Source organism: Undibacter mobilis (assembly GCF_003367195.1).
Lineage (GTDB): Bacteria > Pseudomonadota > Alphaproteobacteria > Rhizobiales > Xanthobacteraceae > Pseudolabrys > Pseudolabrys mobilis.
Window position 1 is genome coordinate 1049286 of the sequence record NZ_QRGO01000001.1, and the last position, 56506, is coordinate 1105791.

The 56506-nt window shown below is 63.3% G+C and carries 54 protein-coding genes and 1 tRNA gene (1 of these 55 running past the window's edge); 37 read left to right on the forward strand and 18 right to left on the reverse strand.

The window, feature by feature from the left end:
- A protein-coding gene (locus DXH78_RS04895) for a uroporphyrinogen-III synthase (protein WP_168192708.1) crosses the window boundary here: on the reverse strand, positions 1-147 show its 5' portion. Its footprint begins 558 nt before the window's first position; 147 of the gene's 705 nt are visible here — the first part of the coding sequence; the start codon lies at positions 145-147; its stop codon lies off the left edge, out of view.
- Positions 148-178: 31 nt separating this feature from the next.
- Positions 179-1105, reverse strand: coding sequence for a hydroxymethylbilane synthase (hemC, locus tag DXH78_RS04900; RefSeq protein WP_115516006.1), 927 nt, complete (start codon positions 1103-1105; stop codon positions 179-181).
- A gap of 186 nt (positions 1106-1291) precedes the next feature.
- Between hemC and tsaD the strand changes: the two genes are divergently transcribed.
- The 9 genes from tsaD (at position 1292) to purH (ending at position 12343) form a co-directional block, all read left to right on the forward strand.
- The gene (gene tsaD / locus DXH78_RS04905) at positions 1292-2365 is read left to right on the forward strand and encodes a tRNA (adenosine(37)-N6)-threonylcarbamoyltransferase complex transferase subunit TsaD (RefSeq protein ID WP_115516007.1); all 1074 of its coding nucleotides are present in this window, start codon (positions 1292-1294) and stop codon (positions 2363-2365) included.
- Positions 2366-2392: 27 nt separating this feature from the next.
- The gene (locus tag DXH78_RS04910) at positions 2393-3367 is read left to right on the forward strand and encodes an NAD(P)H-dependent glycerol-3-phosphate dehydrogenase (protein WP_115516008.1); all 975 of its coding nucleotides are present in this window, start codon (positions 2393-2395) and stop codon (positions 3365-3367) included.
- A 1-nt stretch (position 3368) separates the two neighbouring features.
- Complete coding sequence (locus DXH78_RS04915) at positions 3369-3785, forward strand: EVE domain-containing protein (RefSeq protein WP_115516009.1); 417 nt, start codon at positions 3369-3371, stop codon at positions 3783-3785.
- A 200-nt stretch (positions 3786-3985) separates the two neighbouring features.
- The gene (gene acs, locus DXH78_RS04920; RefSeq protein ID WP_115516010.1) at positions 3986-5944 is read left to right on the forward strand and encodes an acetate--CoA ligase; all 1959 of its coding nucleotides are present in this window, start codon (positions 3986-3988) and stop codon (positions 5942-5944) included.
- Between the two features lie 232 nt (positions 5945-6176).
- Complete coding sequence (locus DXH78_RS04925; RefSeq protein ID WP_115517725.1) at positions 6177-6728, forward strand: L,D-transpeptidase; 552 nt, start codon at positions 6177-6179, stop codon at positions 6726-6728.
- Positions 6729-6738: 10 nt separating this feature from the next.
- On the forward strand, positions 6739-7230 hold the full coding sequence (locus DXH78_RS04930) for a L,D-transpeptidase (RefSeq protein ID WP_115516011.1): 492 nt from the start codon (positions 6739-6741) through the stop codon (positions 7228-7230).
- 85 nt (positions 7231-7315) lie between these two features.
- Positions 7316-8659, forward strand: coding sequence for an RsmB/NOP family class I SAM-dependent RNA methyltransferase (locus DXH78_RS04935; protein WP_115516012.1), 1344 nt, complete (start codon positions 7316-7318; stop codon positions 8657-8659).
- A 119-nt stretch (positions 8660-8778) separates the two neighbouring features.
- Positions 8779-10533: a heparinase II/III family protein gene (locus DXH78_RS04940; RefSeq protein WP_115516013.1), complete on the forward strand. Its 1755-nt coding sequence runs from the start codon at positions 8779-8781 to the stop codon at positions 10531-10533.
- A 217-nt stretch (positions 10534-10750) separates the two neighbouring features.
- Positions 10751-12343 carry a bifunctional phosphoribosylaminoimidazolecarboxamide formyltransferase/IMP cyclohydrolase gene (gene purH, locus DXH78_RS04945; protein ID WP_115516014.1) on the forward strand — a complete coding sequence of 531 codons (1593 nt, stop codon included), beginning with the start codon at positions 10751-10753 and terminating at the stop codon, positions 12341-12343.
- A 25-nt stretch (positions 12344-12368) separates the two neighbouring features.
- On the opposite strand, the gene DXH78_RS04950 is transcribed toward purH, so the two are convergent.
- Positions 12369-13166: an SDR family oxidoreductase gene (locus tag DXH78_RS04950; RefSeq protein WP_115516015.1), complete on the reverse strand. Its 798-nt coding sequence runs from the start codon at positions 13164-13166 to the stop codon at positions 12369-12371.
- Positions 13163-13522 carry a nuclear transport factor 2 family protein gene (locus DXH78_RS04955; protein WP_115516016.1) on the reverse strand — a complete coding sequence of 120 codons (360 nt, stop codon included), beginning with the start codon at positions 13520-13522 and terminating at the stop codon, positions 13163-13165. Before DXH78_RS04955 ends, DXH78_RS04950 begins: the two co-directional genes overlap by 4 nt.
- A gap of 55 nt (positions 13523-13577) precedes the next feature.
- On the opposite strand from DXH78_RS04955, the gene DXH78_RS04960 reads away from it, so the two are divergent.
- Complete coding sequence (locus tag DXH78_RS04960) at positions 13578-13955, forward strand: winged helix-turn-helix transcriptional regulator (protein WP_115516017.1); 378 nt, start codon at positions 13578-13580, stop codon at positions 13953-13955.
- A gap of 6 nt (positions 13956-13961) precedes the next feature.
- On the opposite strand, the gene DXH78_RS04965 is transcribed toward DXH78_RS04960, so the two are convergent.
- Entirely contained in the window at positions 13962-18779 is a 4818-nt protein-coding gene (locus tag DXH78_RS04965) for an NAD-glutamate dehydrogenase (protein ID WP_245416737.1), read from the reverse strand.
- A gap of 296 nt (positions 18780-19075) precedes the next feature.
- On the opposite strand from DXH78_RS04965, the gene DXH78_RS04970 reads away from it, so the two are divergent.
- The 6 genes from DXH78_RS04970 (at position 19076) to DXH78_RS04995 (ending at position 26065) form a co-directional block, all read left to right on the forward strand.
- The gene (locus tag DXH78_RS04970; protein WP_115516019.1) at positions 19076-19717 is read left to right on the forward strand and encodes a peroxidase-related enzyme; all 642 of its coding nucleotides are present in this window, start codon (positions 19076-19078) and stop codon (positions 19715-19717) included.
- Positions 19718-19827: 110 nt separating this feature from the next.
- Positions 19828-21576, forward strand: a complete 1749-nt coding sequence (gene ggt, locus DXH78_RS04975) for a gamma-glutamyltransferase (RefSeq protein WP_115516020.1) — start codon at positions 19828-19830, stop codon at positions 21574-21576.
- A gap of 22 nt (positions 21577-21598) precedes the next feature.
- Positions 21599-22075 (forward strand): YbaK/EbsC family protein, encoded by a 477-nt coding sequence (locus DXH78_RS04980; protein ID WP_115516021.1) that lies wholly within the window; start codon positions 21599-21601, stop codon positions 22073-22075.
- Positions 22076-22151: 76 nt separating this feature from the next.
- Entirely contained in the window at positions 22152-22742 is a 591-nt protein-coding gene (locus DXH78_RS04985; RefSeq protein ID WP_115516022.1) for a biotin transporter BioY, read from the forward strand.
- A gap of 282 nt (positions 22743-23024) precedes the next feature.
- A complete protein-coding gene (locus DXH78_RS04990) occupies positions 23025-25076 on the forward strand; it encodes an autotransporter domain-containing protein (protein ID WP_147292573.1) in 2052 nt (683 codons plus the stop codon).
- Between the two features lie 50 nt (positions 25077-25126).
- Complete coding sequence (locus DXH78_RS04995) at positions 25127-26065, forward strand: LysR family transcriptional regulator (protein ID WP_245416738.1); 939 nt, start codon at positions 25127-25129, stop codon at positions 26063-26065.
- Here the strand turns inward: DXH78_RS04995 and DXH78_RS05000 are convergent.
- Positions 26054-27316 carry a spinster family MFS transporter gene (locus DXH78_RS05000; RefSeq protein ID WP_115516024.1) on the reverse strand — a complete coding sequence of 421 codons (1263 nt, stop codon included), beginning with the start codon at positions 27314-27316 and terminating at the stop codon, positions 26054-26056. The two genes, DXH78_RS04995 and DXH78_RS05000, sit on opposite strands and share 12 nt — an antisense overlap.
- 81 nt (positions 27317-27397) lie before the next feature.
- A tRNA-Gly gene (locus DXH78_RS05005) sits at positions 27398-27472 on the reverse strand.
- A gap of 154 nt (positions 27473-27626) precedes the next feature.
- On the opposite strand from DXH78_RS05005, the gene DXH78_RS05010 reads away from it, so the two are divergent.
- The 6 genes from DXH78_RS05010 to DXH78_RS05035 all read left to right on the forward strand — a co-directional run bounded on the left by DXH78_RS05010 (position 27627) and on the right by DXH78_RS05035 (position 31940).
- On the forward strand, positions 27627-28142 hold the full coding sequence (locus tag DXH78_RS05010; protein WP_115516025.1) for a prolyl-tRNA synthetase associated domain-containing protein: 516 nt from the start codon (positions 27627-27629) through the stop codon (positions 28140-28142).
- Positions 28143-28247: 105 nt separating this feature from the next.
- On the forward strand, positions 28248-29156 hold the full coding sequence (gene trxA / locus DXH78_RS05015) for a thioredoxin (protein WP_115516026.1): 909 nt from the start codon (positions 28248-28250) through the stop codon (positions 29154-29156).
- A 57-nt stretch (positions 29157-29213) separates the two neighbouring features.
- A complete protein-coding gene (locus tag DXH78_RS05020) occupies positions 29214-29888 on the forward strand; it encodes an LON peptidase substrate-binding domain-containing protein (protein WP_115516027.1) in 675 nt (224 codons plus the stop codon).
- A 20-nt stretch (positions 29889-29908) separates the two neighbouring features.
- Positions 29909-30112: a Trm112 family protein gene (locus DXH78_RS05025; protein ID WP_115516028.1), complete on the forward strand. Its 204-nt coding sequence runs from the start codon at positions 29909-29911 to the stop codon at positions 30110-30112.
- A 58-nt stretch (positions 30113-30170) separates the two neighbouring features.
- The gene (locus DXH78_RS05030; protein WP_115516029.1) at positions 30171-30800 is read left to right on the forward strand and encodes a glutathione S-transferase family protein; all 630 of its coding nucleotides are present in this window, start codon (positions 30171-30173) and stop codon (positions 30798-30800) included.
- Between the two features lie 81 nt (positions 30801-30881).
- A complete protein-coding gene (locus DXH78_RS05035; protein ID WP_245416739.1) occupies positions 30882-31940 on the forward strand; it encodes an Acg family FMN-binding oxidoreductase in 1059 nt (352 codons plus the stop codon).
- 13 nt (positions 31941-31953) lie between these two features.
- Here the strand turns inward: DXH78_RS05035 and DXH78_RS05040 are convergent, their stop codons facing one another.
- A complete protein-coding gene (locus DXH78_RS05040) occupies positions 31954-33192 on the reverse strand; it encodes a ubiquinone biosynthesis hydroxylase (protein WP_115516031.1) in 1239 nt (412 codons plus the stop codon).
- 71 nt (positions 33193-33263) lie between these two features.
- Between DXH78_RS05040 and tesB the strand changes: the two genes are divergently transcribed.
- The 4 genes from tesB (at position 33264) to DXH78_RS05060 (ending at position 36555) form a co-directional block, all read left to right on the forward strand.
- Entirely contained in the window at positions 33264-34133 is an 870-nt protein-coding gene (tesB, locus tag DXH78_RS05045) for an acyl-CoA thioesterase II (protein ID WP_115516032.1), read from the forward strand.
- Between the two features lie 78 nt (positions 34134-34211).
- Positions 34212-34550, forward strand: a complete 339-nt coding sequence (locus DXH78_RS05050) for a P-II family nitrogen regulator (protein WP_115516033.1) — start codon at positions 34212-34214, stop codon at positions 34548-34550.
- Between the two features lie 289 nt (positions 34551-34839).
- On the forward strand, positions 34840-35178 hold the full coding sequence (locus tag DXH78_RS05055; protein ID WP_056912930.1) for a P-II family nitrogen regulator: 339 nt from the start codon (positions 34840-34842) through the stop codon (positions 35176-35178).
- 36 nt (positions 35179-35214) lie between these two features.
- Positions 35215-36555: an ammonium transporter gene (locus DXH78_RS05060; RefSeq protein ID WP_115516034.1), complete on the forward strand. Its 1341-nt coding sequence runs from the start codon at positions 35215-35217 to the stop codon at positions 36553-36555.
- 149 nt (positions 36556-36704) lie between these two features.
- Here DXH78_RS05060 and DXH78_RS20200 read toward each other — a convergent pair whose 3' ends face one another.
- The 4 genes from DXH78_RS20200 to DXH78_RS05075 all read right to left on the reverse strand — a co-directional run bounded on the left by DXH78_RS20200 (position 36705) and on the right by DXH78_RS05075 (position 38644).
- Positions 36705-36833, reverse strand: coding sequence for a hypothetical protein (locus DXH78_RS20200; protein WP_283805606.1), 129 nt, complete (start codon positions 36831-36833; stop codon positions 36705-36707).
- Between the two features lie 197 nt (positions 36834-37030).
- Positions 37031-37810, reverse strand: coding sequence for a nucleotide-binding protein (locus DXH78_RS05065; protein ID WP_115516035.1), 780 nt, complete (start codon positions 37808-37810; stop codon positions 37031-37033).
- 75 nt (positions 37811-37885) lie between these two features.
- Entirely contained in the window at positions 37886-38083 is a 198-nt protein-coding gene (locus DXH78_RS05070; RefSeq protein ID WP_147292574.1) for a hypothetical protein, read from the reverse strand.
- Positions 38084-38215: 132 nt separating this feature from the next.
- Positions 38216-38644 carry a DeoR family transcriptional regulator gene (locus DXH78_RS05075; protein ID WP_115516037.1) on the reverse strand — a complete coding sequence of 143 codons (429 nt, stop codon included), beginning with the start codon at positions 38642-38644 and terminating at the stop codon, positions 38216-38218.
- A gap of 310 nt (positions 38645-38954) precedes the next feature.
- On the opposite strand from DXH78_RS05075, the gene DXH78_RS05080 reads away from it, so the two are divergent.
- From DXH78_RS05080 to DXH78_RS05100, 5 genes are all read left to right on the forward strand, one after another.
- On the forward strand, positions 38955-39770 hold the full coding sequence (locus DXH78_RS05080; RefSeq protein WP_115516038.1) for a response regulator: 816 nt from the start codon (positions 38955-38957) through the stop codon (positions 39768-39770).
- 66 nt (positions 39771-39836) lie between these two features.
- Positions 39837-41885 carry a sensor histidine kinase gene (locus DXH78_RS05085; RefSeq protein ID WP_115516039.1) on the forward strand — a complete coding sequence of 683 codons (2049 nt, stop codon included), beginning with the start codon at positions 39837-39839 and terminating at the stop codon, positions 41883-41885.
- 142 nt (positions 41886-42027) lie between these two features.
- Positions 42028-42543, forward strand: a complete 516-nt coding sequence (locus DXH78_RS05090; protein WP_115516040.1) for a bactofilin family protein — start codon at positions 42028-42030, stop codon at positions 42541-42543.
- 154 nt (positions 42544-42697) lie between these two features.
- A complete protein-coding gene (locus DXH78_RS05095; protein WP_115516041.1) occupies positions 42698-42952 on the forward strand; it encodes a helix-turn-helix domain-containing protein in 255 nt (84 codons plus the stop codon).
- A 114-nt stretch (positions 42953-43066) separates the two neighbouring features.
- A complete protein-coding gene (locus tag DXH78_RS05100; RefSeq protein WP_115516042.1) occupies positions 43067-43363 on the forward strand; it encodes a hypothetical protein in 297 nt (98 codons plus the stop codon).
- Positions 43364-43404: 41 nt separating this feature from the next.
- On the opposite strand, the gene DXH78_RS05105 is transcribed toward DXH78_RS05100, so the two are convergent.
- On the reverse strand, positions 43405-43620 hold the full coding sequence (locus DXH78_RS05105) for a hypothetical protein (RefSeq protein ID WP_147292575.1): 216 nt from the start codon (positions 43618-43620) through the stop codon (positions 43405-43407).
- Positions 43621-43649: 29 nt separating this feature from the next.
- Positions 43650-44321 (reverse strand): HAD family hydrolase, encoded by a 672-nt coding sequence (locus DXH78_RS05110; protein WP_115516044.1) that lies wholly within the window; start codon positions 44319-44321, stop codon positions 43650-43652.
- Positions 44322-45360: 1039 nt separating this feature from the next.
- Here DXH78_RS05110 and DXH78_RS05115 point away from each other — a divergent pair.
- The 4 genes from DXH78_RS05115 (at position 45361) to xth (ending at position 51021) form a co-directional block, all read left to right on the forward strand.
- Positions 45361-46581: an aminotransferase class I/II-fold pyridoxal phosphate-dependent enzyme gene (locus DXH78_RS05115; protein ID WP_115516045.1), complete on the forward strand. Its 1221-nt coding sequence runs from the start codon at positions 45361-45363 to the stop codon at positions 46579-46581.
- 62 nt (positions 46582-46643) lie between these two features.
- The gene (locus tag DXH78_RS05120) at positions 46644-49106 is read left to right on the forward strand and encodes an FtsK/SpoIIIE family DNA translocase (RefSeq protein WP_115516046.1); all 2463 of its coding nucleotides are present in this window, start codon (positions 46644-46646) and stop codon (positions 49104-49106) included.
- A gap of 154 nt (positions 49107-49260) precedes the next feature.
- Positions 49261-50070, forward strand: a complete 810-nt coding sequence (locus tag DXH78_RS05125) for an outer membrane lipoprotein carrier protein LolA (protein WP_115516047.1) — start codon at positions 49261-49263, stop codon at positions 50068-50070.
- A 132-nt stretch (positions 50071-50202) separates the two neighbouring features.
- The gene (gene xth / locus DXH78_RS05130) at positions 50203-51021 is read left to right on the forward strand and encodes an exodeoxyribonuclease III (protein ID WP_115516048.1); all 819 of its coding nucleotides are present in this window, start codon (positions 50203-50205) and stop codon (positions 51019-51021) included.
- 44 nt (positions 51022-51065) lie between these two features.
- Here xth and DXH78_RS05135 read toward each other — a convergent pair whose 3' ends face one another.
- The gene (locus DXH78_RS05135; protein WP_115516049.1) at positions 51066-51527 is read right to left on the reverse strand and encodes a cyclic nucleotide-binding domain-containing protein; all 462 of its coding nucleotides are present in this window, start codon (positions 51525-51527) and stop codon (positions 51066-51068) included.
- A 126-nt stretch (positions 51528-51653) separates the two neighbouring features.
- The gene (locus DXH78_RS05140; protein ID WP_115516050.1) at positions 51654-52340 is read right to left on the reverse strand and encodes a response regulator transcription factor; all 687 of its coding nucleotides are present in this window, start codon (positions 52338-52340) and stop codon (positions 51654-51656) included.
- A gap of 148 nt (positions 52341-52488) precedes the next feature.
- On the opposite strand from DXH78_RS05140, the gene DXH78_RS05145 reads away from it, so the two are divergent.
- Positions 52489-53019 (forward strand): L,D-transpeptidase family protein, encoded by a 531-nt coding sequence (locus tag DXH78_RS05145; protein ID WP_115516051.1) that lies wholly within the window; start codon positions 52489-52491, stop codon positions 53017-53019.
- 159 nt (positions 53020-53178) lie between these two features.
- Positions 53179-55146: an ATP-binding protein gene (locus DXH78_RS05150; RefSeq protein ID WP_115516052.1), complete on the forward strand. Its 1968-nt coding sequence runs from the start codon at positions 53179-53181 to the stop codon at positions 55144-55146.
- Here the strand turns inward: DXH78_RS05150 and DXH78_RS05155 are convergent, their stop codons facing one another.
- Positions 55147-55761 carry an SAM-dependent methyltransferase gene (locus DXH78_RS05155; RefSeq protein ID WP_115516053.1) on the reverse strand — a complete coding sequence of 205 codons (615 nt, stop codon included), beginning with the start codon at positions 55759-55761 and terminating at the stop codon, positions 55147-55149.
- Complete coding sequence (locus DXH78_RS05160; protein WP_115517727.1) at positions 55758-56441, reverse strand: YggS family pyridoxal phosphate-dependent enzyme; 684 nt, start codon at positions 56439-56441, stop codon at positions 55758-55760. Before DXH78_RS05160 ends, DXH78_RS05155 begins: the two co-directional genes overlap by 4 nt.
- Positions 56442-56506: the final 65 nt, after the last annotated feature.

The following is a 56506-nucleotide window of genomic DNA, read 5'->3' on the forward strand; positions in this document are numbered from 1 at the left end:
GACGACGGCGCCGTAGGTCTGATTGAGCTTCAACGGCACATGCTCGACGCGGAGCAGCGGCGCCACCACGACGATATGGCCGCGCTCGCGCAACGCTGCCGCCGTGCGTTCGCCATCGTCCTGCGGCCGCGTCACCACAATACGCATCGTTACCCCTCGCGCCGGTTTGTGCCGGCCATCAATCGAAGAAGTCCGGTCCGCCAATCTTCTTGAGTTCGCGGCCCGCCTCGTCGCCGATCCTGACGGCATCGCGAATATGACCGTTACCGGCGATATCATGCGCGGCGCTGCCATCGGGCCGCGCGATCAGGCCGCGGAAGTGCAGCGTATCGCCGGACAACGTCGCATGACCGGCAAGCGGTGTCTTGCACGAGCCATCGAGCGCGGTGAGAAAAGCGCGTTCGCAGGCGACCGCGATGAAAGTCGGCGCGTGATTGATCTGCGCCACGAATTGCCGCGTGCGGTTGTCGTCGCCGCGTGTTTCGATGCCGATCGCGCCTTGCGCCACCGCCGGCACGAACGTCTCGACTGGCATAATATGAGTCGCGTGCTGCGCCAGCCCGAGCCGATTGAGGCCGGCGATGGCGAGCAATGTGGCATCGACCTCGCCGGATTCCAGTTTGCGCAGCCGGGTCTGCACATTGCCGCGCAAGGGCGAGACGACGAGATCGGGCCGCGCTTTCTTGACCAACGCCTGCCGGCGCAGCGAAGCCGTGCCGAGATGCGCGCCGTGCGGCAGGTCGGCCAGTGACTTCGCCTTGAGGCTGATGAAGGCGTCGCGCGGGTCCTCGCGTTCGAGACAGGCCGCCAGCAAGAGACCCGGCTGCGAAATAGTTGGCATGTCTTTCGCCGAATGCACCGCCAGGTCGATCCGGCTGGAGAGCAGCGCCTCCTCGATTTCCTTGGTGAACAGGCCTTTGCCACCGACCTCGGACAAAGGCCGGTCCTGGATGGCGTCGCCGGTCGTCTTGATGACGACGATCTCGAACGCTGTTTCCGGCGCGCCGGTGACCCGCGCCAGCAAGGCGCGCACAAGATTGGCCTGGGCCAGCGCCAGCGGTGAGCCGCGCGTGCCGAGGCGGAGAAGGGGGGCCGATTGCGCCATATGTCCTCGCGGTGCTAGGCGGTCCTTGTAGTGCAGGCTTTGGGGAATTGGGAGAGTGCGCTCTCCGTCATTCCGGGGCGCGGCCGAAGGCCGCGAGCCCGGAATCCATAACCCCGGCGCTGCGGAGTATGGATTCCGGGCCCGCCACTTTTGTGGCGTCCCGGAATGACAAAAAGTGGAATCACCATGCTCGTTCTCGGTATCGAGACGACCTGCGACGAAACCGCGGCGGCCGTGGTCGAGCGCAAGGCCGACGGCACCGGGCATATTCTGTCCAATGTGGTGCTGAGCCAGGTCGATGAGCACGCCGTGTTCGGCGGCGTGGTGCCGGAGATCGCCGCGCGCGCCCATGTCGAGGCCATCGACGTCATCATCGACGAGGCTATGCGCGAGGCCGGCACCACCTATGACGACCTCGACGGAATCGCGGCGGCCGCCGGGCCGGGACTGATCGGCGGCGTTATCGTCGGCCTCACCACCGCCAAGGCCATCGCGCTGGTCAAGAAGGTGCCGCTCATCGCCATCAATCACCTTGAGGCGCACGCACTGACCGCGCGGCTTACCGACAACACGGCGTTCCCTTATCTTCTGTTCCTCGCCTCCGGCGGCCACACCCAGCTCGTCGCCGTGCTCGGCGTCGGCGAGTATGTGCGGCTCGGCACCACGCAGGACGACGCCATCGGCGAAGCTTTCGACAAGACCGCCAAGTTGCTCGGCCTCGGCTACCCCGGCGGGCCGCAGGTCGAACGGCAGGCCTTCAGCGGCAATAAAACGCGCTTTGCCCTGCCGCGGCCCATGCAGCACCGCAAGGATGCGGATTTCTCGTTCTCCGGTCTCAAGACGGCCTTGCGGCTGGAAGCCGAGCGTGTTGCGCCTTTATCGCCGCAGGATATCGCCGACCTGTGCGCCTCGTTTCAGGAAGCCGTGGTGGACGTGGTGCATGATCGCCTGCGCTCCGGCCTCAAGCTGTTCCGCGCACGCTTCGGCGAGCCGGCCGCGCTAGTCGCCGCCGGCGGGGTCGCCGCCAATCAGGCAGTTCGCGGTGCGCTGACCCGCGTCGCCATGGAAACCGGCACGCCGCTCGCGGTGCCGCCTTTGAAGCTATGTACCGACAACGGCGCCATGATCGCCTGGGCCGGGATCGAGCGCCTCGCCCTCGGCCTCACCGATACGATGGCATTCGCGCCCCGCGCGCGCTGGCCGCTCGATGCCGGTGCCGCGGCGCAAGGTGCGCTGACGCGTACAGCCGCGTATAAGTAGCCTCCCGATCTTGCCGGAAGTCCTTGCATGACCATTCAACGCATCGCGGTTCTCGGAGGCGGCGCCTGGGGCACCGCGCTGGCACAGACCGCCGCGCGCGCCGGACGCGACGTGACCTTGTGGGAGTTCGACGCCGGCCATGCCGAGCATCTCAGCCAGCAGCGCGAAAGCCGCTTTCTGCCCGGCGTGAAGCTGGAGGCCGCGATCAAGGTGACGCGCGCGCTCGGCGAAGCGGCGCAGAACGACGCTATTTTATTGGTCGTACCGGCGCAGGCGCTACGTTCCGTGGTGACGCAACTGACGCAGACCATGAAACCCGGCACGCCGCTGATTGCCTGCGCCAAGGGCATCGAGCACGGCACGCACAAATTCATGACCGAGATCATCGCCGAATGCACGGACAGCGCCGTGCCGGCGATCTTGTCGGGGCCGAGCTTTGCCGCCGACGTGGCGCGCGGCCTGCCGACCGCCGTCACCATCGCGGCGGCGGACTCGCTGGTCGCCGAAAAGCTGGCGCATGCGCTCAATTCCGGCAGTTTCCGGCCCTATCACTCGACCGATATTCGCGGCGTCGAAATTGGCGGCGCGGTGAAGAACGTGCTGGCGATCGCCTCCGGCATCGTCAATGGACGCGGGCTTGGCGCCAGCGCCTCGGCCGCGCTGACGACGCGCGGCTTTGCCGAAATGGTGCGCTTTGGCCGCGCCCTCGGCGCCCGGCCCGAGACGCTGACCGGACTGTCGGGCCTCGGCGATCTCATTCTGACCTGCTCGTCGCCGCAGTCGCGCAATTTCTCCTATGGCGCCGCGCTCGGCCGCGGCGAAGTGCCGAGCGGCAAGCTCGCCGAGGGCGCCTTCACCGCGCCGGTGCTGCTGGAAATGGCGCGCGACAAGAATATCGACATGCCGATTTCGGCCGCGGTCGCTGCCGTGCTGGCTAATGAGCACAGCGTCGATGAGGCGATCGCCGCGCTGCTGTCGCGGCCGATCAAGGCGGAGGAGTAAAATGGCCTACTGGTTGCTTAAATCCGAGCCCGATGCCTGGTCGTGGGACCAGATGGTGAAAGCCGGCGCCAAAGGCACCGCCTGGACCGGCATTCGCAACCACACCGCCAAGCTCAACATGATGAAGATGAAGAAGGGCGACCGCGGCTTCTTCTATCACTCCAATATCGGCAAGGAGATCGTCGGTATCGTCGAGGTCATCAAGGAAGCCTATCCCGATCCGACCGCCAAGGCCGGCGAGCCCTGGGTCTGCGTCGACGTCAAAGCCGTGGAGGCGCTGCCGAGGCCCGTGACTTTGGCCGCCATCAAGGCCGAGCCGAAGCTGGCCGACATCCAGGTGCTCAAGCAATCGCGCCTGTCGCTGCCGGCGATCACCGACGCCGAGTGGAAGCTGGTCCGCAAGATGGGCGGGCTCTGACCCGCGCAGGCCCAGCTAGCGGCCAATACCGTTCCAGGCCGCCGCCACCTTGATATTTCCCAAATGTCGCACACGACGAAAGTTGCAGGCCCGGCGCTTGTGACGGGTTGTGCCCGCGGCGCATAATGGGCGGGAACCATAAGCGCCCCCGGGCTTAAACCGGGGTGCCGCGTCATGCCGCGATACCGGGAGGGAGTGCGATGTCCGACGAGAAGATTTATGACGTGCCGGCCGACTGGAAGGCCAAGGCCTATGTCGATGCCGCGAAGTACGAGGAAATGTACGCGCGTTCGATCAAGGACCCGAACGGTTTCTGGGGCGAACAGGCCTCGCGCATCGACTGGATCAAGAAGCCGACCAAGGTCAAGAACACGACCTACGATCCGCACAACGTCTCGATCAAGTGGTTCGAAGATGGCACGCTGAACGCCTGCTACAACTGCGTCGATCGCCATTTGCCCAAGCGCGCCGGCCAGACCGCGCTGATCTGGGAAGGCGATGATCCGAAGGACGACAAGACGATCACCTATAAGCAGCTGCATGAGCAGGTGCAGGTCTTCGCCAATGTGCTGAAGGCGCGCGGCGTCAAGAAGGGCGACCGCGTCACCATCTACATGCCGATGATCGCCGAGGCGGTGGTTTCGATCCTCGCCTGCGCCCGCATCGGCGCCGTGCATTCGGTGATCTTCGGCGGCTTTTCACCCGACTCCATCGCCGGCCGTCTCGAAGACTGCAAATCGACCGTCATCGTCACCGCCGACGAAGGCCTGCGCGGCGGCCGCAAGGTGCCGCTGAAGGCCAATGTCGACGCCGCCTGCGACAAGGTCGGCGGCGTCAACACCGTGATCGTCGTCAGGCGCACCGGCACCGCGGTTAACATGGAGCCCGGCCGCGATTTTTATTACGACGACCTCGCCCTGACCGTGCCGGCCGAATGCCCCTGCGAGGAGATGAGCGCGGAAGACCCGCTGTTCATCCTCTACACCTCGGGCTCGACCGGCAAACCGAAGGGCGTGCTGCACACCACCGGCGGCTATCTGCTCTACGCGTCGATGACGCACCAATACGTCTTCGACTATCACGACGGCGATGTGTACTGGTGCACCGCCGACGTCGGCTGGGTCACCGGCCATTCCTACATCATCTATGGCCCGCTCTCGAACGGCGCCATCTCGCTGGTGTTCGAAGGCGTGCCGAACTATCCGACCACGTCGCGCTTCTGGGAAGTCTGCGACAAGCACAAGGTCAACATCATCTACACCGCGCCGACCGCAATCCGCGCGCTGATGCAGGGCGGCGAAGGCCCGGTGAAGAAGACGTCGCGCCAGTCGTTGCGCCTGCTCGGTTCGGTCGGCGAGCCGATCAATCCGGAAGCGTGGGAGTGGTACTACCACGTCGTCGGCGACGACCGCTGCCCGATCGTCGATACCTGGTGGCAGACCGAGACCGGCGGCATTCTCATCACGCCGCTGCCCGGCGCGACCAGACTCAAACCCGGTTCGGCAACGCGGCCGTTCTTCGGCGTGGTGCCGGAAATCGTCGATGCCGAAGGCAAGGTGCTCGAAGGCGCCACCAGCGGCAATCTGTGCATTGCCGATTCCTGGCCGGGCCAGATGCGCACGGTCTATGGCGATCACCAGCGTTTCATCGACACCTATTTCAAGACCTATCCGGGCAAGTACTTCACCGGCGACGGCTGCCGCCGCGATGCCGACGGCTATTACTGGATCACCGGCCGCGTCGATGACGTCATCAACGTCTCCGGTCACCGCATGGGCACCGCCGAAGTGGAAAGCGCGCTGGTCGCGCATGCCAAGGTCTCGGAAGCGGCGGTCGTCGGCTATCCGCACGACATCAAGGGCCAGGGCATCTACGCCTATGTCACCTTGATGGCCGGCGAGAAGCCGAGCGAGGAACTGCGCAAGGAGCTGGTGCAGTGGGTGCGCAAGGAGATCGGCCCGTTCGCGGCGCCCGACCTCATCCAGTTCTCGCCCGGCCTGCCGAAGACGCGCTCGGGCAAGATCATGCGCCGCATCCTGCGCAAGATCGCCGAGGACGAATTCGGCAATCTCGGCGACACCACGACGCTCGCCGATCCGGCCGTGGTCGATGACCTCATCAACAACAGGCAGAACAAAAAGGCCGAAGCGGGAGTTTAGGCGCTTCCGCCATCGCTAAGCTGTTATCACCGGGCCGGCGCTAAAGCGCCGTGACCCGGTGATCTCGTTTAGGGACGCACTGCCAACCTAAGCGGAGTAGCCGGATATTCATGAGAGAGGGCAAGTAGAACGCCGAAAGTTCCATCCACGTCATTTACGTTACCGCGAGCTTTCCGCCGACCGGTATCCGCCCCGCCTTATGATCCGCCCATTAATTCCGGGCGGCTGCGGCATGACTCACGTACTCATCAAGCGAACCTTCCTGTTCGTCACCTTCGTTCTCTGCTGGGCGATTTTCGCCGCGGTGGTTGCACATAGTACGCCCTATCCCGGCGCCCCGGGCCCCGGCGAGCGCGGCGTTGTGCCGTTCTCGGGCTTCACACCCGGCACCATCGTCGTGCGAACGAACGAGCGCTATCTGTATCTGGTGCTCGACGAATACCACGCGCTGCGCTTCCCGGTCGGCGTCGGCCGCGAAGGCAAGACCTGGACCGGCAAGGCGCGCATCGAAGGCAAATACGTCAAGCCGGCCTGGGCGCCGCCGGACGAGATCCGCCGCGACAATCCGAATTTGCCCGAGGTGATCGCCGGCGGCGACAAGCGCAATCCGATGGGCGATGCCGCCTTGACCATGCGCGGCGGCGACTATGCCATTCACGGCACCAACAACCCGCGCTCGATCGGCGGCTTCGTCTCCTACGGATGCATCCGCATGTTCAACCGCGACATCCGCGAACTATATCGCATGGTCGATGTCGGCACGCCGGTCGTCGTTGAACAATGATCGTTGCGTCATGAAGTCTCTCAAGGCCATTGCTGGCCTTCTCATACTCTTCGGTTCCCTGTTCGCGGTGCAGCCGGCTTCGGCGCGCGGCGATGTCGTGCAGTTCCGCAGCGCCTATGGTCCCGGCACCATCGTCGTCTCGACCGGCACGCGGCAGCTTTTCTATGTACTCGATGGCGGTCGCGCGATCCGCTACCCGGTCGGCGTCGGCAAGGCCGGTATGGCCTGGCATGGCCGCGCCTATGTCGCCGCCAAGCACATCCGCCCGGCCTGGGCGCGCATACCGGGCCGCACACCAACCTATCCGGGCGGGTCGCCGCAGAATCCGATGGGTGCCGCGGCGATGGGGCTCGATCGCGGCAATTACGCCATCCATGGCACCAACGATCCGTCCTCGATCGGCGGTTACGTCTCCCATGGCTGCATCCGCATGCACAACGCCGACATCATGGACCTGTACCGTCGCACGCCGATCGGCACCGAGGTTCATGTGGTGCAGTGACGAGCGCGGTCGGTAAATACCCGATCCACGCACTTTTTCGTCATTCGCTCGCGCCACCGACACAATTCGTGGCAATAAGGGCGTCATGGCGCGCGCGCGAATCGCCCCCCAAGTTGAAGTCCCCGGTCTGGCCGCCCGGCGCATAGCCACGGACATTGTCGACGGTGTGCTCCGCCGCCGTATCGCGCTCGACGATCAGCTTTCCGGCAAGTCCGCGCATCTCGGCCTTGCCACGCTTGCCGACCGCGACCGCGCGCTGATGCGCCGGCTCGCCGCCACCGTGCTGCGGCGTCTCGGCACCTTGCGCCATCTGGTCGGCGGTTTTCTCGACAAGGGCTTCCCCGCGGACGCACCGCGCACCGAAATCATCCTGCTCGTCGGCGCCGCGCAGATTCTCTGGCTGGATGTGCCGGATCACGCCGCCGTCGATCTGTCGGTTCGTCTGGCGCAGGCCGATCGCCGCGCCGCGCGCTATGCCGGCCTCGTCAATGCCGTGCTGCGCCGCGTGGCGCAGGCGCGCGCCACCTTCGACGCCGCCGATGTGACCCGCGATACACCGGAATGGCTGCTCAAGCGCTGGCGCAAAACCTATGGCGACGACACCGCGCAAGCCATTGCCGCCGCCAACGGCCACGAACCGGCGCTCGATCTCACCGTAAAACAGGATGCGGCAAATTGGGCCGAGCGCCTGCACGGCGAGGTGCTGCCGACCGGAACCGTGCGCACCTCGGCGCAAGGCGCTATTTCGCTGCTGCCCGGCTTCGTCGAAGGCGCATGGTGGGTGCAGGACGCGGCCGCCTCGATCCCGGCACACCTGTTCGGCGCGATTGCGGGCAAGGACGTGTGCGATCTCTGCGCCGCGCCCGGCGGCAAGTCGGCGCAACTCGCCATTGCCGGAGCCAATGTCATCGCGGTCGATCGCTCGCCGGCGCGTATTGCGCGGCTGAAGGAGAATTTCGCGCGCCTCAAGCTCAACGTCGAAACGGTGGCCGCCGACGCACTGGAGTGGCAGCCGGACCGGCGGTTCGATGCCGTGCTGCTCGACGCACCCTGCACCGCGACCGGCACCATCCGCCGCCATCCCGACGTGCCGTGGCTGAAGTCGGAAAACGATCTCGGCATCTTGACGGCGCTGCAAAGCCGGCTGCTCGATCGCGCCGCCAACCTTCTCAAGCCCGGCGGCACGCTGGTCTACTGCACCTGCTCGCTGGAACCGGAAGAAGGCGAAGCGCAGATCGCCGACCTGCTGGCGCGCGACCCGCGCCTGACGCGCGCGCCGATTACCGCCGCCGAGGTGTTCGGCCATGCCGAATTCGTCACCCGGAAGGGCGAGTTGCGGACTCTGCCGCATTACCTGCCCCATGCCGACCCGCGCTGGAGCGGTCTGGACGGCTTTTTCGCCGCCCGCCTGACCCGGAAGCCGGATTAGCCCGGACTTATGCACCGCTGCCCACACCCGCGGCAGCATCATTGGCCCATACCGGACCCTTCCGCTATCCTACGGATTGCACGCGGGAATCGCCGCGTTGCTGGGGACGAATAAAGGCAATGCGGGTTACGCTCGGCGAACGAGCCAGGCTGTCTTTGCTGGTCGGGCGCCGCGCGTTGCGGGGCCTGTCCGGCGCCGTCGGCACGCATCCGCTGCTGCGTTGGCGCTATGGCTCGACCAAAACCGACCGGCTGGTGATTGCGCCGCAAGACCTGCGCACCGCCGACGCCACCCGCGCCGCCGAAATCTATGCCGGACGCTTCGCCTTCGCCGGCAAGGTCGTGATCTGCGACCGGCGTTCGCCCTTCGAGATGATGCCGCCCTCGGAAGAGTGGGCGACGGTGCTGCTCAATTTTTCTTGGCTGCGTCATCTGCGCGCCGCCGATTCGGCCATCACCCGCGCCAATGCGCGCTCGCTGATCGACGAATGGATCAACGCACAGGGAAGCTGGCATCCCGTCGGCTGGCAGCCGGAAATCCTGTCACGCCGCATCATCTGCTGGCTGTGCCATTCGCCCTTCATCCTGCAGGACGCCGATGCGCGCTTCTACCGGCGCTTCATTCGCAGTCTGCAGCGCCAGGTGCGTTACCTGCGCGGCACCGTCAACGATACGCGCGCCGGTCTGCCGCGCTTGCAGGCGCTGATCGCGCTGACATACGCCGCGCTGTGCCTCAATGGCCTGTCCGGCCAGTTGCGACCGTCGGCGCGGCGGCTGATCGACGAATTGCGCGCGCAGGTGCTGCCGGACGGCGGTCACATCAGCCGCAATCCAGGCACGTTGATCGAGATCGTCATCGACCTGTTGCCGCTGCGGCAATTGTTCGCCGCGCGCAATCTGCAATCGCCGCAGGCGATCAACAACGCCATCGACCGCATCATGCCGATGCTGCGCTTCTTCCGGCACCCCGACGGCAATTTCGCGCAATTCAACGGTATGGGACCGACAGCGGTCGATCTGCTGGCCACCGCGCTGGCCTATGACGATGCGCGCGGCGCGCCTTTGTCGAACGCGCCGCATTCCGGCTATCAGCGCATCGACGCCGATGCCACCGTGATCCTGATGGATACCGGCCGGCCACCCCCGGCCGCGCTCTCGACCGAGGCCCATGCCGGCTGCCTGTCGTTCGAGATGTCGTTCCGGCAGCATCGCGTCATCGTCAATTGCGGCCTGCCGTCGATGAACCGCGAGAACTGGCGGCAGGTGGCGCGCGCCACCGCGGCGCATTCCACCGTCACCTTCAACGACACGTCATCGTGCCGGTTTCTCGAATCCAAATCGCTGCGCCGGCTGCTCGGCGGTACGCCGATCGTCTCAGGGCCGCGCAAAGTCACCGCCGAGCGCCACGACGACACCGACGGCGCCACCATCGTTGCGTCGCAGGACGGCTATGCCGGCGAATTCGGCATCGTGCAGACGCGCACCATCAAGGTCAGCGCCGACGGCCGTACCATCGACGGCGAGGACGCATTCACGCCGGCCTACAAGGCGTTCGATCCGCGCAAGGGCGACGAATACGCCGTGCGTTTTCACCTGCATCCCGCGATCAAGGCGAGCCGGCTGTCGGAAGGGCGCGGCGTCATCCTGCTCCTGCCCGACAAGGAAGTATGGACCTTCGCCACCATGGGCGAGACGGTCGAGGTTGAGGAAAGCGTGTATCTCGCCGGCTCCGACGGCCCGCGCCGCGCAGTACAGATTGTCGTCTACGGCCGCGCCCGCGAGGCTCCCAAAGTGCGCTGGACCTTCCGCCACACGCCGCCGGTCGCGCAGGGCGCCCGCCTCGACCGCGCCGAAGAGCCGGAATTGCCGCTCTAACCCTTGCCCCGGACGCGGTGCAGCGCGCAGCGCTTGCGAAGCGATGCGCCGCAGATCCGGGGCCGTCTCGAACGCACCATTTGCAGCGGTCCCGGGTCTGCAGCGCACCACCAAACGGCGCTGCGCAGCGCCCGGGACAGGAAAGACAACCCGGAATGACAGCAAAAAGAAGCTGTGCTAGCCACGGGCCAACATTCCAGAACAAGCAGCGATCCCCATGCCCAGCCACCCGCGCCGCGTCACCCGCGCTTTGCTGTCGGTCTCCGACAAATCCGGTCTCATCGAATTCGCCAAGGCGCTAGGCGGCTTCGGCATCGAACTGGTTTCCACCGGCGGGACCGCCAAAGCGCTGAAGGATGCCGGTCTGCGCGTCGATGACGTTTCCGACTTGACCGGCTTTCCCGAGATGATGGACGGCCGCGTCAAGACGCTGCATCCGAATGTGCATGGTGGCCTGCTCGCCATCCGCAATAACGCCGAGCACGCCGCGGCGATGACGGCGCACAACATCAAGGCGATCGACCTCCTGGTCGTGAACCTCTATCCGTTCGAGGAAACCGTCGCCAAGGGCGCGGACTACGACGACTGCGTCGAGAATATCGACATTGGCGGACCGGCGATGATCCGTGCCGCGGCCAAGAACCATGGCGATGTCGCGGTGGTCGTCGACACGACGGATTACTCCCTGGTGCTCGAAGAGCTCACCCGCCACAGCGGCATGACCACCTACGAGACGCGGCAAAAACTGGCGGCAAAAGCCTATGCCCGCACCGCCGCCTACGACGCAGCAATTTCCAACTGGTTCGCTGCCACGCTGAACAACGACACACCGGATTACCGCGCCTTCGGCGGCCGGCTGGCGCAGTCGCTGCGCTACGGTGAAAATCCGCACCAGACGGCGGCCGTTTATCGCACGCCGAACGTCCGCGCCGGCGTCATGACTGCACGGCAAGTGCAAGGCAAAGAGCTGTCCTACAACAACATCAACGACACCGATGCCGCTTACGAAGCCATTGCCGAATTCGATCCGAAGCGCGCGGCGGCCTGCGTCATCGTCAAGCACGCCAACCCGTGCGGCGTCGCTGAAGGATCCTCGCTGCTCGAGGCGTACAAGAAAGCGCTCGCCTGCGACTCGACCTCGGCCTTCGGCGGCATCGTCGCGCTGAACCGCCCGCTCGATGCGGAAGCCGCCAAAGCCATCACCGAGATCTTCACCGAAGTGATCATCGCACCGAGCGCCAGCGACGAAGCCATCGCCATCGTCGCCGGCAAGAAGAATTTGCGGCTTCTGCTCGCCGGCGGCGTGCCGGACCCGCGCGACAAGGGACTGCTGGTGAAGTCGGTCGCCGGGGGCCTGCTGGTGCAGTCGCGCGACAATGCCGTGGTCGACGATATGGAACTGAAGGTGGTTACCAAACGCGCGCCGACCGCCGCCGAACTGAGCGACCTGCGCTTCGCCTTCCGCGTCGCCAAGCACGTCAAATCGAACACCATCGTCTACGCGAAAGATCTCGCCACCGTCGGCATCGGCGCCGGGCAGATGAGCCGCGTCGATTCGGCGCGCATCGCCGCCCGCAAGGCCGAAGACGCCGCGAAGGAACTGAAGCTGCCGGCGCCGCTGACTAAGGGCTCGGTGGTGGCGTCGGATGCGTTCTTTCCGTTCGCCGACGGCCTGCTGGTCGCGATCGAAGCCGGCGCCACGGCGGTGATCCAGCCCGGCGGTTCAATGCGCGACAACGAAGTGATCGAAGCGGCCGACAAGCATGGCATCGCCATGGTCTTCACCGGCACGCGGCATTTCAAGCACTAGCGCTGCATGCCGGAGTGCATGGTCGTTACACGACCGGCACCGTGCCGCCGTCGATTGCGTATTCAGCACCGTGGATCGATGCAGCGCGATCCGACGCCAGAAAGGCGATGAGCGCGGCCACCTCTTCGGGCCAGGCCGGCCGGCCGATCGGTATGCCGCCAAGCGCATCGAGAATGCTTTGACGCGCCGCCTCTTCGTCGATGCCGCCGGCTTGCGCGATCCGCGACACCATCGCCTCGGCCGCGCTGGTGTAAATCCATCCGGGCGCCACTGACGTCACCCGCACCCCCTTGGGGCCGAGTTCTTTCGACAGCGCCTTCGAGTAGGCGGACAAGGCTGCCTTGGCGGCCGCATAAGCTGTCGTCGATTCGTAAAGCGGCAGCCGGCGCTGGATACTGGAAACATGGATCACCACGCCTGAGCCGCGCGCGATCATTGCCGGCGCCAGCGCGCGATCCAGCCGGACCGCCGCCATCAGATTGAGATTGATCTCCTTCTGCCATGCCTCGTCATCGAGAGCCGCAAAGCCACCGGCCGGCGCTTTCGAGCCACCCAGCATGTGAACGACGATATCGACCTCGGGTACATCGCTGCCGACGACGCCCGCCAGCGTATCGACGCCGGCCGGCGTGCTCAGGTCCGCCGCAACAAACATCGCGGGCAATTCGCGGGACGGCTTCGAACGCGCCGCAGTCACCACGCGCGCGCCGGCGGCCGCGAAGTGACGGACCGTCGCCTCGCCCGCGCCCATGGTGCCGCCGGTGACCAGGACGACCTTGCCGGCGAACTCGTCAGGATCGATCTTGAACGTCTTGCGGGTCATGCACCGACCTTTAGTTCGCGGATGCCGTCCGCGCCGAAGATGAAATTGAAAGTCAGATCGAGTGGGCTGCCGGGAAATGTGCCGGAAACCCTGGCCTTCACCACCGTCTGGCCGTCGGCCTCGGTCGCTGCGAGGGGCGTCATGGTCATGCGATAGTTGGCGACCGTGTGATCGGCCCATGAGGCGATGGCGTCACGGCCACGATGCAACTTGCCTTCGTCGTGAACGGCGCCGGTCTCGGCGAAGGCCGCCACAATCGCTTTAGTGTCATGCGCATTGGTGGCGGCGATGTAGTCTGCGACGGCTTTCGGAAGCAAAACCTCGGACAATGAGACCTTGGGGACGGAATTCTTCATGAAACCTCGGCATGGGACGATTGCGGTGTCCTGGAGGTGGCCTTAATTTGCCGGGATGACAAGAACGCACCTGAAAGTCGGCTACGCACCGCAAAGTAATCCCGCGCACACACCACAGACGGCGGCGCAGGGAATCGAGGCCGCGTTCGGCATGCTCGAAGGCCGCTGGAAAATTCTGATCTTATTTCATCTTTTCAACGGCACTGTGATGCGCTTCTCCGAACTGGAGCGCGCCATTCCCGACGTGTCGCAAAAGATGCTGACTCAGCAACTGCGGCAGCTGGAAAGCGACGGCATTGTCATGCGCGTCGTTCACGCCGAAGTGCCGCCGCGGGTGGAATACCGCTTGACCGAATGGGGCGAGACATTATGCCCGGCGCTGGACTCGCTGCTGGCATGGGCCGAGCGCAAGCCATCGACGGTCAGCGAATAGCGCAGATCACTCCCTTGCCAGATCGCCCAGCAAACTCGCCGCCACGCTGAGCTTCGACAGCGTCAGCCCCGAGCCGGCAATTTCGTGGATGGCGGCGCGGATACGCTCGACCTCCTGCTTGCGCGGCTTGAGCCATTCTTCCACGGCTTGCGCGCCTGCATGACCGTTACCGACCATCGCCGAGGTTAAACGCCGTTCGGCGTCGCCGATCTGGTCGACGGCGCGGTCGAGCGCGAGGCGGTCGAAATAATCCGACACGACAATGCCCGGCACCGCGCTCGCGACTCTGTCGAGCTGGAAGAAGGCTTCGGTCGCGAAATAGGTGGCGGTCACTTCGGCGATCGGCTTCCCGGCGCGGTCGGCCACCATGACGATATCCGGCGCCGCCTTGGTCAGCGCCAGATTGGCGATGCGGCGCGCAAGGGCATCCGGCACACCGCCGCGTGTCAGCTCCGCGATGCGCGCGTCGCGCGCCGCAGCCGCCGGCTTCGGCAGCGCCGTGTCCAATGCCGATTCGACCTGGGTAATACCGTTGCGATAATGCGCGACAATGGCCTCGAGGCCGCCCTTGAGATCGACATTGCGAAGGAACCAGACCAGACGATCGAGCAGCAGATCCTGCACGGCGGCGTAAAGCGCCAACTGCGTGGCGCCGGGTATTTTGTTGTCGAGCATGTCGATCTCGCCGTTGAGATCGATCAGGTCGTAGCTGTTGCGCACGGCGGCAAAAGCCGCCGCGATCTGCGCCGGCGCGGCGCCAGTCTGGTCGGCGATGCGCACGATCAAGGTGGCGCCGCCCCGGTTGATCATCGAATTTGTGAGCTGCGTGGCGATGATCTCGCGGCGCAGACGATGCGATTGCAGCGCGCCAGCATAGCGCTCCGTCATTTCCTTCGGGAAATAGCGGTTGATTTCGCGGCCGAGGAACGGATCGTCCGGCACGTTCGAATCGAGCAGTACCGAGTAGAGCGTGAGCTTGGCATAAGCGAGCAGCACCGCCAGTTCCGGCCGCGTCAGCGGCAGGTTGCGCTTGCGCCGATCGGCGAGCGCCATCTCGTCAGGCAGATACTCCACCGCGCGGTCGAGCAGGCCCTGCTGTTCCAGCGTCTGCATCAGGCGTTGCTGGAAGCCGAAGTCTTCCAGGCCGCGCCGCTGCGCCAGCGACAGCGCCAAAGTCTGCTGATAATTGTTGCGCAGCACGAGCCTTGCGACCTCGTCGGTCATGTCGGCAAGTTCGGCGTTGCGCTGTTCGAGCGTCAGCCGGCCGGTCCGCAACGATTCGGCATAGGCGATCTTGATATTGACCTCGACATCGGAGGTGTTGACGCCGGCCGAGTTGTCGATGGCGTCGGTGTTGAGTCGCACGCCGTTGAGAGCGGCTTCGATACGGCCGCGCTGAGTCATGCCGAGATTGGCACCTTCACCAACCACCTTGACCTGCAGATCCGCGCCAGTGATGCGGATCGCATCATTGGCGCGGTCACCGGCGGCCTCGTCGCCCTCGGACGCCGCACGCACATAGGTGCCGATACCGCCGAAGAACAGCAGATCAGCCTTCGCTTTCAGGATCGCCTGCATCAGTTGCTGCGGCGTCACCTTCTCGCCGACACCGAGCAGCGTCTGCGCTTCGCCTGACAGCCGGATTTCCTTGGACGCGCGCGGATAAATGCCGCCGCCTTTCGACAGCAGCGACTTGTCGTAATCCTGCCAGCTCGAGCGTGGCAGCGCGAACAGCCGCTGGCGCTCGGCGAAACTCACCTTCGGGTCCGGATTCGGGTCGATGAAAATGTCGCGGTGGTCGAAGGCCGCGACCAGCTTGATCGTATCCTCGCGCAACATGCCGTTGCCGAACACGTCGCCGGACATGTCGCCGACGCCGACCACCGTGAACGGCGTCTCGTGGATGTTGATGTCCATCTCGCGGAAGTGGCGTTTCACCGACTCCCAGGCACCGCGGGCGGTGATACCCATCACCTTGTGGTCATAGCCGGCCGAGCCACCAGAGGCGAAGGCATCGCCCAGCCAGAAGCCGTGCTCGACGGCGAGGCCGTTCGCGATATCGGAGAACGTCGCCGTGCCCTTGTCGGCGGCGACGACGAGATAGGGGTCGTCGCCCTCATGCCGCACCACGCCATCCGGCGGCACGATACTGCCATCCGGCGCGTAATTGTCCGTGATGTCGAGCAGCGTCGAGATGAACAGTTTATACGAGGCGATGCCTTCGGCCATGAACTGGTCACGCGTCGGGTTCTTCGGCATCAGCTTCGGCACGAAACCGCCCTTGGCGCCGACCGGCACGATCACCGCATTCTTGACCTGCTGCGCCTTGACGAGGCCGAGGACCTCGGTGCGGAAATCCTGCGGCCTGTCGGACCAGCGGATGCCGCCACGCGCCACCTTGCCGAAGCGCAGGTGAATGCCCTCGACACGCGGCGAATAAACAAAGATCTCATACAAGGGCCGCGGCAGCGGCATTTCGGTGAGCCTGCCGCTTTCGAACTTGATGGCGATGAGCGGCTTGAGCTGACCGTCTTTGTCGGTCTGGAAATAGTTGGTGCGGATTGCCGACTGCACTGCATTGACGAAGAAGCGCAGAATGCGGTCCTCATCCAGGCTGTCGATCTTCGTCAACCCATCCTCGATGCGGATGGCAATCGCCTTCTGCTTGTCATCGCGGCCTTCCGCCGCTTCCGATCTCGGATCGAAGCGCGCGTGAAACAGCTCAACGATGTCGCTGGTCACAGCGGCATGCTTCACCAACGTCGCCCACATATAGTCCTGCGAATGCGGCACGCGGATCTGGCGCAGGTAGCGCGACAAGGTGCGGATCAACGCCACATCACGCCAGCCAAGCCCGCTGGCCAACGTCAGCGCGTTGAAACCGTCATTCTCGGCGCCGCCACGCATGATGTTGAGAAATGCGGCTTCCAGCCGCGCCTTGCCGGACTGGACTTCGATCGCTTCGCCATCACCGCGTGTCAGCAGCATATCGTGGAACCACAGCTTGTCGCCGTGGCCGGGGGCGATGCGATAGGTGCGCTCGTCCACCACCTTGAAGCCCATGTTTTCCAGCACGGGCACGCGTTCAGACAACGGCAGAGGTCGCCCCAGACTCCACACCTTGAGGCTGACATTGTTCTGCTCGTGCTCGTCGTGATGCCGAATATCGACCGCCAGCGGCCGGTCTTCCGACAAGGTCTCGATGGCACGAACGTCGCCGGCCGCGCTCGCCGGCGGGTAATAGTCATGAAAGTCCGCCGTGAAGGCGTCGCGATAGCGTTCGAACAGCGCACGCGCCTTTTCCGGCGCATGGGCAGCGATCAACGCATCGGCCAGCCCGTCGGTCCAGCTGCGCACGATCAGCGAGACTTCGCGCTCAAGCACATCGCGCGACACGTCCACCGCCTCGCCGCCGGTGCGGCTTATGACGTAGTGGACGCGAACCAGCGGGCCCTCCGGGAAGAACGGCATGAACGTCGCGACCTCGCCGCCGAACGCTTTGGCGAGATAGTTGCCGATGCGCTCGCGAATTACGCTGCCGTAACGTTCGCGTGGCACGTAAGCCAGAACCGAGACAAACCGATCGAACCGATCACGACGCGCCAGAACCCGCACCCGCGGACGTTCGTCGAGACGCATGATCGCCATGGCGAAGTCATAAAGCGTGTCGGCGTCGACCTGGAGCAGCTCATCGCGCGGGTATTGCTCCAGCACGTTGGCCAGCGCCTTGGCCGAATGGCTGCCCGGGACGAACCCTGCACGCTGTTCGATCGCCGCGATCTTGCGCCGCACATAGGGGATGGTGCGCGCCGACCGCGTATAGGCTACCGACGTGAACAAACCGACGATGCGGTGCTCGCCGACGAGATTCCCGTCCGCGTCGTATTTCTTGACACCGACATAGTCGAGAAATGTCCGGCGGTGAACGTGCGACACGCTCATCGTCTTGGCGACAATCAGCGGGTGCGGTTCGTTGAAAAACGATTTCAGTTCAGGCGTCAGCTCGAGCCGCTCGTCGCCACGCCTGAGGATGTGGAGATCGCGCCCCTTGAGAATACCGAGGCCGGTCTCGAAGTCTGGATCGAGGGCATCGCCGCTGCGATCGTAGTCGCGCATGCCGAGGAATGTGAAATGGTCGTCGGCCAGCCATTGCAGGAACTGCACGGCTTCGCCGATTTCGTCCACCGGCAACGGCGGCGGATTTGTCTTGAGATCGCTGATGACGGCATGGATGCGTTCCAGCATCCGCCGCCAGTCGGTGACAGCGAGACGAACCTCGACGAGGATGCGCTCGACGGCCGCGACGATCTCGCCACGCACCACCGGATCGTCGACCGGTTCCAGATGAATGTGAATGAAACTCTCGCGCGTGCCGCCCGACTCGGCCGTGCCGGCGAGCGTGCCGCTTTCGCGCTTCACGTTGATTACCGGATGCGCAACGAAGCGCACGTCGAGACGGCGCTCGGCGATTTCGCCCATTACCGAATCGAACAGGAACGGCATGTCGTCGTTGACGACCTCGACGATGGTGATGCTGCGCGACGAGGTCGACGTATCGATCTTTAACGTCTCGCAACGGACCTTCGGCTTGCCGGGCTCCCGTTCGAGGAGAAACTGCCAAGCCCGCTCCGCAAGCTGCGCGAGCTCGGCCGGCTCGTAACGCACGATATCCTCCGGCACGACCTGACCGAACAACACGCCGACAAAGTTCTTGGGAATGCCGGGCTGTCGCGCGGCCAGTTCGGTGGCTGCCTGCGCGATCGCCGCATTGGCGGCCGCGTGCTCGGCATCATCATGGGCAATGGCGGCCGGTTTATCGAGCACGGGTGACCTCATAAGGAAGGCGGGCTGAAGGTCTGATCCGGAGCCAAGACCGCTTCGCTGGATTCTGTGCAATCCGGGGAATCGGTCTCGGTTGACTGACAGTCTTCACTGTCCCGAGGTGTTGGTCGAGAGCAGCCCATCAAATAGCGATGGAGCGTGACCGCTTTATGTTTGGGCCGTGACCTGATCCAACCCGCTGATAATCAAAATGAATATCAAGGCCATCGGCTATATTCGACCAGCCCGAAGCATTGTAGGCTCGGCGCGACGTAATAATTTTTTTGGCAGGTGGACACATGGCCGGGACCGTCACCAAAAGCACAGGCAGGAAAGCCTCAGCACCCGCAAAAGCCGCAGCAAATCCGGCGACGCCTGATGACGAGCCGATCATCGCGCTCAAACTGCCGGCGGGCGAGCTGTCGCCCGCGATGACGGCCTACTTCCAGAAGTGCCAGGACAAGCTCGGTTTCATCCCGAACGTGCTCATGGCCTACGCCTTCGACAGCGCCAAGCTCGAAGCCTTCGCCGCCATGTACAACGATCTCATGCTCGCACCGAGCGGCCTGTCCAAACTCGAGCGCGAAATGATCGCGGTTGCGGTGTCGGCGCAGAACCGCTGCTATTACTGTCTCACGGCACATGGCGCCGCCGTGCGCCAGTACTCCGGCAATCCGCTGCTCGGCGAACAGATCGTCATGAACCACCGCGTCGCCAGACTCGACAAGCGCCAGCGCGCCATGCTCGATTTCGCCGTCAAGCTCACCAATACGCCGGCCGAAATCGAAGAACCGGATCGTGACACGTTGCGCCGCGCCGGCTTTTCCGATCGCGACATCTGGGACATTGCGGCGATCACCGGCTTCTTCAACATGTCGAACCGCGTCGCCGCCGCCACCGACATGCGGCCGAATCCGGTCTATCACGGCCAGGCAAGATAGTGTTCTTGAGCGAAGCTATATGCTCCGTTCGTTCCCGCGAAAGCGGGAACCCGACAAGGTAAAGAACTGGGTCTCCGCTTTCGCGGAGACGAACGGGTAAGATCAACGCCATGTTCAAGCGCTTCATCGTATCGACCGTCGCCCTCGTCCTCACAGCTTCGCTGGTGCTGGCGCAATCGACGCCGCAGCTGCAGACCTCGCAGACGTCTTTTCCAGCAGCGCAAGGCATTGTCGGCCAGAACGGCATGGTGGTGGCGCAGGAGCGCATCGCCGCGCGCATCGGCGTCGAGATTCTCGATCGCGGCGGCAACGCCGTCGATGCCGCGGTGGCCGTCGGCTTTGCCATGGCTGTGACCTATCCACGCGCCGGCAATCTCGGCGGCGGCGGCTTCATGGTGATCCATCTCGCCAAGGACAACCACAACACCGCCATCGACTATCGCGAGACCGCGCCGGCCGCGGCAACGCCGGACATGTTTCTTGACGCGCAGGGCAATCCCGATCCGGTGAAATCGCGCGATTCGGGATTGTCGGTCGGCGTGCCCGGCACCGTCGCAGGGCTGGCGATGGCCCGCGAGAAATACGGCTCCGGCAAACTGTCTCTGTCCGACCTGCTGCAGCCCGCCATTCGTCTGGCCGAACAGGGCTTCGCCGTTCAGGACGACACCGCCGACTCGCTGCCGAGCGCGGCGAAGAAACTGGCGCGCTGGCCGTCGTCGGCGTCGATCCTGCTCAAGAATGGCGGCCAGCCGCTTGAAGCCGGCGACCGCCTGATTCAGTCCGATCTCGCCGACACGCTGAAAGCCATTGCCGCCAAAGGCCCGGACGGATTCTATCGCGGCGACGTCGCGCGGAAGATCGCATCGGCTGTGCGCGACGCCGGCGGCATCATGACCGCGGACGACCTCGCCCATTATCGCGCCGTCGAGCGCGACGTCATCAAGGGGACCTATCGCGGCTATGACATCGTCTCGATGCCGCCGCCATCGTCCGGCGGCGTGCATCTGGTCGAGATGCTCAACATCCTCGAAGGCTACGATCTCGCCAAACTCGGCCGCAACGACGAGGCGCTGCATGATTTCATCGAGGCCATGAAGCGCGCCTATGCCGATCGCGCCGTCTATATGGGCGATCCGGATTCGGTGAAGATGCCGATTGCCGGCCTGATCTCGAAGAAATACGCCGCGTCACTGCGCGCCACCATCACCGCCAAGGCGACGCCGTCGTCCGACATCAAGGCCGGCCAGCCGGCCGATTTCGAGGGCCAGAACACCACGCACTTCTCCGTCATCGACCGCGACGGCAATGCGGTGTCGAACACCTACACGCTCAACTTTTCCTACGGTCTCGGCCTGATCGCCGACGGCACCGGCGTGCTGCTCAACAACGAGCTCGACGACTTCACCGCCAAGGCCGGCGCCTCGAACGCCTATGGCCTCGTCGGCTTCGCCGCCAATTTGCCGGCACCGAACAAACGCCCGCTGTCGTCGATGACGCCGACCATTGTGCTGAAGGACGGCAAGCCGTTCATCGTCACCGGCTCGCCCGGCGGCAGCCGCATCATCACCGCGGTGTTGCAGGTCGTCACCAATGTCATCGACTTCCACATGACGATCGCCGAAGCGGTGACGGCGCCGCGCATCCATCATCAATGGATGCCGGACATCGTCTATGTCGAAAGCGGCTTCCCGCAAGCCGTGCTTGACGGCCTTGCCGCGCGAGGCCACACGCTCGAAGCGACACGGCCCGCGACATCGGGCAATTCGATTCAGGTCCTGCCGAAAACCGAATTCCAACCGCAACGTTATGTCGGCGCCGCCGATCCCCGCACGCGCGGTTCGCTGGCCGCCGGCTATTGAGGAAGCCCCAGAGAAGAGATCCATGAACGAAACCACGCCATCCGTCGAACGCGTGCGCGCTGCTTTGCTCGCCGCCGGTCAGCCCGACACCATCGACGTCTTTCCCGACGGCACCCGCACCGCGCAGGACGCCGCCAACGCAGTCGGCTGCACGGTGGCGCAGATCGCCAAGTCCATCGTGCTGCGCGCCGCTGACCGGGTGGTGCTGGTCGTCGCCTCCGGCGCCAATCGCGTCGACACCGCCAAGGTAGCCGCCCTGCTCGGCCAGCCGGTCAAGCCGGCCGACGGGCGCTGGGTGCGCGACGTCACGGGCTTTGCCATCGGCGGCGTCGCCCCGGTCGGCCATCAAAGCCCGCCGCGCATTTTCATCGACCAGGACCTGATGGCGCTGGACCCAATCTGGGCCGCGGCCGGATCACCGCGCCATGTATTCCGGACCTCAGCCAAGGCGCTGGCCGGCATGACAGGCGGCACCGTGGCGGATATCCGGGAGGGCTGAAGGGCGGGGGCCGGACTTTTCGGACGCGCTGCGATAGGCTACCAAGGGACACGAGATTCATGCGAAAGGACGTTTGATGAAGCGCCTGTTCAAATCCGCCGCCGCCGTTGCCACCAAGGACGACATCGGCTCCCGCCTGATGTTCGGCTTCGCCGCCGTGGTGGTCGGCTCGTTGCTGCTGACGGCGTCGGCACGCACGCAGATCCCGTTCTGGCCGGTGCCGATGACCATGCAGACCATGGCCGTCATCGTGATCGGCATGACTCTCGGCTCGCGTCTCGGCCTCATCGTCGTCGCCGCTTACGTGCTCGAGGGCCTGATGGGCCTGCCGGTGTTCGCCAACACGCCGGCCCGCGGCGCGGGTCTCGCTTATCTGATGGGTCCGACCGGCGGCTATCTCGCCGGCTTCTGCGTTGCCGCTTACGTCTCGGGCTGGCTTGCCGAGCGCGGCTTTGGCCACGACCTGTTCAAGGCTTCGCTGGTCAACATCATCGGCACGCTGATCATCCTCACCTTCGGCTATGCCTGGCTCGCGCATCTGATCGGACCGGTGAAGGCCTATGCCGCCGGCGTTCACCCGTTCCTGCTGTCGTCGCTGGTCAAGATCGGCCTCGGCGCCGTGCTCGCCGTCCTGATCGCGCGCTCGCCGCTGAAGCTGCGGCGCTAAAGTCAAAAACGACACCGCTGAAAATGAAAAGCCGGAGCGAAAGCTCCGGCTTTTTTTATCGGCCGTGTCGAAACGATCATGCTCCCTCTGGCGCTGCCGGCAAGGCGAAATCCCGTCGATCCGTTGCGGGATGGCACATTCGTAATTCAGACGCTGCGAAGGCCGTCATTATTCGGAAATCAGATAATGCTCATTCAGCCTTAGAATTTTTCAGGGCTTAACGCTCTCTATACCGTCCCGCCGACCGCCGTTTAGCGGTCGCGCGTAGGGGTGGTGGAAGACGTGCAAGTTTATAAGAAGAGCGGCGCGAACATTCGCAGCCGCGCGCCATCTGCAACACATTCCCTGAACCGCCTGCACGCGGCGTTGCTGGCCTCGACCATGATTGTCGGCGCGCCGGCTCTGTCAGAAGCCGCCGATATCCAGACCCTCGGCTCGCTTGGCGGCAGTGCGGTCTTCCTCGGGTCGAACCCCATTTCGGCGGACGGCACCGTGGTCGTCGGCGCCAGCAACATCACCGGAAACACCGCGCGCCACGCCTTCCGCTGGAGTGGCGGCGTGATGACCGACATCGGCACCCTACCGGGCGGCGGCACCTATAGTCGCGCCTATGGCGTGTCGGGCGATGGCAATGTGGTTGTCGGCGAGGCCTCGATCGCGGGGGACGCCATCAACCATGCCTTCAGCTGGACCGCCGGCGGCGGCATGATCGACCTCGGTACGCTCGGCGGCAGCAACAGCTTGGCCTATGCCGCTTCCGCCAATGGCTCCGTCATCGTCGGCCGGAGCGAGATCACCGGCAATACGAACACGCGCGCCTTCCGCTGGAGCGGCGGCGTGATGACCGATCTCGGCACGCTCGCCGGCCATACCGATAGTGAAGCCGTCGGCGTCTCCGCTGATGGCAGTGTCGTGGCAGGCAACTCGTCAGATCCAGCCATGGGCACGTCCATTGCCTTCCGCTGGGTCGGCGGCGTCATGACCGGTCTCGGCACGCTCGGCGGCGTCACTTCCACTGCTGCCGCGCTGTCAGCGGACGGCTCCACGGTGGTCGGAGTGGCCGACAATAGCGTTTCCGGCCACGCCTTTCGCTGGAACAGCGGCGTGATGACCGATCTTGGAACGCTTGGCGGCATCCAAAGCAACGCCAACGCTGTTTCGGCCAATGGCGCCGTCGTGGTTGGTTCTGCCGAGGACGCGGGCTTCGTGACACGGGCCTTCCGCTGGACCGCGGCGACCGGAATGCAATCCGTGGAGAGCCTGCTGGCCACCGCCGGTGTCAGTTTGGCGCCGGGCCGTTACCTTCAAAACGCGAATGGCGTCTCGGCCGACGGCTCGGTCATCGTCGGCAAGTACGATAACGGCCCTTTGTATATTGCCCGTCTGTCGTCATCCGCCACTGGCATCATCACCACCGACGAAGCCGCGCGCTCCTTCGCCAGCCTCGGCGCACTCGGCCAGACCGGCAATGCCGCGATCAGCTCCAGCCTCGGCACCATGAGCCAGTACGCCACGCAGACGCAAAACGGCGGCAGCAATCCCAATGCGCAATTCTCGGTGTTCGCGACCGGCGGCTACGACACCGACCCGACCGCGTCGGGCTCGCTCGGCCTGACCATGAAGCTGGGCAATAACATCATCGCCGGCGCGATGCTGGAGGCCGATCATATCAAAACCAACATGGCGACGAACGGCGGCGCCAAGATGAATGGCGGCGGCGGCGGCCTGTTCATCGCCGCCATGCCGGACACTGGCCTGCAATGGCTGGCCTCCGCCAGCGTGCTGACGATCAAAGGCGACATCACGCGCGGCTATCTCAACGGCAATGCGCCGGCATCCTCGACCGGCAGCACCCGGGGCAACGGCTTCGGCGCATTGGCGCGCATCGGCTGGGCCTTCGACGCGATGAAGGGCGTCAAGATCACGCCCTTCGCGTCCTACACACTGACCAGCATCAAGTTCAACGGCTACACCGAAACCGACGGCGTGTTCGCGGCGCAGATCGACGACTTCACCGATCGCGCGCAGACGTCACGGCTCGGCGCCGATGCGCGCTACACTTTCGCGCCCGGCCAATGGCTGTGGGGCGGCCTGACCTGGGCGCATCGCGTCGATGGCGGCAAGACGGCGGACGTCTCCGGCACGCTGATCGGCCTGTTTCCCATCGGCACGACCGGCGTCGCCTTCGCCAAGGACTGGGCCGAAGCGACGGCCGGCATTCGTCTGCCGCTCGGCACAGCAGGCAGCGCGGTGACGGCATCGGTGACGGCATCGATCCCCAGCCATCAGGCGACAACCTACATGGCCCGCATCGGCCTGTCGCAGAGCTTCTAGCGCCGTTTGCCTGCGATTTGCGGGCTCGATAAGGTCGCCCGGAAGAGCTGATGCTCGCCCGGGACATCGATTCATCCGCAATGGCCGTCAATCTCAAGAAGCTCGACCTGAACCTGCTCGTCATCTTTGAAGCGGTTTATTCGACGCAGAACATCAGCCAGGCCGCCACCCGCCTCGCCATGAGCCAGCCCGCCGTGTCCAACTCGCTGGCGCGGTTGCGCGAGATGCTCGAGGACCCGCTGTTCGTGCGCGCGCCGGGCGGCGTCGAGCCGACGGTGCGGGCGCGCGAATTGATTGTCCCGATCCGCGAAGCGCTTGGTTTGATCGACCGCCAGATCGCCCCGGCGGGCGACATCGATCTGGCGACCTACAAACGCAATTTCCGCATCATCATCAGCGACAATCTCGAAGTGCTCATGATGCCCGCCATCGCGCGCACCCTGGCGGCGGATGCGCCGGGCATCAGCATCGAATGCGTGCAGGGCGATCGCAATTTCGCCGAGGAAGTGCGATCCGGCAAAATCGATCTGGCCTGCTTTCCGTTTCCCATCGACACGACCGACATCGTCACCAAGGCGATCTGTCCACTCGATGTCGTCGTTGTCAGCCGGCGCAATCATCCGGGCATCAATGGCGTTCTCGATCTCGAAACATTCTGCCGCATGCCGCAGATTGCACTCGGCCGCGAGCTGCGCGGTCTGACGAATATCGACAAGGCACTGGTCGCCAAGGGGATGGAGCGGCGAATTGCCTACATGGCCGCCAAGCTCTGGTCGATCCCACCGCTGGTCGAGCGGACCGATCTGATCGGCATGCTGCCGCGCCGCTTTGTCGAGGCCATCGCCGACAACTACCGGCTCGATATCCACGAAGTGCCGACCGGCCTCGAAGAGCAGCACGCCTACATGATGTGGCACACCAACAGCGAGCACGACGCCGGCCATCGCTGGCTGCGCGAATCGATGCTGCGGGCCACCTTATTGAACTGATCCTGGCGACGCGGCGAGCCGCTGGCCCGCTATGATGAAATGAATGCCGCCCCACAGCCCGATGATGTGCAGCGCGGCCAGTGAATGGCCGAGTGAACTCGACGTTGCGGCGAACAGCCATTCGCTCATCATGCCGACCGTCAACGGCCCGATGCCAAGACCGATCAGGTTGATCGTCATCAGGAAGATCGCCGACACCGCCGGGCGCAATGGCGGCGCGGTGCGGTTGTGCAGGACCGAAATGGAGGGCCCGAGATAGAGCGTGCCGACCATGGCAGGAAGCACGAACGCGGACAGCGCAATGGCTGTGTTACTGCTGAGATAGAATAACATGACCAGTGGTTTGGTCACGATATAGGCGATGCCGACGATCCAGAGCGACAAACGGATATCCTTGCGGCGAAGCCGGTCGGACAACCTGCCGCCGGCAAAGGCACCGATAGCGCCGCCAATGCCGACGACCGTGGCCAGATAGACGCCGACCGTCGGCAACCCCATCCCGTGCGTGCGCACCAGATAAGACGGCGCCCAGGTCAGCGCCGCATAACCGACGGCCGCGGTGATGCTGGAGCCGATGATCGTGTGCCGCAGCGCGCTGTCGGAGAGCAGCGTGCGCGCCGCCTCACGCAGCAACGTCAATGTCGGCGCACTGCGCAACGCCGCGCTGCGCGCGTCGTCGCTGCGGGCCGGCTCGGACACCGTGAAGCGCATCAGCAGTGCAACGGCGAGCGTCAGCAGACCGGCGACAAAGAAGGCCGTGCGCCAGCCGTAGCGATGACCGATAAAAGCGCCGGCCAGGAAAGCAATGAAGATGCCGAGATTGATGCCGGCCGACCAGGCCGACATCGCACCGGCGCGTTCATGCGGTTGATACAGATCCGAGATGATGGAATGCGAGGCCGGCATCGCACCGGCTTCGCCGGCGCCGGTGCCGATGCGCGTCAGCAGCAGTTGCCAGTACGACTGCGCGACGCCGAACAGGAAGGTGGTGGCGCCCCAGATGACGGCGGCAGCGGCGATCAGATTGCGCCGGCTGTGCTTCACGGCCCAGAGCGCTGCGGGAATGCTGAGCGCCGCGTAGATCGCAGCGAAGGCCAGGCCCGACAAAAGACCGAGCTGCACATCGGAGAGGGTGAATTCCTGCCGGATCGGCTCGAGCAGGATCGACATCAGTTGCCGATCGAGCTGGTTGAGCGTGGACAACGCAACCAGCACGCCGAGCACGTAGCCGCGCCGGTTCATGACGCTCATGCGCGCCGTCGACCCAGCGAAGCAAGACAACGATTTGAGATCAAAAGGCTCATGCTAACTTACTGTAGCATCGAGCGAAACTGGAGCGGGCGAAGGGATTCGAACCCTCGACCCCGACCTTGGCAAGGTCGTGCTCTACCCCTGAGCTACACCCGCATCCGGCAGTACATTGGCCGATCAAGACTTTATCGGCCGCCAAGGGGGGCTCTATGCCAAATGCGGCGGGGCTTTGCAATGGGGGAATTCCCGGCATTAATGGCCGCCCGGCGCCGGGAACCCCGCCGTGCCCTGAAGCTCCGAAAGTCCCGCAATGCCCACGACCCCTGACCAGCTTTTCGCCTTTCTCGACAGCCTTGGCCTCGCCCACCCGACCGTGACCCACCCGCCTTTGTTCACGGTCGAGCAGAGCCAGTCGCTGCGCGGCAAAATCCCCGGCGGCCACACCAAAAACCTGTTCCTGCGCGACAAAAAGCAGGCGGTTTACCTGGTCACCGCGCTGGAAGACGCCGAAATCGACCTCAAAGGCTTGCACCGGGTGCTTGGCGCCTCGGGACGGTTCTCGTTCGGCTCGTCCGACCTGCTGCTGGAGCTGCTGGGCGTGACGCCCGGCTCGGTGACACCCTTCGGCGTCATCAACGACCGCGAGGCCCGCGTTACCGTCGTGCTGGACGCCCCGCTGATGGAGCACGCCATCATCAACGCCCATCCGCTGACCAACACCATGACCACGTCGATGGCCCGCGACGACCTCGTCAAATTCCTCGAGGCCACCGGCCACGCCCCGCGAATCGAGCGCGTATCCGGCCTGACGCCTGAGGCCGGCTGACCGCCGGAATTGCCATTTCGCCGGCCCCTCCCCATCTATTTCCGGTGTTCAGAGGCGGCAAACCGGGGTAAAGCCGGAACCGTCGATCAAGGGGTTATAGAGACGATGCTGGGACTGGGCGGCGATACGACAGCGGCGGCGGCCGGTGACCTGATCAAGGACACCACGACGCAAACCTTCATGAAGGATGTCATCGAGGCGTCCAAGGCGCAGCCGGTGCTGGTCGATTTCTGGGCCCCCTGGTGCGGCCCCTGCAAACAGCTCACGCCCGTGCTCGAGAAGGCCGTCAAGGCGGCCAAGGGCAAGGTCAAGCTGGTCAAGATGGACATCGACAAGAACCCGGAAATTCCGGGCCAGATGGGCATCCAGTCGATCCCGGCCGTTGTTGCCTTCGCCAATGGCCAGCCGGTCGACGGCTTCATGGGCGCGCTGCCGGAGTCGCAAGTGATGGCGTTCCTCGAGCGCCTGACCAAAGGCAAGATCGAAGACGAAGGCGCCAATCTGCTCGAAGCCGCTGACGCCGCGCTCGCTGACGGCGACGCCGCCGCGGCCGCCGACATTTATGCGCAACTGCTCAAGGAAGACTCGTCGAACATCGTGGCGCTCGCCGGGCTGGCGCGCTGCTACGTCGCGACCGGCAATTTCGATCAGGCCAAGAAGACGCTGGCCATGATCCCCGAGGCGAAACATAACGACGCTGCGGTCGCCGCGGCGCGCGCCGCGCTCGATCTCGCCATGCAGGCGGAAGCCGCCGGCCCGCTCGACGATCTGCAGAAAAAAGTGGAGGCCGATCCGCTCGATCATCAGGCCCGCGCCGATCTCGCCGCCGCGCTCAACGCCGCCGGCCAGCGCATGGAAGCGGCCGATCATCTGCTCGCCATCGTCAGGAAAGATCGCAAGTGGAACGAGGACGGCGCGCGCAAGCAGCTCGTGCAGTTCTTCGAAGCCTGGGGCGCCACCGATCCGGCGACGCTCGAAGGCCGCAAGAAACTGTCGTCCATTCTGTTTTCGTAAGCCGTGCGCGGTGAACACGCCGTGCTTTCCAACCCCGAGGCATGCCGAGGACGCTCCATGCCGATGAACCCGCGATATCGCAGCCCGGTGGATTTGCCAGGCGTCATTCCGGTGTTCCCACTGGCGGGCGCGCTGCTGCTGCCGCGCGGCCAGTTGCCGCTGAACATTTTCGAGCCGCGTTATCTCGCGATGATCGACGACGCGCTGCGTGACGGCCATCGCCTCATCGGCATGATCCAGCCGGACGGCGTCACCGAATCGCCGCGGCTCAAGCCCGCGCTGTTCAAGGTCGGCTGCGTCGGCCGCATCACCCAGCTCGCCGAAAGCGGCGACGGCCGCTACATCATCGAGCTCACCGGCGTGGCACGCTTCCGCATCGAGGAAGAGCTCACCGTCAACACCGACTACCGGCAATGCCGGGTCACCTATGCGCCGTTTGCCGATGACTTCGTCGCGCGCAAGGGCGAGGATGCCGTGGACCGCGAAGCGCTGCTGCGCGCGCTCACCGACTTCATGACCGCCAACGACATGACCGCCGACTGGGACGACATCAAGCAGGCGCCCACCGAGGCGCTGGTCAACGGGCTGTCGATGATGTCGCCTTACGGCGCGCCGGAAAAGCAGGCGCTGCTGGAAGCGCCCGACCTCAAGACCCGCGCCGAGCTGCTGGTCGCCATTACGGAAATCGAACTCGCCAAGGGTAACGTCGAAGGCGAGCCGCCGCTGCAGTAGCAAACTGTGAGAGCCATCGCATGACCACAACTTCCGTTCCCGAACGACCCGCGCACAGCGTCGATCCGAAGCTGCTGGAAATCCTGGTCTGCCCGCTGACCAAAACCACGCTGGAATACGACGCCGGCAAGCAGGAACTGATCTCGCGCCAGGCCAAGCTCGCTTATCCGATCCGCGACGGCATTCCGATCATGCTGCCGGAAGAAGCGCGACGGCTGGATTGAGTTGCCGCGCCGCGCGTGATCGCGCGGCCTGACAAAAATCGTTCTAGGGAGAAAACGGATGCTCAAAATCTGGGGCCGCAAGACGTCGTCGAACGTGCAGAAGGTCATGTGGGCGGTCGGCGAACTCGGTCTTGCCCATGAGCGCATCGATGTCGGCGGCGCCTTCGGGAAGACCCGCGAGCCGCCTTATTCCGACATGAATCCGAACGCGACGGTACCGACACTCGAAGAGCCGGACGGGTTCACGCTCTGGGAATCCAATACGATCTGCCGCTATCTCGGCGCCAAGTACGACAAGGCCAACGTGCTGGAGCCTCAGGGCATCAAGCAGCGCGCCCGCGCCAGCCAGTGGATGGACTGGCAGCTCTCGGTCATCGGGCCGAACATCACGCCGGTGTTCTGGGGCCTGATCCGCACACCGCCGGAACAGCGCGACATGGCGCTCATCAAGACGATGACCGAAAAGACCGTCGCCAACATGCAGACGCTCGACGCGCAGCTGGCCAAAACCGCCTACGTCGCGGGCGACATGTTCTCTTACGGCGACATTCCCGTCGGCATCATGTGCTACCGCTATGTGCAACTGGTGCCGGAGCGTCCGGCAACGCCGAACCTCGATCGCTGGTATGCTGCGATCTCGTCACGGCAGGCGTTCAAGGATCACGTCGGCGCGGTGCCGCTGAGCTGACGAACTTCCAATCTTCTGGATACAGCGTTAGGGTTTGGGCAACCGACCGTCAGGCACGGCACCATGTTGCGTAGGCACTTCTTGTCGGGAGCATTGGCCGCGGGTGCCGGGGTTGTCCTTGACCCGGTCAACGCCGACGCCGCTTCTCCGACCTACGAGGAAGCCGTCGAACGGACCTGGGGTCCTATTCGAACCGGTCGCGAGCGATTCGAACTGGTGCGCTTCGCGACCTTGGCCGCCAACAGTCACAATACACAACCGTGGACGTTTTCGGTTGCGGAAGACCGCATCACGATACGCCCCGATTTCGCGCGGCGTTGTCCCGCCGTCGATCCGGACAATCATCACCTCTTCGTCAGTCTAGGCTGTGCCGCCGAGAATCTGGTGCACGCCGCAGAAGCGATGGGGCTGCGTGCGGAACCCGATTTCGCCGGAGACAGCATCGTCGTTCGGCTCGCCGGCGGAACGGCGAAACGATCGCCGCTGTTTTCGGCCATAACGGAACGGCAGTGTACCCGCGCCAATTATGACGGCAAGCCTGTCGACAACGAGGCGCTTCGCCTGCTCGAACGAGCGTGTGTCGAGCCCGGCGTGTCCGCCATTGCATTGACCGACTGCGCGCGAATGAAGGTCGTTGGCGATTACGTCGAGCAGGGCAATTCGGCGCAGATGCGCGACAAGGCCTTCATGACCGAGTTGACCGACTGGTTGCGTTTCAGCAAGGCCGACGCCGTCGCGCATATGGATGGCTTGTTTTCGGCAGCCTCGGGCAACCCGGTTCTGCCGGCCTGGCTGGCGCGTGCGTTGTTGAGATTCGTCTTCACGGAGTCGGGCGAGAACAAGAAGTATCGCGAACAAATTGCAAGCTCTGCCGGCATCCTGGTGCTTTCAACCGACGCCAATGATCGCCGTAACTGGATCGCGGCAGGACGCGCGTGTCAGCGCTTCGCCTTGCAGGCGACGGCGCTGGGGCTGAAATATGCGTTCATCAATCAGCCCGTTGAAGTCCCCGAACTGCGACCGCAATTCGCCGCCTATCTTGGCCTTGGCGTACGCAGGCCAGATCTCGTGCTGCGATTTGGCTATGGGCCGTCCTTGCCGAGGTCTTTGCGCCGACCACCCGAGCAGGTGATTGCCTAGCCGGCGGACCGCGCTAAACCATCTCGCCCTTCATCAGCTTCGGCACATCGCCGGTGACGCCGGCGGCCTCGCGGATGAAGGTATGCTTGAGCGCCGGCATGCGCTCAACCAGGCCGAGACCGATGTCGCGTATCAGCCGCAGCGCGTCGGAGTGATTGGAGAACAGCCGGTTGAGCCCGTCGGTCGCGACGCTCATGGTCATCGTGTCGAAGCGGCGCCAGCGCTGATAGCGCTCCAGCACCTGTGGTCCGCCAATATCGAGACCGAGCCGCGCCGCATCCGCGACTGACTCCGCCAGCGCCGCAACATCGCGCAGCCCCATATTGAGACCCTGCCCGGCGATCGGATGGATGACATGCGCCGCATCGCCAATCAGCGCCAGACGTTCGGCGATGAAGGAGCGCGCATTGTAAAGCCCGAGCGGATAGGCGCGGCGCGGACCGGCAAGCTTCAGCTCGCCGAGATGCAGGCCGAAACGCTTTTCCAGTTCGGCGAGGAATTCGTCGTCCGGCAACGCAACGAGACGTTCGGCGTCGCGCGTTCGCTCCGTCCATACGATCGACACCCGGTTGCCGGTGAGCGGCAGGATCGCGAACGGCCCGGCCGGCAGAAAATGTTCTTCGGCGCAGCCATGATGCGGACGTTCGTGCTCGATCGTGGTGACGATGCCGGACTGATTGTAGCTCCAGCCGTGCGTCGCAATGCCGGCCTGCTCGCGGATCGCAGAGCGCGCGCCATCGGCGCCGACCAGAAGACGCGCTTCGATCACGCCGCCGTCGGCAAAGGTCACGCTGACCGCTTTCGCGGTTGTCTCATAATGACGCACCGCGGTTGTTCGCAGATCGACGCCGATATCGCGGGCGCGCGCCACCAGCGCATCGATGAGATAGCGGTTTTCAACCATATGGGCGAAAGGCTCGCCCTCCTCGACTTCGCCGCCGAAGGTCAGGAAGGTCGGCCGCACCGCGTCATCGAGCTTTGAGTCGGTGACCACCATGTCGAGGATCGGCTGCGCCGTCGGCGCGACCGCGTCCCAGACGTCGATGGCTTCGAACAAACGGCGGGCGGCCGCGGCAATCGCGGTGGAGCGTGGATCCTTGGACGGCGTTTGCGCCAGCGCCGGATCGGCGACCGTAACCGTGAAACGATCGCCAAGCGCCTGGCGCAGCGCAATCGCCAGCGCCAGACCGGCGAATCCGGCGCCGCCGACGACCATATTGACCCGCTTTGTTGGCTTGCCCGGCTCAGTCATGGGAGTTCCTTGTCAAACGTGCCGCAGCATAGCACGTTGCCGGGCAGTATGACCTGCCGGGATCGCAGCCCATGACGTCCGCCGTCGCCGACCTCCTCACGATTCTCGACCTCGAATTCCTCGACGTGAACCTGTTTCGCGGCAACTCGCCGCAGGTTGGCTGGCAACGGGTTTACGGCGGCCAGGTGATCGGCCAGGCGCTGGTTGCCGCCATCCGCACCGTCGATCCGGGGCGCTCGCCGCATTCCCTGCACGCCTATTTCCTGCTGCCGGGCGATCCCAAGGTGCCGATCATTTACGATGTCGATCGCATGCGCGACGGCAAGAGCTTCACCACGCGGCGCGTCACCGCCCGCCAGCACGGCCATCCGATCTACTCCATGCTGGTTTCGTTTCATGCCGACGAACCGGACCAGCTATCGCACCAGGCAAAGATGCCGGACGTGCCGCAGCCGGACAAACTGCCCAGCGAGACGGAAGTGCGCAAGAACGTGCTGCCGACCATGCCCGATCCGGTGCGGCGCTACTACGAACGCGAACGGCCGATCGAGCTGCGCCCTGTCGAGTACGAGCGCTATCTCGGCAAGAAGATTCCCGACGGCCGCTTCAATGTCTGGTTCAAGGCCACCGACAGGCTGCCGGACGATCTCGCGATTCATCAATGTGTGCTGGCTTATTCGTCCGATATGGGCCTGCTCGACACCTCGCTGGTGCCGCATGGCCGCACGCTGTTCGAAAAGGAATTCATGGCGGCGAGCCTCGATCATGCGCTGTGGCTACATCGCCCGTTCCGCGCCGACGAGTGGCTGCTCTATTCGCAGGATTCGCCGAACCTGAACGGTGCGCGTGGCTTCTCGCGCGGCCTCATTTTCACGCAGGACGGCACGCTTGTCGCGTCGGTTGCGCAGGAAGGCCTGGTGCGGCTGCGGCGTCAGCCGTAACCCGCAGCGGGGCTATACGGCTTGCCGCAGAGTGCTACTATTTCAAAGCCGGTGCGCCGGAATTGAGGAGCCAGTGCCATGAAACTCGTGACCGCGATCATCAAGCCGTTCAAGCTCGACGCCGTGCGCGAAGCCCTCAACGCCATCGGCGTTCACGGCATGACCGTCACCGAAGTGAAGGGCTATGGCCGGCAGAAGGGCCACAAGGAAATCTACCGGGGCGCCGAATATGCGGTGAGCTTCCTGCCGAAGCTCCGGGTCGAAATCGGGGTCGCGAGCGACCGGACCGAACAGGTGGTCGAGGCGCTGGCGGGCGCGGCGCGCACCGGGGAAATCGGCGACGGCAAGATCTTCGTCGTGCCGATTGATCAGGCGGTCCGCATCCGCACCGGCGAGGTCGACGCCGACGCCCTTTAGGCCGAACGGCGGTATCGAAGTAACGCCTGCGACACTGACTATTTTTTGTGCAGCGGTGCTCAGTCTTGATGCCACAATAGGCTGTGGCCCTAGCGGGTCAGATTAGACGACTCCAGTTTTTGAAATTATATTAGTATTTTCAATAATTTACGACATGCCTGCGCAACTGGCACGCGGTTTGATTCTCTATGTTCGGTCATGCCTGCGAAGCGTGCTTCGTGCGGCCCGGCTCAGTGAAACGGCCCGCACTGCGTGAAGTTCAAAACGGGCTCAAGCGGGGATCGAATCCATGAAAATCGTCATGGCCATTATCAAGCCTTTCAAGCTCGACGAGGTTCGCGACGCTCTGACGTCGATCGGCGTCCAGGGTCTCACCGTCACCGAGGTGAAGGGCTACGGCCGGCAAAAGGGCCACACGGAAATCTATCGTGGGGCTGAATACGCGGTGAGCTTCCTCCCGAAGGTGAAGGTGGAGGTCGCGGTCGCTTCGAACCAGGTCGACAAAGTCATCGGCGCCATTACCGGCGCGGCCAAGACCGGACAGATCGGCGACGGAAAGATTTTCGTCTTCGGGCTGGACAGCGCCGTCCGCATTCGCACCGGCGAAACCGACGCGGCGGCTCTCTAACCACCCGCACAAACATCACCGATAGGAGTTAAGACCATGACGTTGAAGAAGATCTCCAGTGCGGGGCTGCTTGGGCTCGCCGCACTGACGGCCGGCCTGATCGTAGCCGACGGCGCCTTCGCGCAGACCGCTGCGCCGGCTGCCGCTGCTGCGCCGGCCGCTGCCGCCGCGCCCAAACTCGACACCGGCGACACTGCGTGGATGCTGACCTCGACCGCGCTGGTGCTGATGATGACCATCCCCGGCCTCGCGCTGTTCTACGGCGGCATGGTCCGCAAGAAGAACGTGCTGTCGGTCATCACCGCCTGCTTCGCCATCACCTGCCTGGTGTCGATCCTCTGGCTGATCTACGGCTACTCGCTCGCTTTCACCGAAAGCAGCATGAACGCCTATATCGGTGGCCTGTCGAAGGCGTTCTTCGCCGGCGTCACCAACGACACCGTGAACTCGCTGGCCGCGACGATTCCGGAGTGGGTGTTCATCACCTTCCAGATGACCTTCGCGATCATCACCCCGGCTCTGATCATCGGCGCCTTCGTCGAGCGCATCAAGTTCTCGGCGCTGCTGTGGTTCATCGGTCTGTGGCTCACCTTCGTGTATCTGCCGGTCGCGCACTGGGTCTGGGGCGGCGGCTTCCTCGGTACGGCTGGCGTGCTCGACTTTGCCGGCGGCACCGTGGTGCACATCAACGCCGGTATCGCGGGCCTCGTCGGCTGCATCATTGTCGGCAAGCGCAAGGGCTACGGTCACGTCGCCATGGCGCCGCATAACCTGACGCTGTCCATGATCGGCGCCTCCCTCCTCTGGGTCGGCTGGTTCGGCTTCAACGCCGGTTCGGCCGTCGCCTCGAACGCGCTCGCCGGCGCCGCCATGATCAACACCCAGGTTGCCACCGCCGCTGCGGCGCTGGCCTGGATGTTTGCTGAATGGATTGTCGCCAAGAAGCCGAGCCTGCTCGGCATCATCTCGGGCGCCGTTGCGGGCCTCGTCGCCATTACTCCGGCGGCCGGTTTCGTCAACCCGACCGGTGGCTTCATCATCGGCATCCTCGCCGGCGTGGTCTGCTACATCGCCTCGGTGCATGTGAAGAAGGCGCTGGGCTACGACGACTCGCTCGACGTGTTCGGCGTTCACGGCGTCGGCGGCATCCTCGGCGCGATCCTCACCGGCGTGTTCGCCGATGCTGCGATCAACCCGCTCGGCAAGGACGCCAGCGTCGCGACCCAGTTCTACGGCGTCGCCGTCACCATCATCTACACGGCGATCGTCACGGCGATCATCATGTACGTGATCAAGGCGGTGATCGGGCTGCGTCCGACGGAAGCGCAGGAAGAGGAAGGCCTCGACATCACCCTGCACGGCGAAACGGTGCAGTAAGAAACACGCGGCGGCACGGACCTCGCGTTCGTGCTGCCGCCGATCCAGCGGTAGGGGCGGAAACCCGGCACTGTCCCTTCCGTCGAGGCCCTCGGTTCGCAAGAGCCGGGGGCCTCTCTCTTTTCCGGGTATGCTTTGAGACTGCCGCGCTACAGCGGCTTGGCGCCTGCGGCGGCGACCGCGAAGGACTGCGTGTTGAGCCGGATCGCGGCATTGGCCACGCCGTCGCCGCGATAACTGTCACGCGCGACGAGCTCAAAGAAGAAGCCGCCTTCCATCGTCGCCGTGCAAGCCTGAAATAGGCGCCCTTGGCGTCAATATCGTAAAGGATGTCAGCGCCTTCAGCGCTGCGATGTCCGCTTCCGACAGATCGCTGCGCGAGGCGAGGTCGTCATAGTAGTTTCTGACAGTTCGACGGCCCGAACCAATGGGGGCCGATGCGCCCGGCCCCTCGCGCTGCCGCCCGCCCGCCGCCTTACCTGCGCGCTTCGACGCGCCGTTGCGGCTCTTCGCGCGCGGCGCGAATCGCCGCCAGGCCCAGACTGTCGGCAAGGTGCAGGCGATCATATTCCGACCACACCTGCGTCAACCAGTGGCGGACGTAACCGCGAAGAACGAAGGAATAGTCCGCAGCTTCACCGTCAGCCGTCCGATCGGCGATAAACTGTGAATAGGGCACATGCGCGAGCTCGACGTTTTCACACGCCAACTCGTTGAGCTTGGGTATGACGATTTCCTTGGCGCCATTGAGCGCGCTGAAATAACGGCTGTAGGTCTCAGGCTGCCACTCGAAGAACTTGGTGTCGTTGATGAAATTCTTGACGAGAATGTAATTGACGTTGCCAAGCGCCTTTCCAGTGTCCGAAATCTCGTCCAGCGACCCGATGGTCGGACCGAGAATATGAAGCACGACGAGATTGAAATGACCGCGGTTGGCGAACTCGAGAAAGCCGACATCCTGGAGCGTTTCCAGCATCTTCGACAGCAAACCCGCGCGCACGTCGATGACGGTCACTTCATTCGACGGGCGCTCGCCCTCGTCGAATATCTTGATCTGGTTGTGAACCTGCGTGACGTCGACAACGTCCGTCAATTGCGGATAGAACCGCTTTAGCGCGCCGCGCGGCCATTCGGTGTCGAATGCCCGCACCGAAAGGCCGTTCTTGGCCAGGTAGTCGACAAAGGTTCGCGTGACGGTCGTCTTCCCGACTCCACCTTTATCTGCGCCAATCAGGACGAAAGCTGGTCTACTCATGATTCTGGTGGTGTCCGGTGTACAGGCACTCGTGGTCGCCGCCGGGCTGCTTCGCCCGGTATCAGCACCGCACGCTTACGATCGGGACGCCTCTTTCTTTTCCATTTGATTTTGCAGCTCGACAACGAGCCTCATCAGCCGCTCGCGCGCGTGAACATCGAGGAGCACCCTGGTGTTGCTCAACCCCTCAATCAGCCGCCCGTAAGCGCCGTTGAACGGCTCAGCATTGTCGACGGAGCGGGCAGCGGCCCTGACATTGCTTGTTGTTTTCATGAGCTGGCTCTCCAACGCTGATTCGGCTGTTGCGATTGTTAACCAGACACCCGGCACGAAATGAGCGAGCCTGCCTATGCCATGCTTGCCTATCCAAGCTGCTGCGCGCAGACGATGGCCGGATGCGAATGGTCAGGCTTGAGAAAGCCGCAACGCGTCCACGAATTTGAGAAACTTCATGTCTTCGGTCGCCACGTAGCCGGACGGATATCTTGCGACCAGCCCCTTGTACTCAAGGTTCTGCAGGCGCCGGCGCACCGTTTCTCTCGAGATTCCGAGATACGAGGCAACGGAGTTGATATTCGCCGGCTGCAGCGTTATCGATCCGGGGCGGACATAGGATGCGTTGATCAGGCAGCACGCCAACACGATCATGACGTCGACAAAGTCGCAGGAATGCGCACTTTTGATCGCGCAAAGGCGACGGAAGAACTCGGTTAGTTCGGCGACGTTCCGAGAGATGCCTTCAATGTCGGGCGGAGGATACGCGGCGCTCCTGACGGTTTGAGGCACATCCCTCTGTTTGAGCGTAGACGCCCAGAAGTCGTTCTTCCGAAGCACGATTGAGTCCTCTCATTTACATCTCTCTGCTCGGCTTGATTCGGCGAGAGAATGTTCATGAGCAGTTAGCCTCTAATTTCTTCGGTCATCAAAAAAGACGAGTTCGCTTTCAGAGCTATAACCTACCAAAATGACAGCAAAAATCTTCCGCGCGTTTGATACTCCATTGCAAACTCGGGAAATTCCAAAAAACAGACGCAATCACTTTAACTAATTCCATTCACTTTGATCTATTTCTGGGGTGGCGCACCCGTCGGTTGAGTGGCTATCTGGTATTTATATACAGCCGCTTCCAAGGACGGATTTAACTATGCTTCTGCTGACCCGGCCGTCAGAAGAAACAATCGTCTCAGGAAAAACTCTTACTCCACAGAGAGATGGCGTAGTTTTGCTGGTCGAAGACGACCGCGATTTTGTGTCCGAACTACGTCCCGCTCTCGAAGCTGAGAACTTAAATATTAAGGTTGCCGAGACGGCGGAAGACGCACTCGCCATTTTGGAAGTGGACAGGCAAATCGATATCGTCATTACCGATATCATGCTGCCGACAATGAGCGGCCTCGAGCTGCTCAAGCGCGTCAAGACGCTGCGCCGCGAACGCAAGATCATCGGCATCATCCTGACGGCTCATGCGTCTATCGATTACGCGGTAACGGCACTGCGTCAGAACGCCGTCGACTTTCTGCAAAAGCCAATTCACTTCGACGAACTGATGGAAGCGATCGATCGCGCCAGGGCGAATCTGCGCAGTGTCGCCAAAGCCAATTCGGCGGAGATCGCTCCTGACGTCGCCAGCCTGCTCAGTTTCGCCTCGACCTTGCGCGAAAGCCGTGAAGTGATCGGCCTGGGCGGAATCTCGGAGTGCGCCTGGCAAATGCTGATCTATGCCGCGCTGTGCCAGCAGCGCGGCCAGAAAATTACCGTCACTGCGCTATGCGCCGCCAGCGGAGCCCCGATACCGACCGCGTTGCGCCATCTGTCCGGCCTTGAGAAACGCGAACTGATCTTGCGCCACCCTGATCCCGATGATCGCAGATGCATCATCGTCTCGATCAGCAAGGTCGGTACTGACTATCTCCAGCGGGCAATGCGCCGCTGGGTCGAGCGCTCGAAGCGCCTCCTTTAGCCCCCGCAAACGGACACTAAGCGCAAGAGCGCCGGATCCAGGGGGCGCAGAATTTTTCGTCAGGCAATGCTTAAATTCGAAATTGGACGTTTCGGCCCCTGGAGACTCCCTCGCCTGGAGGCATGGTGGCCGGTGCTCCTGGGGCTCGCGACCCTGGTTGTGCTCATTTTCGGCATTAACGAAATCGACAGGCGTGTTCGCGAGAGCGCAACAACCGACGCGCGAGCCAGGGCTGGACTAGCCGCCACACTCCTGACCTCGGCCATCGACGACGCAACCGCTACCGCCTCCACAACGATTGCCGTCGCAGATGCCGCCCTCCGGGACATTGATGACCCCGCCGAAATACATCGCATTCTTGAGAAATTGCCCCTAGCGGACGGGGTTTTGAAGATCACGGCGGCCGACGCCTCCGGCCGGCCCGTGGCGAGCAACCGCGACATACGGGCATCCGCCGGATTGAGAAAACCTATTCCTTTGATCGTAAATGCATATTTTGACGGGATTTACCTAAGTCATTCCGAAAAAAACCCGGTCTCGGGAATAGAAACAATCAAGTTTATTAGAGGATTCCGCTTCCCCGACGGCACAACACGTCGTATTTATACGGTTTCCTACTCGCTCGAACGCGTGTTGCGGCTGTTCGATGCGATTGCACTTACCCCCAAGTCCATAAATGTCATCGGAAACGACGGCCGGTTGCGCATTGCTGTTCAGCGAGACAGCCAAGGATCGATCCGCCATCTGTCGGACGACGTCGTTCTGGCCTCGCCGATCCGGCGCAACTCCGATGAGACGGCGCAATCCCGTGTGCCTTCCGTCCATGTCGACGACAGGATCCGGCGCGCTTTTGCCAGTTCCCCGTCGAGACATTATGGGCTTTCAGTTGTTGTTGACCTGGATCTCAATGAGAAATCGGGCAATTACAAAGATATGCGGAACGGCATGCTCGTCACGCTGATAATAACAATCTCGGCCCTGACTATTATTGGATTTGTCGCATACGTTCTGAGAGAACGGCATGTCAGAGCGCGCGCACTCGAAGCCTTGAGACGAAACGAGAGCGAAATACTGCGTTCCATCGCCAAACTCGACAACCTGGCGATCGCGACCGTGTCATTTGCCGGCAATTTCACGACCGTCGCCGGATCAAACTCCAACGAAATCTCCCGCTATATCGAAGAGAATTGGAGATCAATTCTCTCTCAAAACGAGAGCAACTCGGACGAGCCTTCGATTCATCGGTTTCAGGACGCGACGACGAATTCGTGGCGAGAAATTGCTGTTGTCACCAATCACGCCAGTGCACCGGAACAACGCGCGCAGAAAATTCTTCTGGCGCTCGACCTGACGCATATTCGCCAGAAAGCCAATAAGCTTTATCAACTGTCAAAACTGGCGGCGATCGGCGGCCTGTCGACCGCCATCGCTCACGAGATTCATCAGCCGCTCGGAACAATCTGGTTTGCGATACACAATGCGAGGCCGTTGCTGAAGAAGGGCGAAGTCTCGGCCGTCGAGCTCAAATTCGACCTGATCGAATCCCAGATCAAGAAAATCAAAAAATACGTCGACCATTTGCGCCAGTTCGGGCGGCCGTCGACTCAAATTGAGCCGCATCACGAAATCGACATCGTGCAGGTCGTCCAGGCCGCAACAGAACTGCTCGGCATCGAGAACGAGACTCACCCCTCGCCGATTTCCGTTCATGTGTGCCCGGAAGCCGGCCGATACTTCATATTGGGCGATCCGAACTCGCTGGAGCAGGTGATCATCAATCTGATTCAGAACGCGCGTTACTCGATCAAGCAAAAATGGGCATCCGAAGCACCCGAGCGCGGCAAGATCGAAATTATGATCAGCGCCGCCGGCACCGACAACATCATCCAGATTTCGGATAACGGCGGGGGCATCCCGCCGGAGATTCTCCCCCATATTTTCGAGCTGTTCTTCACGACGAAACCCATCGAAGACGGCACCGGCCTGGGTCTGGCCATCTCGCAAGATATCATTCGCGAGCTCGGCGGCGTCATTGCCGCGACGAACACGGACGAGGGCGCCATGTTCACAATCAAATTGCCCAAGAGCGACCTCACGCCGATCCTGCCCGCCTGAGCTCGGCGGGCGAAGACAATTCGGCCGTTGAGCAATGTGACGTTCGCACCCAACATGACATGTCACCCAGTTTGGGCGACCGCGCTCGTTATCGCGTTAATCATTGCCATACTCTTTTTCGACGAAAGAAGAGGACAGGGCCATGAGCGACATCAACAGATCTGCAGTGAACAAAAATTCGCTGGACGAGAACACCGCCTATATTGGTGAAGGCGTGGTACTCAAGGGCGAGATATCGGTTCCCGACACCATTTTGGTCGACGGGCGCGTCGAAGGTGAAGTCACCGCCAAGACCATCCGTGTCGGCGCCACCGGTTCGGTGGCCGGCACCGTCCGCGTGACCGAGGCGGAAATCAAAGGTCAGGTCTCCGAGAAGATCGAGGTCAAGCAGCTGCTCACTGTTCGGACTGGTGGCGTTGTGAATGGCGCTATCAGCTACGGCGAGATCGAGCTCGAAAGAGGATCGGTCATTTCGGGGGAATTCATCTCTTCTGAACATCGCGCGCCCAAGTCGCAACAGAAGATCGAGACTGCCCATACCAAAGTCGAGCGCATCAAGTTCCAGGTGCCCGGTGTCGCCGTCGTCTCCGCGATCGATACGCTGAAGGATGGCCAGGGCGATCAGAACTCCCAGCAAGAACGTAAGGTAACGGCCTGAGCGTGTCGCCTGACGGAGCGGACCGGTCGGTCACCGATCGGCCCGCTCTCTGCCCAGGCAGAGCTTCGGCCGACGAGAAATTTTCCGAACTCCTTGCCTCTCTCAGCAATGGTCAAGCGTAGTTGAGAGAGGCGCTTTTTTGCCGCTCAGAACAATGACATTGGCCGGACGAAAACTGGCGGATATCGAGATGTCGGCCATCATCGAGACGCTCGATCTGGTCGGCGGCAATCGCACGGCCGCGGCGGTCCAGCTCGGAATCTCCGTCCGCACAATCAGGAACAAGCTTCGCAAGTGCCGCGCACTCGGCTTGTTGCCGCAGTCACTTGATGTCGGTGCCGATCGGCGCGCCGGACGAACTGAAACTGAATTGCGCACCGCATCTCATCCTGCTCCGCAGCGGCTGTGATTATGCCGCGCGCCCCAAAATGTGCGCCTCTTTAAAAGCCGAAGAATTGCCGCAGCCCGACTTTAAATCGGCGCGTCTATTCTCCGGTCGTGTCATGGACGGGGGAGTCATCAGATGCAGCAGTTCAAATTCCATTACCGTATGAATGACAGCGTTGTGTCGGATGAGTCCGGCATTATGCTGTTGTCTCTGGAAGATGCGCACCGCTACGCAATTCGGCTGATCAGCAAAACCGTCAACCGCGCCAGGACGGCCGGCAACAGCCTCGACAATCTGCACGGCTGGTTCGTCGATGTGAGTGTTGGAGAAGCCGAGGACCGCAAGCTCGCGGTTCTGTTTCCGAACAGCCGGAATGCCGACTTCTATCACACCATCAGCCGCCTGAAGCCGGTGCGCGGCGTCGCCAGATGATGCCGAGGCTCTGAGGCCGCTCGTCGGCGCGCCATCCGGCGTCAGTAGATGACGCCCAGAGTGATGGCGGCCCAGATCAGCACCGCTTCGGCGACGATGACGGTCAACCACACCACGCAAAGCCACGCCCTGATACGACGGCGCCGATCCTGAAAACCCATGGTCAGGATCGCGATCGAGTTCTCGGCCGAGTCAGCGAACCGAAATTCATACTGCCTGGAGTCGGTCCGGGGTTTGGCAGCCTTGTTCGTTAGCATGCAAGATCTCTCTTTGCTGATCTTCAGGCTCAATAGATATTTCGAGGCGCAGTGCGCGTGGCGAGCGACTCCACGGCCAGCCGCAAATAACGGAGATCCGGCACGGTCAATGCCGCGCCGGCGCGTGAAAGCGCATTCAATTGGTTGCTATCGGTAGCCATCGTCGGAAGCGCGATGCCGACGACCTTGAAACCCAGTGCGACCGCCCGGGCGATCAGATCCGGGTTCGACTCCACGACAATGGTCAGTGCCGGCGGCCGCCCGAGCGATTTGGCGGCCCGCATCAGTCCGTCTTCAAAGCGCCCGCCGGAATAGGAAATGATGTGCTCAGACCGGAACCGGGTCGTCAGAGCCGAGGCCTCGAGGAGGAGGCCTATTTGCTTGAGAGGCAACCAATCGATAATGGCCTTGGCTTGCGGCAGCCAGGCGAGCGATCGCACGGCGTATCGGTGGACACGCACCTGGTCCTTGATGATCTGGTCACGACGATGATTGAAATGCGCCAGATAGTCGATGTTGTTCAGTTTTTGAGCGATCGCGATCAAGCGGCGATCGAGCGACCACATGTCGCGCGCTTGATAAAGTTCGTCCAGACGGACCTCGCTCAGATTGAACCCGAAATGCGAGAATGCCGCGCGATAGAGCTCTCTGTTGGCCTCCAGGGTTTCGACTAAAACACCATTCAACGAAAAGATGACCATCGGCTAGTCCGGCGCTGTTCCGATGTGTTGTGATTGATTTGCGCCGCATAGAATTTGTCCGCCTGCCCATATTGAGCCTTCGGCTTCACGTTACGCTTTGAAATGAGCTGAACAGCGGCGACAATAGGCTGGTGCAGTGCCGAGCTGTCGCTGCGCGACGATGGCCCGTCTTCGAGCACTCGTATGTTGCTAAGTTGGCCCGCTCCCCTCCCCGGCGCCTTGGCAGAAGGCGGGCCGGGGAGGGTAAGCGTAGCGGTCTCCGTCGGGGTGGGCTCGACAGAGCCTCGCAGCTAGCGCAAAAACTCAGCGCCAGGGCCCACTCAACGAACCGGCTTCAGCACGCGGTTCGTATTCAAGATCGTATTTCGATCAGTTCGCGATCACCAGACGAAGTTCAATTTCGTCTCAGATATCAATGCCATTCTGGAATGACCTGCATTCAATATGATGCCTATCGCACGCGAGATGTTGACGCATGCGCAAGCGAACGGCGGGCCCTGTTAGGTGAGGTCGTTTAACAGCGACGCATGTCACCTGAATGAAATCGTCAGGCAGAAAAAATCATACAAGGAAAAGGCCGCGCGGCGCCTTGAGTACGGTTGTTTTAATTTCTGCGACGAGGCCTGTAGATCAAAGTGACCGATCCAGCGGGCGCGACCGCGCAGGTGGCGAACCGGATGGCGCGACCGCGCGGCTGCTGGCGCCGGCTAATTAGGATTTCGTTAAGCTTTGCCTTTCGGACGGGCGGATATCGCCGCCACGGCCGGTCGCCAAAACGCTCGAGGGGCAGCGCAGGCGCCCCGTCCGGCAAATGAGGCGGACAATAAGCCGCCGCCCGTCAGGCCGTTAGGAGGCTCTTGCGCGGCGGTTATGGCCGTGCACACAGCCCCAAACGCCGGGATGGTTAGTCAGGTCTTAACCTCGACCCTCCTATTGTGCTTCACGTTTGGCCGCGGGGTCCCCCGCGCGATCCCGACTGCCGGGAGCCGGTTCAGCGGAATCGATCGCGCGCCTACCCTCCCCGGCAATGTGTTCGTTTATGTCCATGCAGTCCGCCCAGCGCGAAACCCTCTCTCCCGACGCGGCGGCGGCCGAGAACAGCCGCTCGCCCTTCGTGCGGCTGACCGATCTCGTCGCCGGTATCGCGCCGGGGAAACCTGTCATCAATCTGTCGGTTGGCGAACCGCAGCATGCCGTGCCGGATTTCGTCGGCCCCGTGCTGGCGCAGCACATTGCCGAATTCGGGAAATACCCCGCCAACAAGGGCACGGATCAGTTCCGCCAGGCGGTCGCGCAATGGCTCGGGCGACGCTACACGCTCGACAAGCCGGTCGATCCCGAACGCGAAGTGCTGGTGCTCAATGGCACGCGCGAAGGCCTGTTCCTCGCTGCCATCGCCGCCCGCCGCTACGTCAAGAACCGCGCGGGTGCGCCGGCGATGCTGATCCCCAATCCGTTCTATGCCGCCTACGCCGCCGGCGCCGCCGCCGCGGATTGCGAGCCGGTCTATCTGCCGTGCCGCCGCGACACCGGCTTCCTGCCCGATCTCGACGCGCTCGACCCGGCGCTGCTCAAGCGCACCGTCGCCTTCTACTTTGCCTCGCCGGCAAACCCGCAGGGCGCCGTCGCCGACCGCGCCTATCTCGATCGCCTTGTCGCACTGTCGCAGCGCTACGGCTTCATCATCTTCGCCGATGAGTGCTATGGCGAAATCTACAGCAAGGACAAACCGGCCGGCATGCTGGAAGCCGCCGGCAGCGGCTTCGCCAATACGATCGTCTTCCACTCGCTGTCAAAACGGTCGAACCTGCCCGGCCTGCGCATGGGCTTCGTCGCGGGTGACGCGGATTTCCTCGCCGCCTTTCTCGAACTGCGTAACGTCGCCGCGCCCCAGGTGCCGATGCCGCTGCAGCACGTCGCGGTGGCCGCCTATAATGACGAAGAGCACGTCAAGAAGAACCGCGAGCTCTACAACGCCAAGTTCGATCTCGCCGACCAGATCATCGGCGACCGTTACGGCTACAAGCGTCCGGCCGGCGGTTTCTTTCTCTGGCTCGACGTGTCGAAGTATGGCGGCAGCGAAGTCGTGACCAAACGGCTGTGGGCTGAAGCCGGCGTGCGCGTCGTCCCCGGCAAATATCTGGCGCGCGAACAGGCCGACGGTTCCAATCCGGGTGCCGACTATATCCGCGTCGCCATGGTGCAGAACGCCGAAGCCACCGCCGAGGCGCTGCATAGAATTGTGGATGTGCTCGGGTGACAATGAATTGTTCACCGGCGCGGGCTCAATAAGAATGACGTGAAGAGGCGATAGAGAAAAGAATGGCAGCAACCGACCGCAATCTCGATGTCGTCGCGTTTGTCGCGGATCATTTCCGCGACATCCTGCGCCGCCGTTTGAGCGAACTCGCGGGCTTGGCGCTGCTGTGCTGCGCGCTCCTGGGCGCCATCGCGCTCGCGACCTGGTCGGTGCAGGATCCGTCGCTGAGCCACGCCACGCAAAAGCCGATCAACAATCTGCTCGGCTTTCCGGGCGCCATCTTCGCCGATCTGGCGATGCAGCTGCTCGGCCTCGCCAGCGTCTTGCTGCTACTGCCGGAAGCGTTGCTCGGCTGGCGGCTGCTGGCGCACAAGCCGATAGGCGAAGGCTGGCGCACACTGGTCTGGATCGTCGCCGCCTTCCTCACCGCAGGCTTTGCCTCGACGCTGCCGCGCATCGGTACCTGGCCGTTGCCGACCGGGCTTGGCGGCGCTTGCGGTGATGCCGTTCTCATTCTGCCCGCACTGATCCTCGGCTCCGCTTTCAAGGGAGTCGGCCTGATCGTCGTTGCCATCGTACTGGCCTTCATGGCGGTCGCCGCCATCGCGATCGCATCGGGCGTGCTGTGGAAGCGCCGCGACGATGATGCCGTCGCAGCCGAAGCCGCCGATGCAGACGACCATGACGACGACGACGCTGAAGAAGCCGATCGCGGCTCGCCTTTCCTTGGCATGATCGTCCACGCGCTGCTGAGCTGGAAGGCACGCCTCGGCCTGTGGCTGCGCGGTCGCCTGCAGCGCAAGGCGGAACCGAAACCGATGGCCGTTGCCAGAGGCTCGCGCCAGGAGCCGCGTTTCGACGCGCTCGGCCGTGTTGCCGCGCCCAGCATGGCGCCGCAGAACGCCGAAGAAGAATACGAGGACGAAGAGGAAGACGAGGAAGAAGAAGCGCCGGCCAAGGTCAAGCGCACCACCGCGCCGGCCAAGAAGAAAGGCGGCCGCTTCCAGTTGCCCTCGCTCAATCTGTTGTCGGCGCAAAAGCCCGGCGAACGCACCTCGATGCCCAAGGACGTCATCGACGCCGCGGCACAGCAGCTGGAAAGCGTGCTCGGCGATTTCGGCGTGCGCGGCGAGATCGTCAATGCGCGCCCGGGCCCCGTTGTCACGCTGTACGAACTCGAACCGGCGCCTGGCATCAAGTCGTCGCGCGTCATCGGTCTGGCCGACGATATCGCCCGCTCGATGAGCGCCGTGTCGGCGCGCGTCGCCGTCGTCGCCGGCCGCAACGCCATCGGCATCGAACTGCCGAACCCGGTGCGCGAAAAGGTCTATTTCCGCGAGTTGCTCTCGACCAAGGATTACAACGAGAACACCGCCAAGCTGCCGCTCTGCCTCGGCAAGACCATCGGCGGCGAGTCGGTGATCGTCGATCTCGCCCGCATGCCGCATCTGCTGATCGCCGGCACCACCGGCTCGGGCAAATCGGTCGCCATCAACACCATGATCCTGTCGCTGCTGTATCGGCTGACGCCGGATCAGTGCCGCCTGATCATGGTCGACCCCAAAATGCTCGAACTGTCCGTCTATGACGGCATCCCGCATCTGCTCACGCCCGTCGTCACCGATCCGAAGAAGGCGGTGGTCGCGCTCAAATGGGCCGTGCGCGAGATGGAAGGCCGCTACAAGAACATGGCCAAACTCGGTGTGCGCAACATCGACGGCTACAACCAGCGCGTCGCCGAAGCCAAGGCCAAGGGCGAAATGCTGACGCGCACGGTGCAGACCGGCTTCGACAAGGAATCCGGGCAGGCGATCTACGAGAAGGAAGAGCTGGCGCTGGAGCCGCTGCCCTTTATCGTCGTCATCGTCGACGAAATGGCCGACCTGATGATGGTCGCCGGCAAAGACATCGAAGGCGCGATCCAGCGTCTGGCGCAGATGGCGCGCGCCGCCGGCATCCACGTCGTGCTCGCCACGCAGCGCCCGTCGGTGGATGTCATCACCGGCACCATCAAGGCCAACTTCCCGACCCGCATTTCCTTCCAGGTGACGTCGAAGATCGACTCGCGCACCATTCTCGGCGAGCAGGGTGCCGAACAGCTGCTCGGCCAGGGCGATATGCTCTATATGGCGGGCGGCGGTCGCATCAGCCGCGTCCACGGACCTTTCGTTTCGGACGCCGAAGTCGAAAAGATCGTGAACCATCTCAAGTCGCAGGGCGCGCCGGAATATCTTGAAGAAGTCACCGCCTCCGACGAACTGGAGGAGGGCGAGGACGGCGCCGTGTTCGACTCGACCGGCATGGGCATGTCCGAGGGTGGCGATCTTTATTCGCAGGCCGTCGCCGTCGTGAAGCGCGACCGCAAGGCCTCGACCTCCTACATCCAGCGCCGCCTGCAGATCGGCTACAACCGTGCCGCCTCGCTCATGGAACGCATGGAAAACGAAGGCATTATCGGCCAGGCCAATCACGCCGGAAAACGCGAAATCCTCATTCCGGAGGATCCGAACAGCGATCGTTACTGAAGCTCGGGCGCCCGCAAGGCGGGCGCCGATGCTGCCATTTAAGCCGAATCACCGCATGATCCGGGATGTTCCGGGTCGTGAAATAGCCACAGCCAGCCCCTATCTTTATTCGACAGGGGCGGCGGATCGACAGGCGCGAGGCGCGGAGATCTTGATGTTACGAGTAGCGGCGACCATCATTACCGCGGCCCTGTTGCTGGCCGCGCCGGCTATGGCGCAATCGGTGCCGACACCGAAGCCAAAGCCCCAGGCGGCCGCCCGTTCCGCGGCCCCGGCCGCGGTCAGGCCCAACGACGTGACCGCCTCGATCATCAAACAGAAGAACATCCCGCGCGAGGCGCTGGTCGTCCGCGCCCAGGCGCCGAGCCCGTCGAGCAACCCCTTCGCTGGGCTTCTTGGCAAGACCCCGAGCACCACCGCACAGCTCACGCCCGAACAGAAATCGATCATCGACCGGATCAACGGTTACCTGTCCAACACGCCGCGCCTCACCGGCCGCTTCGTGCAGGTCGGTCCCGATGGCCGCCGCGCCGAAGGTGAATTCTACCTGTCCAAGCCCGGTCGCGTGCGCTTCGAATATGACGACCCGAGCCCGATCGAGCTGATCGCCGACGGCGACTCCGTCGTCATCCGCGACCGCAAGCTGGCCACGCAGGATGTCTATCCGCTGTCGCAGACGCCGCTGCGCTTCCTGCTGTCGAGCCGCGTCGACCTGATGCGCGACGCCAACCTCACCGCGGTCTATGCCGACGACACCTTCATCACCGCCGTGGTCGAGGAAAAGAACGGCGTGGTGGGCACCAGCCGGCTGATGATCATGTTCGATGCCAAGGACATGCAGCTCAAGCAGTGGACCGTCACCGACCCGCAGGGCTACGACACCACCGTCGCGGTCTATAATCTCGACACCACGAAGACCCCGGACCCGAGCCTGTTCAAGGTCGATTACACAAGATATCGGTAAGCGGTCATTCCGGGGCGCGACCCGAATGGGTCGCGAACCCGGAATCCAGCCCTATATTCGTGCCTGTGAATGGCTCTGGATTCCGGGCTCGCGACTTCGTCGCGCCCCGGAATGCCGTGCTAAAAGCGGCCCATGCCCCTCAAAGTCACCACCTGGAATATCAATTCCGTCCGCTTGCGCATCGACCTCGTCGCCAAATTCCTGAAAAGCGCGCGCCCTGACGTGCTCTGCCTGCAGGAAACCAAGTGCCCGGACGATGCCTTCCCGCTCAAGCGCTTCCAGAAGCTCGGCTATGAATACACCGCGCTGAGCGGACAAAAGGGCTATCACGGCGTCGCCATCGTCTCGCGCGTGCCGTTCGAAAGCTACAGCATCGAGAATTTCTGCGGCAAGACCGATTGCCGTCACATCTCCGTCGTGCTCGGCGAGCGCGCCGGACTGAAGGACCCGCTGACGCTGCACAATTTCTATGTGCCGGCCGGCGGCGATGAGCCGGACCCCGAGATCAACGTCAAGTTCAGGCACAAGCTGGACTTCCTCGACGAAATGACCGTGCTGCCGTCGCTACGCCCGGCCAAGGGCCAGCGCGCCATTCTTGTCGGCGACCTCAATGTTGCTCCCCTTGAGCACGACGTTTGGAGCCACAAGCAGATGCTGAAAGTGGTCTCGCACACACCGATCGAATGCGAGAAGCTCACCGCCGCGCGCCAGGCCGGCGGATGGATCGATACGATGCGCGTGCTCACACCGGAGCCGGAAAAGCTCTTCACCTGGTGGAGCTATCGCGCGATGGAGAATTGGCTCAGCTCGAATCGTGGCCGCAGGCTCGATCACGTCTGGACCTCCGACGCGCTCGCCGGCCAGGTGTCGAAGATCAAGATCGCCAAGGATTATCGCGGTTACGAGAAGCCGTCCGACCATGTACCGGTGACGGCGACGGTGGAGATTTGACGCGAGGATGACGACGGAGCACGGTCGCCCGCAAACGCGGCCGCTCAGCGGCTCCCCTTCTCCATCATCTTCTTCACGGCGTTGAGCTCGCCCTGCCAACCGTCCAGCCTTTTAGCGAACAGGTCGCGTAGAGCCACCGCCGCGGCCGGATAGCCCTCCAGCATCTTGCGGAACAGGTTGCGCGTCACGCGCACCACCGTCACCGGTTCGCGCGCCACGGCGGTGAATTGCCAGACCATGTCGGTCAACATCGCCAGTTCGCCGATCAACGTGCCGGGACCGACCACGCGACCCTTGTCCTCGGCATAAGTGCCGGACTCCAGCGACAGGCTGCCTTCAAGCACGATGTAGCCGCCGTCGGCGAGTTCGCCGGCATAGAACAGGATCGAACCGCTCTGGAACGACCGCGTTTCAGCGCCGATGGCGAGAATGCGCACGGCCTCTTTGTCCAGCGCCGCGAACAGCGGCACTTGACGGAAGAAGGCTATGTCGTCGTCAAGGGACATGAAACCTCGTCATTCCGGAACGCGCGTGTCACGCGTGGACCCGGAATCCGGATGCAAAACTAAATCCTGTCGCTGGATCCCGGGTTCGCGCTTTCAGCGCGCCCGGAATGACAGGTAGACGATACGTCACGGCACCAGCTTGTAGCCGCCGGCTTCGGTCACCAGGATCGCCGGCGTCGCCGCGTCCTTCTCGACCTTCTGCCGCAGCCGATAGATATGCGTTTCCAGCGTGTGCGTGGTGACGCCCGAATTGTAACCCCACACTTCCTGCAGCAGCGTCTCGCGCGACACCGGCTTCTGCCCGGCGCGATACAGATAACGCAGGATTGCGGTTTCCTTTTCCGTCAGCCGCACCTTGTTGCCCTTCGGTGTGAGCAGCAGCTTCGAACTCGGCCGGAACGAATAGGGCCCGATGGTGAACACCGCGTCCTCGCTCGCCTCATGCTGACGCAGTTGAGCGCGCATGCGTGCCAGCAGCACGGCGAAGCGGAACGGCTTGACCACATAGTCATTGGCGCCGGACTCGAGGCCGAGGATGGTATCGCTGTCCGTGTCGTGACCGGTCAGCATGATGATGGGCGCCTTGAAACCGCCCTTGCGCAGGATGCGCACCGCCTCGCGGCCGTCGATGTCCGGCAGGCCGACATCCATCAGCACCAGATCGACCTGATCGGTTTTGGCGGTCTGCACGCCCTTGGTGCCGTTGTCGGCGGTGACGGTGTCGAACTCGTCATGCAGCGCCAGCTGCTCGACCAGCGCTTCCCGCAGTTCGGCATCGTCATCGACAATCAGAACGGTCCGCTTGCTGGCCATAACTTGGCAGTCTCCTGACGGGTCACGAACGTCATCTTATCGGTGCGGGATCGAATAGGAAATTCCTGCGGCGTTATCCATCCTGTCCCAAAAAGGCAAGCTGAAACTGGTATTTAGGGCCGAATCGCGGTTAGGCTACCGTCCCGTCATGATCACCCGCTCGCTCCCTCGTCTCGTCGTCCGCCGCCGCCCGGGCAATCCCCGGCAGGGCTGGCTGACCGCCGGCGCGATCGTCCTGCCAGTCGCCATCGGCCGCGGCGGCATCAAGGCCAACAAGCGCGAGGGCGATGGCGGCACCCCCCGCGGCACGTTTCGGCTGAAACGCCTGTGGTGGCGCGGCGAGCGACACATCCGGCCACCGACCCTGCTGCCGTCCCGGCGCATCAGAAGCGATGATGGCTGGTGCGAGGATCCGGCATCGCGTCACTACAACCAGCCCATCAAGATACCACCCGGTTCGGGCGCCGACCGGCTGGCGCGCGCCGATCATCTCTACGACTTCATTATCGAGCTGGATCACAACACGCGGCCGCGCATTGCCGGCCGCGGCAGCGCCGTCTTCATTCATGCCGCGCGGCCGCTCTTCGCGCCAACCGCGGGCTGCGTCGCCCTCGACCTTCACGCCTTGCGGAAACTGGTCGGCCGCCTCGGCCCGCGCACGCGCATCGTGGTTGAATAACCGTTAAATAGCACCGGTCTCCCGGCTACCGTTCCTTAAGCATGGGAGGCGGGTGCCGTTTGAACTTCGTCCAAATTAACAAACGTCACAGGGCGTCCTGTTATTTATTCGTTCAGCCGGACACGGAAGTCCCACCAAGCAGAAACGCCCCGAGACGATATGAACAGTCTTCAGCCCACCGGCATCTCTTCGTCATCGCAGTCGCTGGGCCGCGTTATCGCCGTCACCGGCGCCCAGGCCAGCGTTGACGTCAACGGTCGCACGCCCGGGACTGATACGCCCACCGTCGGCAAGTTCATGGCACTGACGACCGCGAAAGCGCTGATCGTCGCGTTGATCACCGACGTCAAGGAAGAGCCGGTTGCCGGTGCCGGCGGCACCACCACCTATCGCAAGATTGTTCATCTCGACCTGATCGGCGAAATCAAGAACGTCGGCGGCAGCCAGCGCTTCCAGCGCGGCGTCGCCGAATATCCCAACATCGGCGATCAGGCCGCCATGCTCGGCGAACGCGAACTGCGCTTCGTCTACGGCGCCCCCGACGGCAATCACGCCAATATCGGCGACCTGCAGCAAAATGCGAACATCGGCGTCCACATTGACATCGACAGTCTGGTCAGCCGCCACTTTGCCATTCTCGGCACCACCGGCGTCGGCAAGTCGAGCGGCGTCGCCATCATTCTGCAGAAGATTCTCGAGACGCGGCCGAACCTGCGCATCTTCCTGGTCGATCCGCATAACGAATATGGCCGCTGCTTCGGCGACAAGGCCAATGTGCTCAATCCGCGCAACCTGCGCCTGCCGTTCTGGCTGTTCAATTTCGAGGAAACGGTCGACGCCTTCTTCGGCGGCCGCCCGGGTGTCGAAGAAGAAATCGAAATTCTCTCCGAGGTCATTCCGCTCGCCAAGGGCGCCTATCTGCAATTGCGGAACGGTGGCGGCGGCAACAACAACGGCCTGCTCACCAAGAAGAAAGAAGCGCGCGATTTCGGCTTCACCGCCGATACGCCGGTGCCGTACCGCATCGAAGATCTCATCGCCCAGCTCGACGAGCGCATGGGCAAACTGGAAAACCGTTCGCGCGCGATCGTTTATCATCGCCTGATCGGCCGCATCCAGACCTTCCGCAATCATCCGCGCTACGCCTTCATGTTCGAGAATGCGAACATCGGCGGCGATACCATGGCGGACATTCTCGGCTCGCTGTTCCGACTGCCGCCGAACGGCAAGCCGATGACGGTGATGCAACTCGCCGGCTTCCCGGCCGAGGTCGTCGACTCGGTCGTGTCGGTACTGTGCCGCATGGCGTTCGATTTCGGCCTGTGGAGCGACGGCGTCGCGCCGCTGCTGTTCGTCTGCGAAGAAGCGCATCGCTACGCGCCGGCCGACAAGAAGATTGGCTTCGGTCCGACCAAGCGCGCCCTGTCGCGCATCGCCAAGGAAGGCCGCAAATACGGTGTGTTCCTCGGCCTGGTGACGCAGCGCCCGGCGGAAATCGACACCACCATCATCTCGCAATGCTCGACCTTGTTCGTCATGCGCCTGTCGAGCGAAGGCGACCAGAGGCTGATCCGGTCGGCTGTGTCGGATGCCGCCGCCAGTCTGCTCGATTTCATTCCCTCGCTCGGCACCCGCGAAGTCTTCGCCTTTGGCGCCGGTGTCGCACTGCCGACGCGCATGCGCTTTCTCGAACTCGCCGCCGACAAGCGGCCGAACAGCGAAGCCTCCGGTTCGACGCAATCCCAGGCCGGGCTCAGCATGGATCGCGACCTGCTGACCTCGGTCATCGACCGCTGGCGCAACGCCAGCATGAGCCAGCGCATCACCGACGACCTCTACGACGACGGCGGCTCGCCCTTCGACTCGCCGGCGCTGCAGCCCGGTCTGCCGCCTGCATCGCCGACACCGACGCCGCCCAATCTCGGCTCACAATATGTGCAGGCGCCGGCGCCGTCCTATGCTCCGATCACTGCGGCACCTTACACCGCGCAGCCAGCCGCGCCGGCACCGCGGCCGGATTCCCTGCGCTCAAGTTTGCTGAAGAAACCGCTCGATCAGGCGCTCGGCAGCGGCAGCGCCAATCCCGCATCACCGAACAAGCCAATCCTGCCGTCGCGCTTCCGCTAACTACTTTCGCCCGACGAGATCGATCAGCGCCGACAGGCCCGCATGGCCGGGGCCCTCGTGGATTTCAGCATCGTATTCACGAATGTCGAGCGACGCGAAATCGGCAAAGGCGTTTTCCAGCAGATCGCGGGTGTAGAGATTCTCGAGCCTTGAGGGGCCGCCGGTCTTGTAGTCCAGCTGTTTGGGGCCGTAACCCTCGAGCAGAAGCAGGCCGCCCGGCTTCAAAGCCTTCTTGATGCCGGCAAAGATCTTCGCGCGGTCGGCGGGACCAGCGAACTGGAAGAAGATCGCGGCGACCACGTCGAACGCATCCGCCGGCCAATCCCAATTGACGATATCGGCCTGCTCGACGCGCATGGTCACGCCGCGGGCGGCGGCCAGCTTGCGGGCTTTGACTTGCGCGTTGGGCGAAAAATCGACCGACAGAACATCGAGGCCTTGGCTGGCGAGATACACGCCATTGCGGCCTTCACCATCGGCGATCGCCAGCGCCCTCTCGCCTTTGCGCAACAAATGCGCCTGCGCCTTGAGAAAGGCGTTTGGCTCGGTGCCAAACCGATAGTCGTCACCGGCGAAACGCTCTTGCCAGTGATCGAAGTCGGTCTTCTCGCTCATGTCTCCGGTCCCTTGAACGGTGGCCGCGAGCCGAAGATGGCGCTGCCGACCCGCACATGCGTGGCGCCGAGGGCGATGGCGTCGGCGAAATCCGCGCTCATTCCCATCGACAAGAGCTTGAGCCCATTGCGTTGCGCGATCTTCGCGGTGAGAGCGAAATGCGGGCCCGGCGCTTCCTCGACTGGCGGAATGCACATCAGTCCCGAGATGGTCAGTCCGTAAGTCTGCGAGCAGGCCTTGATGAAGGCGTCGGCATCTTGCGGCAGCACGCCGGCCTTCTGCGGCTCGGCGCCGGTATTCACCTGCACGAACAAAGTCGGCGCCTTGCCCGCCTTGTCGATTTCCCGCGCCAGCGCCTCGCACAGGCTGGCGCGATCGACCGCGTGAATGGCGTCGAACAGCGCCACCGCTTCCTTGGCCTTGTTCGATTGCAGCGGGCCGATGAGATGCAGTTCGATGCCGGAATACGTCTCGATCAGCGCCGGCCACTTGCCTTTGGCTTCCTGCACGCGATTCTCGCCGAACACGCGCTGGCCGGCCTCGATCACCGGCACGATGTCTTCCGCCGGAAACGTCTTCGACACTGCGATCAATGTCACGTCCGTCTGATTGCGGCCGGCATCCTTGCAGGCGCGTGCAATGTCGGCGCGGACGGTCGAAAGGCCGGAGGTTGTTGTCATGGGCATGATCATCGCCGGGTGCACGAATAACCTCTGCCTAGCCAAGCGCCGGCCCGGCGACAAGC

Bases quoted from the DNA above. Each gene is read 5' to 3' on its own strand.
- hemC (WP_115516006.1), bottom strand. From the start codon at position 1,105: ATGGCGCAATCGGCCCCCCTTCTCCGCCTCGGCACGCGCGGCTCACCG.
- tsaD (WP_115516007.1), top strand. From the start codon at position 1,292: ATGCTCGTTCTCGGTATCGAGACGACCTGCGACGAAACCGCGGCGGCC.
- DXH78_RS04910 (WP_115516008.1), top strand. From the start codon at position 2,393: ATGACCATTCAACGCATCGCGGTTCTCGGAGGCGGCGCCTGGGGCACC.
- DXH78_RS04915 (WP_115516009.1), top strand. From the start codon at position 3,369: ATGGCCTACTGGTTGCTTAAATCCGAGCCCGATGCCTGGTCGTGGGAC.
- acs (WP_115516010.1), top strand. From the start codon at position 3,986: ATGTCCGACGAGAAGATTTATGACGTGCCGGCCGACTGGAAGGCCAAG.
- DXH78_RS04925 (WP_115517725.1), top strand. From the start codon at position 6,177: ATGACTCACGTACTCATCAAGCGAACCTTCCTGTTCGTCACCTTCGTT.
- DXH78_RS04930 (WP_115516011.1), top strand. From the start codon at position 6,739: ATGAAGTCTCTCAAGGCCATTGCTGGCCTTCTCATACTCTTCGGTTCC.
- DXH78_RS04935 (WP_115516012.1), top strand. From the start codon at position 7,316: ATGGCGCGCGCGCGAATCGCCCCCCAAGTTGAAGTCCCCGGTCTGGCC.
- DXH78_RS04940 (WP_115516013.1), top strand. From the start codon at position 8,779: ATGCGGGTTACGCTCGGCGAACGAGCCAGGCTGTCTTTGCTGGTCGGG.
- purH (WP_115516014.1), top strand. From the start codon at position 10,751: ATGCCCAGCCACCCGCGCCGCGTCACCCGCGCTTTGCTGTCGGTCTCC.
- DXH78_RS04950 (WP_115516015.1), bottom strand. From the start codon at position 13,166: ATGACCCGCAAGACGTTCAAGATCGATCCTGACGAGTTCGCCGGCAAG.
- DXH78_RS04955 (WP_115516016.1), bottom strand. From the start codon at position 13,522: ATGAAGAATTCCGTCCCCAAGGTCTCATTGTCCGAGGTTTTGCTTCCG.
- DXH78_RS04960 (WP_115516017.1), top strand. From the start codon at position 13,578: ATGACAAGAACGCACCTGAAAGTCGGCTACGCACCGCAAAGTAATCCC.
- DXH78_RS04970 (WP_115516019.1), top strand. From the start codon at position 19,076: ATGGCCGGGACCGTCACCAAAAGCACAGGCAGGAAAGCCTCAGCACCC.
- ggt (WP_115516020.1), top strand. From the start codon at position 19,828: ATGTTCAAGCGCTTCATCGTATCGACCGTCGCCCTCGTCCTCACAGCT.
- DXH78_RS04980 (WP_115516021.1), top strand. From the start codon at position 21,599: ATGAACGAAACCACGCCATCCGTCGAACGCGTGCGCGCTGCTTTGCTC.
- DXH78_RS04985 (WP_115516022.1), top strand. From the start codon at position 22,152: ATGAAGCGCCTGTTCAAATCCGCCGCCGCCGTTGCCACCAAGGACGAC.
- DXH78_RS04995 (WP_245416738.1), top strand. From the start codon at position 25,127: ATGCTCGCCCGGGACATCGATTCATCCGCAATGGCCGTCAATCTCAAG.
- DXH78_RS05000 (WP_115516024.1), bottom strand. From the start codon at position 27,316: ATGAGCGTCATGAACCGGCGCGGCTACGTGCTCGGCGTGCTGGTTGCG.
- DXH78_RS05010 (WP_115516025.1), top strand. From the start codon at position 27,627: ATGCCCACGACCCCTGACCAGCTTTTCGCCTTTCTCGACAGCCTTGGC.
- trxA (WP_115516026.1), top strand. From the start codon at position 28,248: ATGCTGGGACTGGGCGGCGATACGACAGCGGCGGCGGCCGGTGACCTG.
- DXH78_RS05020 (WP_115516027.1), top strand. From the start codon at position 29,214: ATGCCGATGAACCCGCGATATCGCAGCCCGGTGGATTTGCCAGGCGTC.
- DXH78_RS05025 (WP_115516028.1), top strand. From the start codon at position 29,909: ATGACCACAACTTCCGTTCCCGAACGACCCGCGCACAGCGTCGATCCG.
- DXH78_RS05030 (WP_115516029.1), top strand. From the start codon at position 30,171: ATGCTCAAAATCTGGGGCCGCAAGACGTCGTCGAACGTGCAGAAGGTC.
- DXH78_RS05040 (WP_115516031.1), bottom strand. From the start codon at position 33,192: ATGACTGAGCCGGGCAAGCCAACAAAGCGGGTCAATATGGTCGTCGGC.
- tesB (WP_115516032.1), top strand. From the start codon at position 33,264: ATGACGTCCGCCGTCGCCGACCTCCTCACGATTCTCGACCTCGAATTC.
- DXH78_RS05050 (WP_115516033.1), top strand. From the start codon at position 34,212: ATGAAACTCGTGACCGCGATCATCAAGCCGTTCAAGCTCGACGCCGTG.
- DXH78_RS05055 (WP_056912930.1), top strand. From the start codon at position 34,840: ATGAAAATCGTCATGGCCATTATCAAGCCTTTCAAGCTCGACGAGGTT.
- DXH78_RS05060 (WP_115516034.1), top strand. From the start codon at position 35,215: ATGACGTTGAAGAAGATCTCCAGTGCGGGGCTGCTTGGGCTCGCCGCA.
- DXH78_RS20200 (WP_283805606.1), bottom strand. From the start codon at position 36,833: ATGGAAGGCGGCTTCTTCTTTGAGCTCGTCGCGCGTGACAGTTATCGC.
- DXH78_RS05065 (WP_115516035.1), bottom strand. From the start codon at position 37,810: ATGAGTAGACCAGCTTTCGTCCTGATTGGCGCAGATAAAGGTGGAGTC.
- DXH78_RS05070 (WP_147292574.1), bottom strand. From the start codon at position 38,083: ATGAAAACAACAAGCAATGTCAGGGCCGCTGCCCGCTCCGTCGACAAT.
- DXH78_RS05080 (WP_115516038.1), top strand. From the start codon at position 38,955: ATGCTTCTGCTGACCCGGCCGTCAGAAGAAACAATCGTCTCAGGAAAA.
- DXH78_RS05085 (WP_115516039.1), top strand. From the start codon at position 39,837: ATGCTTAAATTCGAAATTGGACGTTTCGGCCCCTGGAGACTCCCTCGC.
- DXH78_RS05090 (WP_115516040.1), top strand. From the start codon at position 42,028: ATGAGCGACATCAACAGATCTGCAGTGAACAAAAATTCGCTGGACGAG.
- DXH78_RS05095 (WP_115516041.1), top strand. From the start codon at position 42,698: ATGACATTGGCCGGACGAAAACTGGCGGATATCGAGATGTCGGCCATC.
- DXH78_RS05100 (WP_115516042.1), top strand. From the start codon at position 43,067: ATGCAGCAGTTCAAATTCCATTACCGTATGAATGACAGCGTTGTGTCG.
- DXH78_RS05105 (WP_147292575.1), bottom strand. From the start codon at position 43,620: ATGCTAACGAACAAGGCTGCCAAACCCCGGACCGACTCCAGGCAGTAT.
- DXH78_RS05110 (WP_115516044.1), bottom strand. From the start codon at position 44,321: ATGGTCATCTTTTCGTTGAATGGTGTTTTAGTCGAAACCCTGGAGGCC.
- DXH78_RS05115 (WP_115516045.1), top strand. From the start codon at position 45,361: ATGTCCATGCAGTCCGCCCAGCGCGAAACCCTCTCTCCCGACGCGGCG.
- DXH78_RS05120 (WP_115516046.1), top strand. From the start codon at position 46,644: ATGGCAGCAACCGACCGCAATCTCGATGTCGTCGCGTTTGTCGCGGAT.
- DXH78_RS05125 (WP_115516047.1), top strand. From the start codon at position 49,261: ATGTTACGAGTAGCGGCGACCATCATTACCGCGGCCCTGTTGCTGGCC.
- xth (WP_115516048.1), top strand. From the start codon at position 50,203: ATGCCCCTCAAAGTCACCACCTGGAATATCAATTCCGTCCGCTTGCGC.
- DXH78_RS05135 (WP_115516049.1), bottom strand. From the start codon at position 51,527: ATGTCCCTTGACGACGACATAGCCTTCTTCCGTCAAGTGCCGCTGTTC.
- DXH78_RS05140 (WP_115516050.1), bottom strand. From the start codon at position 52,340: ATGGCCAGCAAGCGGACCGTTCTGATTGTCGATGACGATGCCGAACTG.
- DXH78_RS05145 (WP_115516051.1), top strand. From the start codon at position 52,489: ATGATCACCCGCTCGCTCCCTCGTCTCGTCGTCCGCCGCCGCCCGGGC.
- DXH78_RS05150 (WP_115516052.1), top strand. From the start codon at position 53,179: ATGAACAGTCTTCAGCCCACCGGCATCTCTTCGTCATCGCAGTCGCTG.
- DXH78_RS05155 (WP_115516053.1), bottom strand. From the start codon at position 55,761: ATGAGCGAGAAGACCGACTTCGATCACTGGCAAGAGCGTTTCGCCGGT.
- DXH78_RS05160 (WP_115517727.1), bottom strand. From the start codon at position 56,441: ATGACAACAACCTCCGGCCTTTCGACCGTCCGCGCCGACATTGCACGC.